Origin of the sequence: Hymenobacter algoricola (assembly GCF_039539525.1) — a bacterium.
GTDB classification, from domain to species: domain Bacteria; phylum Bacteroidota; class Bacteroidia; order Cytophagales; family Hymenobacteraceae; genus Hymenobacter; species Hymenobacter algoricola.
This window is the reverse complement of sequence record NZ_BAABDH010000105.1, coordinates 1-56,568: the sequence shown is the minus strand read 5'-3', so window position 1 is coordinate 56,568 and position 56,568 is coordinate 1. Positions and strand designations below refer to the sequence as shown.

Sequence of the window (56,568 nt, the reverse complement as noted above, 5' to 3'; positions counted from 1 at the left end):
TAGGTCTGTTGCTCCGCGGTATTGAAAAAGAAGCCATCCGTCGTGGTATGGTTATCTGCAAGCCCGGCTCCGTAACTCCTCACCAGAAGTTCAAGGCTGAAGTTTACGTTCTCTCGAAAGAGGAAGGTGGCCGTCACACGCCATTCTTCAACAACTACCGTCCGCAGTTCTACCTGCGTACCACCGACGTTACCGGCATCATCACCCTCCCAGAAGGTGTTGAAATGGTAATGCCCGGTGACAACATCACCATCCAGGTTGAGCTGATCAGCAAGGTGGCGATGGAGAAAGGTCTGCGCTTCGCTATCCGCGAAGGTGGCCGTACGGTAGGTGCCGGTCAGGTAACCGAAATCCTCGACTAGTTTCGCTTAGAAACTGGTAAAACAACACAATCCGCCTCTGATATTTTCAGGGGCGGATTTGTTTTGTTTAAAGAGTTCAGTACATTTGCAGTCCCAATCCGGCTTACGGGCTGTTTGGAACGCATCCACGGGCGTAGTTCAAGGGTAGAATAGAGGTCTCCAAAACCTTTGATGGGAGTTCGAATCTCTCCGCCCGTGCAAGAATAGGCTGTTTTAGCAGCCGCAAACAGTTTACAGCCAAACCAGGCGCGAACATGAGCAAGCTGACGAATTATTTCCGCGACACCACCGAGGAGATGCGCTACAAGGTAACGTGGCCTTCTTTCGATGAACTGCAGAAGAGTGCCGGTCTGGTGCTGATTGGCTCGCTGATTTTTGCCGTTGTCGTCGGCGTGATGGACTTAGTGTTCAAAACCGGCCTGGAGGCGTTCTACAATTCATTCCGTTAATCGGCTGATCTAATGGGAGAGTTGAAGTGGTACGTGGTTCGCTCGGTGAGCGGACAAGAGAAGAAAGCCAAGCAGTACTTGGAAACCGAGATTGGCCGTCATGGCCTTTCGGAGTTGGTACCCCAGGTGTTGATTCCGGCCGAGAAAGTGTACGAGATGCGCAATGGCAAGAAGCGGGTGCGCGAGCGTAACTTCTTCCCCGGTTACATCCTGATTCACGCCGATCTGTCGCATGGTGAAGTTGACCACATTATTACCAGTACCCCGGGTGTAATTGGTTTCCTGAGCGACAAAGAAGGCAAAACTGCCAATACCAAACCCGTGCCGCTGCGCATGGCTGAAGTGAACCGCATCCTGGGCATCGTGGACGAAGCCGAGGAGGAAACCGCCAGCCTCGATACTCCCTTCGTGGTGGGCGAGCTGGTGAAAGTAGTAGATGGCGCCTTCAGCGGCTTCTCCGGCAACGTGTCCGAGATATTCGATGAGCGCAAGAAGCTGAACGTGATTGTGAAGATTTTCGGCCGTAGCACTCCCATGGAGCTCAGCTACACGCAGGTCGAGAAAGAATCTTAGCACATATAGATAGTACGTCGTTGGTTCGTCTGCTCCGGCCAACGGGGGCTTCCACTTTTTTAGGAGCAATAGTTAAACTGAGGAGAATAGGTGTTACGACCATATTCTCCGAAGCCTTTCAATCCCAATGGCCAAAGAAATTAGAGGTTATCTGAAGCTTCAGATAAAGGGAGGCGCTGCGAATCCTTCGCCGCCGGTTGGACCTGCACTTGGTAGCAAAGGCCTTAACATCATGGAGTTCTGCAAGCAGTTCAACGCTCGCACCCAGGATAAGGCCGGCCAAGTATGTCCCGTACTGATTACCATGTACACCGACAAGTCGTTTGACTTCGTCGTGAAGACCCCTCCGGTGCCGGTTCTCCTGATGGAGGCTGCCAAAATCCAGAGCGGTTCGAAAGAGCCTAACCGGAACAAGGTTGGCTCGGTATCGTGGGACCAGGTTCGCACCATTGCCGAAACGAAGATGCCCGACTTGAACTCGTTCAAGATTGAGTCGGCCATGAAACTCGTTGCCGGTACGGCCCGCAGCATGGGTATCACCGTCTCGGGAGCTTCTCCTTTCGCTGCATAATCAAACGGAGAAGAACTCATGACCAAGATTAGCAAAAAACGCAAGGACGCCCTTGCCAAGCACGACCTGACGACGGCTCGTACCTTGGTAGAAGCAGCCAAAGTGGTAAAGGACATTACCTATACCAAATTTGACGCTTCTGTCGACATCGATGTACGTCTGGGCGTGGACCCCCGCAAAGCTGACCAGATGGTACGTGGCGTCGCCACGCTGCCCCACGGCACCGGCAAAACCGTTCGTGTACTGGCTCTCGTGACTCCTGACAAGGAAGCCGAAGCTTTGGCCGCCGGCGCCGATTTCGTTGGTCTGGACGACTACATCGCCAAGATCGAAAAAGGCTGGACCGACATCGACGTGATTATCACGATGCCGTCGGTAATGGCTAAAGTAGGTCGCCTGGGCCGCGTGCTCGGTCCCCGTGGTCTGATGCCAAACCCGAAGTCGGGTACGGTAACGACCGACGTGGCCAAGGCGGTGCAGGAAGTGAAGGCTGGTAAAATCGACTTCAAAGTTGACAAGACCGGCATCATTCACTGCAGCGTAGGTAAAGTGTCTTTTGATGACCAGAAGCTGGCTGAAAACGCCATCGAAGTAATCCAGACGCTGCTGCGCCTGAAGCCTTCGTCCGCTAAGGGTACCTACATCAAGAGCATCACGCTGAGCAGCACGATGAGCCCGGCCGTTCCGGTTGAGACTACGGTTACTTCCGCTTAATTCACAATCAACGAGATATGACAAGGGAAGAAAAACAAGTCCTCGTCGACGAGTTGAGCGAAAAGTTTCAATCGCACAACGCGTTCTACATTGCCGATGCTTCGGGAATGTCGGTGGCGAAAATCAACGAATTCCGCCGGCTGTGCTTCAACCGCGGTATGGAGTTCAAAGTCTACAAGAACACCCTGATCCGGAAAGCCCTCGACACGCTGGAAGGTGACACCACGGAAATGGACGCAGCGCTGAAAGGCCAGTCGGGTGTGCTGTTCTCGAAAGAGTCCGGCAATGCTCCCGGCAAGCTGCTGAAGGACTTCTACAAGGCGCAGGCCTACGGGAAGAATGCGATTCCAAAGCCCGCTTTCAAAGGAGCTTACATCGACTCCAGCATCTACCTGGGTGCTGACCAGCTCGAGACGCTGAGCACGCTGAAAGGCAAAAACGAGCTGATCGGTGAAGTTATCGGTCTGCTCCAGTCGCCAGCCAAGAACGTTATCAGCGCTCTGTCGAGCGGTGGCAACAAGCTGGCCGGTATCCTCAAGACGCTTTCCGAAAAAGAAGAGGTTGCGGCTTAATTGCCAGCCGTCTTTTTCCCCTCAATTAAATTCAACAACCCCCTTTTTTTTAACAATCTACAGAAATGGCAGATTTGAAAGCATTCGCTGAGCAGCTCGTTAACCTGACGGTGAAAGAAGTAAACGAGTTGGCTACTATCCTGAAGGATGAGTATGGCATCGAGCCAGCTGCTGCTGCTCCGGTAATGATGGCTGGTGGCGGCGCTGCTGCTGCTGAGGCTCCTGAGGAGAAGACGTCGTTCGACGTAATCCTGAAGGCTGCTGGTGCTAGCAAGCTGGCCGTAGTTAAGCTGGTGAAAGACCTGACCGGTCTGGGCCTGAAAGAAGCTAAAGAGCTGGTTGACGGCGCTCCTAAGCCTTTGAAAGAAGGTGTAACCAAGGACGAGGCTGAAGGCTTGAAGAAGCAACTGGAAGAAGCCGGCGCTGAAGTAGAGGTTAAGTAAGCTGCCCCGCGCTTTTTCTCTTACGAACATGGATAGGCCTGGCAACTAAGCCAGGTCTTTTCCTGTTTGTAGCCTACAAACTCTACAGGATTGCCTTTCTGCGCCGCATTGCGGCTTTTTGTGCCTACGGGTACGCAGCATGGCCCCGCAGGGTTTAGTGATTACAGTACGCTTCAGTGTCCATTTCTTAACACCCAAACGCATTGGCTACACCGAAAGCAAAGGCTTTGATGCAGAAAGCCATCGAGCGAATTAATTTCGCCAAGATTAAGAAAGTTATCGAGTATCCGGATTTCCTGGACGTGCAGCTGCAGTCGTTCCAGGATTTCTTTCAGTTGGAAACGGCCGCCGAAAGCCGTACCGACGAGGGCTTGTTCAAGGTATTTGCCGAGAACTTCCCGATTTCGGATTCGCGCGAAAACTTCGTCCTGACCTTCCTCGACTACCACGTCGATCCGCCGAAGTACTCGGTCGACGAGTGCATCGACCGGGGCCTGACGTATTCCGTGCCGCTGAAAGCCAAGCTCCGCTTGGTTTGCAACGACAAGGACAACGAGGACTTCGAGACGATTGAGCAGGAAGTGTTCCTGGGCAACATCCCTTACATGACCGAAAAAGGCTCGTTCGTTATCAACGGCGCCGAGCGGGTTATTGTATCGCAGCTGCACCGCTCGCCGGGCGTGTTCTTTGCCCAAAGCAAGCATACCAACGGCACCAAGCTGTATTCGGCCCGGATTATTCCGTTCAAGGGCTCGTGGATCGAGTTTGCCACGGACGTGAACAACGTGATGTACGCCTACATCGACCGGAAGAAGAAATTCCCGGTTACCACCCTGTTGCGCGCCATCGGCTACGGCACCGACAAAGACATTCTGGACTTGTTCGGTTTGTCGGAGGAAGTGAAGGCCGATAAAAAGGCTCTGAAAAAAGCCGTCGGCCGCAAGCTGGCTGCCCGGGTGCTGCGCACCTGGACGGAGGACTTCGTGGACGAGGATACCGGTGAGGTAGTTTCCATCGACCGCAACGAAGTGCTGCTGGAGCGTGACTCGACCATTCAGGAAGAGGACATCGACACCATCCTCGAAGCCGCCCCCAAGTCCATTATCCTGCACAAGGAAAATGTGAACATTGCGGACTTCGCCATCATCTATAACACGCTGCAGAAGGACAACTCCAACTCGGAGAAGGAAGCTGTGGAGCAAATCTACCGTCAGCTCCGGAACACGGAGGCGCCCGACGAAGAAACCGCCCGTGACATCATCCAGAAGCTGTTCTTCTCGGACAAGCGCTACGACCTCGGCGACGTAGGCCGCTACCGCATCAACAAGAAGCTCGGCCTCGACAAGAACTGGGAAGCCCGCGTACTGACCAATGAGGACATCGTCCTTATTGTGAAGTACCTGATCGGCCTGATCAACTCGAAAGCCGTAGTCGATGACATTGACCACCTGAGCAACCGTCGGGTGCGCACCGTGGGCGAGCAGCTCTACGCCCAGTTCGGCGTGGGCCTGGCCCGCATGGCCCGTACCATTAAGGAGCGCATGAACGTGCGCGACAACGAAGACTTCAAGCCCGTTGACCTGATCAACGCCCGGACGCTGTCGTCGGTTATCAACTCCTTCTTCGGCACCAACCAGCTGTCGCAGTTCATGGACCAGACCAACCCATTGGCCGAGGTGACGCACAAGCGTCGCGTATCGGCTCTGGGGCCGGGAGGTCTGAGCCGCGAGCGGGCTGGCTTCGAAGTACGGGACGTTCACTACACCCACTACGGCCGCCTGTGCACCATCGAAACGCCGGAAGGACCCAACATCGGTCTGATTTCGTCGCTGTGCGTGCACGCCCGGGTAAATGGCATGGGCTTCATTGAAACGCCTTACCGCGCCGTGAAGGAAGGTAAGGTCGACGTGAGCCACACCGTGAAATACCTGACGGCCGAGGAAGAAGACACCCACCACATTGCTCAGGCCAACGCCCGCATCGATGATAAGGGTAATTTCATCAACGACCTCGTAAAAGGCCGTTTTGAAGGTGACTTCCCCGTGGTTGCTCCCCAGGAGTACACCTACATGGACGTGGCCCCGAACCAGATCGTATCGGTAGCTGCTTCGCTGATTCCGTTCCTAGAGCACGATGACGCCAACCGGGCCCTGATGGGCTCGAACATGCAACGCCAGGCCGTACCGCTGCTCCGCCCGCAGGCTCCGATTGTGGGCACGGGTCTGGAAGGCCGTACCGCTATCGACTCCCGTTCCCTGGTTATTGCCGAAGGTGACGGCGTAATTGACTACGTAGATGCCAACCGCATCGTGGTGAAGTACGACCTGACCGCCGACGACATTATGATCAGCTTCGACGCCGAGAAGATTTCGTATGACCTGATCAAGTTCCGCCGGACCAACCAGGATACCTGCATCAACCTGACGCCGCTGGTCAAGAAAGGCCAGCGCGTAACCAAGGGTGAGCCGCTTTGCGAAGGCTACGGCACCAACAAAGGCGAGCTGGCCCTGGGCCGCAACATGCAGGTAGCCTTCATGCCGTGGCAGGGCTACAACTTCGAGGATGCCATCGTCATCTCGGAGCGCGTGGTTCGCGACGACATCTTCACCTCGATTCACATTGAGGAGTTTGAGCTCGAAGTGCGCGAAACCAAGCGCGGCGAGGAAGAGCTGACCTCGGAAATCCCGAACGTGAGCGAAGAAGCCGTCCGCAACCTCGACGACAACGGTATCATCCGTCTGGGCGCCGAGGTGAAGGAAGGCGACATCCTGATCGGTAAGATTACGCCCAAGGGCGAAACCGACCCGACTCCGGAAGAGAAGCTGCTCCGCGCCATCTTTGGTGACAAAGCCGGCGACGTGAAAGATGCTTCCCTCAAGGCGCCGCCGTCCCTGCAAGGGGTGGTTATCGGCACCAAGCTGTTCTCGCGTCCGAAAAAAGACAAAAACCTGCGGGCCAAGTCGAAGAAGGAAGTAGAAGAGCTCAAGGATGCCTATGCCAAGGAGTTGCGCGCCGTGCGCGTTATCATGGTCGAGAAGCTGGTGCAGCTGCTGGAAGGCAAGACGAGTCAGGGCGTAAAGCACAAGTTCGGCGACGAGCTCATCTCCAAAGGGGTGAAATTCGGCAAGAAGAACTTGTCCGAAGGCCTCTTCCCCGAGAAGAACCTCTACAAGGACGAGAGCAACTACGCCGTGCCGGAGGAAGTCAACATCTTCAAGGACCTGATCCTGGAAGGCTGGACGGCCGATGATAAAGTAAACGGCATGGTGCTACAGCTGGTGAAGAACTACGCCAAGCGCCGCAACACCATCACCGCCCGCTTCAAGCGCGACCGGTTTACGCTGGAGGTTGGCGACGAGCTGCCCGCCGGCATTGTGCAGCTGGCCAAAGTCTACATCGCCAAGAAGCGCAAGCTGAAGGTGGGGGACAAGATGGCTGGTCGTCACGGTAACAAAGGCGTGGTAGCCCGCATCGTGCGCGATGAGGACATGCCGTTCCTGGCCGATGGTACGCCAATGGACATCGTGCTGAACCCGCTGGGCGTACCAAGCCGGATGAACATCGGGCAGATCTACGAAACCGTACTGGGCTGGGCCGGCCTCAAGCTGGGCCGCACCTACGCTACGCCGATTTTCGATGGTGCTACCGAAGAGGAAGTATCCAAAGAGCTGGCTGACGCCGGGCTGCCCATCTTCGGCCGTTCGTACCTGCACGACGGTCTGACCGGTCAGCAGTTCGACCAGCCGGTAACCGTCGGGGTTATCTACATGCTGAAGCTGGGTCACCTGGTCGACGACAAGATGCACGCCCGCTCCATCGGGCCGTACTCGCTCATCACGCAGCAGCCGCTGGGTGGTAAGGCGCAGTTCGGTGGTCAGCGCTTCGGGGAAATGGAAGTGTGGGCTCTGGAAGCCTTCGGCGCGTCGAACGTGCTGCAGGAAATCCTGACGGTAAAGTCGGATGACGTGGTAGGGCGGGCCAAGGCCTACGAAGCCATCGTCAAAGGCGACGTCCTGCCCAAGCCGAATATCCCCGAGTCGTTCAACGTACTCATCCACGAGCTGCGCGGTCTGGCCCTGGAAATCACGCTTGACTAAGGTCTGAGAAAGGAGCTGCCGGTGCCGATGCATCGGCAGCTCCTATTTCGGTGCCTTTTGATAATACGCGGATCGGGCAACCGATACTTACTGCCGCCGGTGTCGCTCCGAGATAAGGTCAGAACGACAATTCTTTACCGGCTTAAGTTGACCGCACCCGCCCGGACTTGCCCAAGCCCAGGCGTATTCTTCCAGACCTAGCAAAATCTACTGCGCGGCGTACCTATCCGAACCGCAGAGCACTTTTCGCAGAGTCGAACTGTTACGTCCTTTCCGATTCGCCTTAAGGCGGGAGCATCTGACTAACAGCTACAAGCCAACAGCTAACAGCTTTCTACATGGCGTTTGCAAAAAACAAAAAACTGGTGCAGGACTTCTCGAAAGTCACTATCTCGCTGGCCTCGCCCGAATCCATTCTGGAGCGGTCGAACGGCGAAGTAGTGAAGCCCGAGACGATCAACTACCGGACGTACAAGCCCGAAATGGGCGGCTTGTTCTGCGAGCGGATTTTCGGTCCGGTGAAGGACTGGGAATGCCACTGCGGCAAATACAAGCGGATTCGCTACAAAGGCATCATCTGCGACCGTTGCGGCGTGGAGGTGACGGAGAAGAAAGTACGCCGGGAGCGGATGGGACATATCGAGCTGGTAGTGCCCGTTGCCCACATCTGGTACTTCAAGTCGCTGCCCAATAAAATCGGCTACCTGCTGGGCCTGCCCACCAAGAAGCTCGACCAGATTATCTATTACGAGCGGTACGTAGTCGTACAGCCCGGCGCCCTCGCCGAAGAAGGCGTGCAGCAGCTCGACTTCCTGACCGAAGACGAATACCTCGACATCATCGACAAGCTCCCCCGGGAGAACCAGATGCTGCCAAATGAGGACCCCAACAAGTTCATCGCCCGCATGGGTGCCGATGCCTTGTACATGCTGCTGGAGCGCATTAACCTCGATGAGCTTTCCTACAGCCTGCGCGACTCGGCCGCTCACGAAACTTCGCAGCAGCGTAAGGCTGAGGCATTGAAGCGTCTGCGCGTAGTAGAAGCTTTCCGTGACGCCGCGACCCGCGTGGAAAACAAGCCCGAGTGGATGGTTATCCGCATGGTGCCCGTTATTCCGCCCGAGCTGCGTCCGTTGGTTCCGTTGGATGGTGGCCGTTTCGCTACTTCCGACCTGAACGACCTGTACCGTCGCGTTATCATCCGTAACAACCGCCTCAAGCGCCTGATCGAAATTAAGGCTCCGGAAGTGATTCTGCGGAACGAGAAGCGCATGCTGCAGGAAGCTGTCGACTCCTTGTTCGACAACTCGCGTAAGGTGAATGCCGTGCGCGCCGAAGGCAACCGCGCCCTGAAGTCGCTGTCCGACATGCTGAAAGGCAAGCAGGGCCGCTTTCGTCAGAACCTGCTCGGTAAGCGGGTCGACTATTCCGGTCGTTCGGTAATTGTCGTTGGTCCGGAGCTGAAGCTGCACGAGTGCGGTCTGCCCAAGAACATGGCGGCCGAGCTGTTCAAGCCGTTCATCATCCGCAAGCTCATTGAGCGCGGTATTGTGAAGACGGTGAAATCGGCCAAGAAAATCGTGGACCGGAAAGATGCCGTCGTTTGGGACATTCTGGAGAACGTGCTGAAAGGCCACCCAGTGCTCCTGAACCGGGCTCCGACCCTTCACCGCTTGGGTATCCAGGCGTTCCAGCCCCGTCTGATCGAGGGTAAAGCTATTCAGCTGCACCCATTGGTTTGTACGGCCTTCAACGCTGACTTTGACGGTGACCAGATGGCTGTGCACGTGCCCCTGGGGCCGGCCGCTATCCTGGAAGCCTCCATGCTCATGCTGGCGTCGCACAACATCCTGAACCCGGCCAACGGCGCGCCCATCGCGGTACCGTCGCAGGACATGGTTCTGGGGCTGTACTACGTTACCAAAGGCAAGCGCAGCACGCCCGAAGAGAAAATCGACGGCGAGGACATGGTCTTCTACTCCGATGAGGAAGTAGTGATTGCCATCAACGAAGGTGTGCTGTCCAAGCACGCCTACATCAAGGTCCGCACGCAGATCCGCGACGAGAACGACGACTTGGTTACCAAGATCGTGGAGACCGTAGCCGGCCGTGTGCTGTTCAACCAGATGGTACCAGCGGAAGTTGGCTTCGTGGATGAGCTGCTGACCAAGAAAAAGCTGCAGCAGATCATTTCCATGGTGTTCAAGCGGACGGGCATGGCCCGCACCGCACAGTTCCTCGACGACATCAAGACGCTGGGCTTCCAGTCGGCTTACAAAGGTGGTCTGTCGATGGGCCTGGGTGATATCCAGATTCCGAAAGAAAAAGATGCCCTGATTCTGCAGGCGCAGAACGACGTGAAGGCCGTTACTCAGAACTACCAGATGGGTCTGATTACCGACAACGAGCGTTACAACCAGGTTATCGACATCTGGACGCGTATCAACAACCAAATCACTGAAACCCTCATGGGTCGCCTCGAAAAGGAGGACCAGGGCTTCAACTCGATTTACATGATGATGCACTCCGGTGCTCGTGGCTCGCGGGAGCAGATTCGTCAGCTCGGCGGTATGCGGGGTCTGATGGCTAAGCCGCAGAAGTCGCTCCAGGGTTCGGTAGGCGAGATTATTGAAAACCCGATTCTGTCTAACTTCAAAGAAGGCCTGGACGTTATCGAGTACTTCATCTCGACCCACGGTGCCCGGAAAGGTCTGGCTGACACCGCGCTGAAAACGGCCGACGCCGGCTACCTGACCCGTCGTCTGGTAGACGTATCGCAGGACGTAATCGTAAACGAGCAGGACTGCGGTACCCTCCGCGGTATCGAAACCTTCGCGTTGAAAGACAACGAGGACGTGGTTGAGCCGCTGTCCGAGCGGATCCTGGGCCGCGTTACGGTCCACGATATCGTGGATCCGCTGACCGACGAGGTTATCCTGGCTTCGGGCGAGGAAATCAAGGAGGACACGACCCGCCGCATCGATGCTACGGCAATCGAGTCGGTGGAAATCCGCTCGGTACTGACCTGCGAAAGCAAGCGTGGTATCTGCGCCAAGTGCTACGGTCGTAACCTCGCCTCGGGCCGCATGGTCCAGCGCGGGGAAGCCGTTGGTGTTATTGCCGCCCAGTCGATCGGCGAGCCCGGTACCCAGCTCACGCTGCGTACGTTCCACGTAGGTGGTACGGCCTCCAACATCGCGGTGGAAGCCAACATCAAAGCCAAATTTGCGGGGGTAGTGGAGTTCGAAGATATCCGGACCGTTGATTCGACTAATTCCGAAGGGGAGAAGACGAAAGTGGTAATGGGCCGCTCGGGCGAGATTCGCATCGTGGAGAAAGGCACCGGCAAGGTGTTCATCTCGAACCACGTTCCGTACGGCTCGTTCCTCCTGGTAGAGGAAGGCCAGGAAGTGGAGAAAGGCCACGAGCTCAACAACTGGGACCCCTACAACGCCGTTATTCTGGCCGAGTTCGACGGTACCGTTGTCTACGATGCCATCACGGAAGGCGTAACCTACCGCGAGGAGTCGGACGAGCAGACGGGTCACCGCGAGAAGGTAATTATCGAATCGCGCGACAAAGCCCAGAACCCGTCCATCATCGTGAAGGCCGGCAAGAAGGACATCGAGGAAGGTCAGCGTGCTTACAGCATTCCGGTAGGCTCGCACATCAGCGTCGACAACAACGAGAAAATCAAGGCTGGTCAGATTCTGGCCAAGATTCCTCGGGCCGTTGGCAAGACGCGGGACATCACCGGTGGTCTGCCCCGCGTTACCGAGCTTTTCGAAGCGCGTAACCCATCGAACCCGGCCGTGGTGTCGGAAATCGACGGGGTGGTAACGTATGGTACCGTGAAGCGTGGTAACCGTGAAATCTTCGTCGAGTCGAAAGACGGCGTCAAGAAGAAGTACATGGTGCCGCTGTCGAAGCACATTCTGGTGCAGGACAACGACTTCATCCGGGCCGGCATGCCGCTGTCCGACGGCGCCATCACGCCATCCGACATCCTGAGCATTCAGGGTCCGGGTGCTGTGCAGGAGTACCTCGTGAACGAGATTCAGGAAGTGTACCGCTTGCAGGGGGTAAAAATCAACGATAAGCACATCGAGGTGGTCGTTCGCCAGATGATGCAGAAGGTGGTTATCCTCGACGCCGGCGACACGACGTTCCTGGAGCACCAGGTAATCGACAAGATTATCTTCATGGAGGAAAACGATACCATCATCGACATGAAGGTGGTAACGGAAGCCGGTGATTCCAGCATCCTGAAGCCGGGTCAGATCTTGAGTGCCCGTAAGCTGCGGGACGAGAACAGCAGCCTGAAGCGCCGTGACCTCCGCCTGGTGGAAGTGCGCGACGCTCAGCCTTCGGTTTCCCGTCCTACGCTGCAAGGCATCACGCAGGCCTCCCTGGGCACGCAGTCGTTCATCTCGGCCGCCTCGTTCCAGGAGACCACCAAGGTGCTGTCGGAAGCTGCCATCCGTGGCAAGGCCGATGAGCTGTTGGGCCTGAAGGAGAACGTAATCGTCGGGCACCTCATTCCGGCCGGTACCGGTCTGCGCGAGTATACGCGTCAGATTGTCGGCTCGAAAGAAGAGCTCGAAGCCCAGCAGGCGGCCAAAGCCGAGGTTCCGGAAGCGGGTCCGAAGCGCGCCTCCCGGGCCAAGCGCGAAGTATCAGCGGAGTAATCCGTTGTGAGTTTGTAATGAGAAAGCCGACCGGAGCAATCCGGTCGGCTTTTTTGTTTTTAGTAGCTTTGATAATCCCGAAGGGCCCGTCCTTTCTTTACCCACCTTTCCGATATGAACCAGCCCCAAGACCCCAACGCCCCGCAGCAGGACCCGAACGCCATCAACATCGAGCTGTCAGAGGAAATTGCGGAAGGCGAGTACGCCAACCTGGCCATGATTGCGCACAGCAGCAGCGAGTTTGTCATCGACTTCATCCGCCTGATGCCCGGCCTGCCCAAAGCCAAGGTGAAGGCCCGCATCGTCGTCACGCCCGAGCATGCCAAGCGCCTGCTCTCGGCCCTGGCCGATAACATTGACCGCTTCGAGCAGAGCTTCGGGCCCATCAAGCAGCAGCCCGACTCGCCCAGCTTCCCGATGAACTTCGGCGGCACGATGGGGGAGGCGTAAGCTCCCTAATGTTGGGATAGTACCGAAAAGACCTTTGGCGCCAAGTCGAAGGTCTTTTTTTTCGGCCCATAGCGGCCGTCAGAGCTGGAGGGTGGCGGCTGTTGGCAGTCCAGCCCTTTCTCTAAAACAAACTATCTCAACTCGTTTGCTATTCTACCCTGACTTTGATACCTTTGCAAGCCTAATTTTTTGGGAGAGAACCCTCCTTGACAAACCATTCCGTAAATGCCTACTATTAACCAGTTAGTACGAAAAGGCCGCGAGAAGCTGACGACGAAGTCGAAGTCGCCCGCCCTTGACTCGTGCCCGCAGCGCCGTGGCGTATGCACCCGTGTGTACACCACCACGCCCAAAAAGCCGAACTCGGCCATGCGCAAAGTGGCCCGTGTGCGTCTCACCAACGGCAAAGAGGTTAACGCCTACATCCCGGGTGAAGGTCACAACCTGCAGGAGCACAGCATCGTGCTGATCCGTGGGGGTCGTGTGAAAGACCTTCCCGGTGTACGTTACCACATCATCCGTGGTGCCCTTGACACCGCCGGTGTAAACGGTCGTACCCAGCGTCGCTCGAAATACGGCGCCAAGCGTCCGAAGCCAGGTCAGCCCGTGGCAACCGGCAAAGGTGGCAAGCCAGCCCCCGGCAAGAAAAAGTAATTGATACGAGTGGCGTCGGGCCCCGCGTCGGATAGAAAATGGTTCTTATCCCGCGGCTCCCGCTGACCAGCTCACATCTAACCTCATGAGAAAGTCAAAACCAAAGAAGCGCATCCTCCTGCCCGACCCCAAGTTCAAGGAGACGCTGGTAACCCGTTTCGTCAACTACATGATGTATGACGGAAAGAAAAACCTTGCCTACGGCATTTTCTACGACGCCTGCGAAATCGTTGAGCAGCGCACGAAGGAAAACGGCCTGGAAATGTGGCGCAAGGCCCTGAACAACGTGATGCCAACTGTCGAAGTAAAGAGCCGCCGCGTAGGGGGTGCTACCTTCCAGGTGCCGATCGAAGTTCGTCCCGACCGTCGTATTTCGGTGGGTGCTAAATGGATGATTCAGTACGCTCGTCGTCGTGGAGAGAAAACCATGAAGGACAAGCTGGCTGGCGAAATCATTGCCGCGGCTAAAGGGGAAGGTGCTTCCGTGAAGAAGAAGGACGACACCCACCGCATGGCTGAGGCCAACAAGGCCTTCTCGCACTTCCGCTTCTAAATAAATGAGTGCTTCAGTGAATGGGCACCCTCAGGATTTGGTTTAGGCCACAACCTCGACGGGTACTCAGTTACTAATCACACATTCACTCATTCAACTAGACATGGCTGTTAATAAAGATCTGCAATACCTCCGGAATATCGGGATTATGGCGCACATCGATGCTGGTAAAACCACCACGTCGGAGCGCATTCTCTACTATACCGGTAAGACCCACAAAATCGGGGAAGTGCACGAAGGTGCCGCCACGATGGACTGGATGGAGCAGGAGCAGGAGCGTGGTATCACCATCACTTCGGCTGCTACCACCACGTTCTGGAACTACCCAACGGACGCCAACGGCGAGCCGACGGCCGACACCAAGCAGTACAAGATCAACCTCATTGACACCCCCGGCCACGTTGACTTCACGGTAGAAGTAGAACGTTCGCTGCGCGTACTCGATGGTGCCGTTGCTTTGTTCTGCGCCGTATCGGGTGTTGAGCCCCAGTCGGAGACCGTATGGCGTCAGGCTGACAAGTACAAGGTGCCCCGCATCTGCTTCGTCAACAAGATGGACCGTGCCGGTGCTGACTTCTTCAAGGCCGTAGCCGAGATTAAGGACAAGCTAGGCGCTAACCCCGTACCGCTGCAAATTCCAATCGGCGCCGAGGATACCTTCAAGGGTGTTGTCGACTTGCTGACCGGTAAGGCCATCGTATGGGATGATGCAACTCAGGGCAAGGCGTACCACGAAATCCCGGTTCCCGAGGATCTGGTGGAGACCGTAGCCGAGTGGCGTCAGAAGCTGGTGGAAAGCGTTGCCGAATACGACGACCGTCTGCTGGAGAAATTCTTCGAAGACCCGAACAGCATCACCCGCGACGAAATGATGGTCGTTATCCGCCAGGCGGTTATCGACATGAAGTTCTCGCCCGTAATGTGCGGCTCGGCCTTCAAAAACAAAGGTGTGCAGTCCATGCTGGACGGCGTAATGGCTTACCTGCCGTCGCCGCTCGACATGCCGCCCATCATCGGTACCGATCCGGATACTGGTGCGGAGGTGATTCGTCACCCCGACAACAGCGAGCCGTTTACCGCCCTGGCGTTCAAGATTGCCACTGACCCCTTCGTTGGTCGTCTGTGCTTCTTCCGCTGCTACAGCGGCGTGCTTGATGCTGGCTCGTACGTGCACAACAACCGCACGAACAAGAAGGAGCGGATTTCGCGTCTGATGCAGATGCACTCCAACAAGCAGAACCCGATTGATAAGATCCAGGCGGGTGATATTGCGGCGGGTGTAGGCTTTAAAGACATCAAAACCGGTGACACGCTGACCGACGAGAAGTCGCGCGTGGTGCTGGAGTCGATGAGCTTCCCGGAGCCCGTTATCGGTTACGCCATTGAGCCTAAAACTCAGGCGGACATGGATAAGATGGGTATGGCCATTGCCAAACTCGTGGAAGAAGATCCTACCCTGGTAGTACAGACGGACCCCGAGACGGGCCAGACCGTACTGAAAGGCATGGGTGAGCTTCACCTTGAAATCATCATCGACCGTATGCGTCGGGAGTTCAAGGTTGAAATCAACCAGGGTGCCCCGATGGTAGCCTACAAGGAGATTCTGACCAAGAAGGTGGAGCACCGCGAAACCTACAAGAAGCAGACCGGTGGTCGTGGTAAATTCGGGGATATCCAGTTTGAGCTGGGCCCGAAAGAAACCGATCCGGAGAAGCCAGGTCTGGAGTTCGTCAACGGTATCACCGGTGGTGTTATCCCGCGCGAATTCATTGCCCCGGTTCAGAAAGGCTTCGAAGAGGCGATGAAGAACGGCCCATTGGCCGGCTTCCCCATCGAAGGTATGCGCGTGCGCCTGTTCTACGGTTCCTATCACGATGTTGACTCGGACGCGCTGTCGTTTGAACTCGCTGCCCGTGGTGGTTTCCGCGAAGCTGGCCGCTTGGCCGGTCCGAAACTGCTTGAGCCCATCATGGCTGTCGAGGTAGTTTCGCCCGACGAGTACACGGGTTCCGTAACCGGTGACCTGAACCGTCGTCGTGGTATCATGAAAGGTTTGGATACCAAAGGTGGTCTGAACGTTATCAAGGCTGACGTTCCGCTGTCGGAGCTGTTCGGCTACGTAACGACGCTGCGTACGATTTCGTCGGGTCGGGCTTCGGCTTCGCTCACGTTCTCGCACTACGACCAGGTACCGCAAAACCTTGCCGAAGGCATCATCGCCAAGCAGAAGGGTAACTCCATTCGCTAACCCGCTTTCACTCAACATCACATGAATCAGAAAATTCGCATCAAACTCAAATCCTACGACCACAACCTGGTGGACAAATCGTCGGAGAAGATTGTGAAGGCGGTGAAGGCTACGGGCGCTATCGTTAGCGGTCCTATTCCATTGCCGACCGTCAAGGAGAAATTCACCGTTCTTCGCTCGCCCCACGTGAACAAGAAGGCCCGGGAGCAATTTCAGCTCTGCACCTACAAGCGTCTCGTCGACATCTACTCGACTTCGTCGAAGACCGTAGATGCCCTGATGAAGCTTGAGCTGCCCAGCGGCGTTGACGTAGAAATCAAAGTCTGAGGACTGGCTTTTCCGTTGAATAAGGTAAACACCCCATTGGTTTTCGGACCGGTGGGGTGTTTTTCTGTCTATCCTTGCCAACTTAGCGCTCTACTTACCCCCTTTGAATGGCCTCACGTCTGGCTTCTACCTTCACGCTTCCCCGGCTGCACTACGCGGCCACGCTTTTTTGTGCCTTCATCATTGTCGGCCTGTTCGTAGCCAAGTACTTCCGCATTCTGCCCAGTATCGGCATCGTTGGCCTTGGCCTGACGGCTATCAGCTACGCAGCCGTGTATAAGCGGGTAGCCAACCGGCCGCAGTGGCCACTGTTTGCCGGCTTCGTCGTCATCTACTTTATCCATTTACTCAGTGGCCTGACCACGGAGGCCGCCAACTTGGGGGAGTATAGCCGGGACATAGTGCTGCAGCTGCCATTCGTGGTGCTGCCACTGACGTTCTGGGTGCTGCCCGGGCTGCCGGCGCAAAAGCTGCAGAACCTGTGGCGACTGTTTATCGGGTGCGTAGTTGTTGCTGCGCTGATAAGCACTGGCTACTACCTGTTCCACGCGGCGGCCGTCAACGAGTCGTACCTGCACTCGAAGATCATGCCCACCGAGCCCGACCATATCCGGTTCAGCCTGATGGTGACGCTGGCCGTGGCCGCTGGGGTCGTGCTGCTGTACTGGGGCAACAACTCCGCCTTGTGGCGGGTAGGGTTGCTAGTCGCCGTGATTTACCTGGCCTTGTTTCAGCACATGCTGGCCGTGCGCAGCGGACTGGTTACGCTCTACGCGGTAGGGGGGCTGTACTTCCTGTGGCTGGTTTTCCGGGCCAAGCAGTACCGCCGGGCCACCTACTTGGCTGCCTGCCTGCTGCTGCTGCCGGCCGTCAGCTACCTATGTTTCCCGACTTTCCGGAACAAGTTCACTAATACCCAGGAAGACCTGGGTAAGGTGCATGACACGCAGGCGGCGAATAACTATTCCCTGGTAGCAAGGGTGTACTCCTATAAAGCGGCTTGGGCCATCATGCAGCAAAGTCCGGTAGTCGGAATAGGGAAGGCGGACATGCCGGATGAAATGGCTAAGCAGTTCCGGCAGAACTATCCCGAGATTGAAGAAAGCTCCTTCCTACTGCCGCACAACCAGTTTATTTACGACCTGGTGGCTTTCGGCTTGCTGGGTACGCTGCTTTTCACGCTCTGCTTTTATTATCCGGCCCTGTGGGCTGCCCCACGGTTTGCGCCGCTGCTGGTCGCCCAGTACGCTTTAGTCACACTTTCCTTTTTGGTGGAGTACACGCTGGAAACCCAAATCGGGCTGACCTTCTCCCTGTTTTTCCTGCTGCTGAGTCTGAATGGTCTGTTGCCGGCAGTAGAAGGAGAAGAGCACTGGCGACCGGCTTAGGGAGGCGGGCCTCACTGCCCGTTATTGGACTATTTATAACCAGTGCAGCGTCCCGGCTGGCCAAGCAACAGGTTTTGCTACGGCTTTTCCTACCCCTGTAAGCAGTGCCCTCAAGTAGAACGGACTGACGGCCAGTAAATAGCTACTTTCAATAGGCAACTACGTGACTCTGAAAATATTTCAGAGCCGGGTTAGATTTCTGTCCTATATTTTCCTAGCTTTGCACTCCCATTGCGAAAACGTCATTTGGGCGTTTTCTTTTTGCGTCTTTCATAAAACATAACAGAATGCCTGGCATCATCGGTAAAAAAATCGGTATGACAAGCCTCTTCACTCCGGACGGGAAAAACATTCCCTGCACGCTCATCGAGGCGGGTCCGTGCGTAGTGACGCAGGTTAAGACAGTCGCGAATGACGGTTACACCGCCATTCAGATCGGCTACGGCGAGAAAAAAGTGAAGAACACCACCAAAGCTCTGGTAGGTCACTTCACTAAAGCCGGTACCACCCCCAAAAGAAAGCTGGTTGAATTCCGCCTCGACGCGGAATCGACCTACGCTGCAGGCGCCACCATCGACGCGAGCCTCTTCGAAGAAGGCGAGTTTGTTGACGTTGTGGGCACCTCAAAAGGCAAAGGTTTCCAGGGCGTTGTGAAGCGTTACAACTTCGCTGGTGTAGGCGGGCAGACCCACGGTCAGCACAACCGTCTGCGTCACCCTGGTTCCATCGGTGCCTGCTCGTGGCCGTCGCGCGTATTCAAAGGAATGCGCATGGCTGGTCGGATGGGCGGTGACCGGGTAAAAGTGCAGAACCTGAAGGTGATGCGCGTGGTAGCCGACAAGAACCTGATCCTCGTGAGCGGTTCTATCCCCGGTGCCAAGAATTCTTACGTGGTACTCGAGAAATAGACGATTACGATGGAACTCGCAGTATTTAACATCAAAGGTGAAGACACCGGCCGCAAGGTTACCCTGTCTGACGCCATTTTCGGCCTCGAGCCGAATGAGCACGTGATGTACCTCGACGTGAAGCAGTACCTGGCCAACCAGCGCCAGGGCACGCACAAGTCGAAGCAGCGCAACGAGGTGCATGGCACCACGAAGAAGCTCAAGAAGCAAAAAGGTACGGGCGGTGCCCGCGCCGGCAGCATGAAGTCGCCAGTATTCATTGGTGGTGGCCGCGTATTCGGTCCCGAGCCCCGTGACTACGGCTTCAAGCTCAACAAAAAGACCAAGCGCCTGGCCCGTCTGTCCGCTCTGTCGGTACTGGCCCAGGATGGCAAAATTGCTCTGGTTGAGAACATCACCATGAGCGCTCCTAAAACGAAAGATTTCCTCTCGATCCTGTCGGGTCTGAAGCTGGACAACGGCAAGAAAACCTTGCTCGTGACCGGTGAAGTCGACAAGAACGTGGTGCTGTCGGTTCGCAACATTCAGAAAGTAACCGTGGCTACGCCCGTTGCTCTGAACACGCACGATCTGCTCAACACGGACACGCTGTTGCTGTCGGAAGATGGCCTGAAGTCGCTGGAACAACTCTACACCACTGCTGAGTAATGAGCACGCTGAAGAAACCCATCGTGACCGAAAAGGCCACCGCCCTGAACGAAAAAGGCCAGTACTCTTTCGCAGTAGAGCGTACCGCCAACAAGGTTCAGATCAAAAAAGAAATCGAGGCGCTGTATGGCGTGACGGTAACGGGCATTAGCACGATCCGCACCATTGGCAAATTGAAGTCGAAGTCCACCAAGGGCGGCTCCGTAACCGGTCGTCGTGCCCACGGGAAAAAGGCAATTGTAACTGTGAAGGAAGGCGACGTAATCGACTTCTATAACGGTATCTAGGGTCGGGTAACCGACGAAACGCGCATTTTAAACTAAAATGGCACTCAAAAAACTAAGACCAACATCACCGGGTCAGCGCTTCCGCATCGCCCCGGCCTTCGACGAGATTACGACGTCGAAGCCGGAGAAGTCGCTGTTGGCACCCATGGAAAAATCCGGTGGCCGCAACAACGCGGGTAAAATGACCAACCGCTACATCGGTGGTGGTCACAAGCAGAAGTATCGTGTTATCGACTTCAAGCGTGACAAAGCCGGGGTTCCGGCCACGGTGAAGACGATCGAATACGATCCAAACCGCACGGCGCGTATCGCTCTGCTACACTACGCCGACGGCGAAAAGCGCTATATCATTGCGCCCGCTGGCCTGGCTGTAGACACAGTAGTGGTATCGGGTCCCGGTGTTGCGCCCGAAGTTGGCAACGCGCTGACGCTACGCGAAATCCCGTTGGGTACCATCCTGCACAACATCGAGCTCATGCCCGGTAATGGTGCAGCCATGGCTCGCTCGGCTGGTACGTACGCTCAGCTGGTAGCCCGCGAAGAGAAATACGCCACCCTGAAATTGCCTTCCGGCGAGATGCGCATGGTCCTCGTGACCTGCATGGCGACGGTCGGCACCGTTTCGAATGGTGACCACATGAACGTTCGGATGGGCAAAGCCGGTCGGAACCGTTGGATGGGTCGTCGTCCGCGCGTTCGTGGTGTGGCTATGAACCCAGTCGATCACCCAATGGGTGGTGGCGAAGGCAAGTCGTCGGGTGGTCACCCACGCAGCCGTAACGGTATCTTCTCGAAAGGTCAGAAGACCCGGAACAAGAACAAGTACTCCGAACAGCTCATCGTTAACCGTAAAGGCAAGAGATAATCAATGGCACGTTCACTAAAAAAAGGGCCGTACATTGACTTTCGGCTCGAGAAGAAAGTAGTAGCGATGGAAGGTTCCGGCAAAAAGTCGGTTATCAAAACCTGGTCGCGCCGCTCCATGATTTCCCCGGATTTCGTGACGCACACTTTCGCGGTTCACAACGGTAATAAGTTCATCCCGGTTTTCGTCACGGAGAACATGGTAGGTCACAAGCTCGGTGAGTTTGCTCCTACCCGCAACTTCCGCGGCCACGTAGCCAAGAAAGATAAAGGCAAGCGCTAAGATGGAACCTACAGAAAATAAAAAACTGAAAAAGTCCGTCCGCATTCGTCTTGAAAAAGAGGCTGCGAAGGCGCTTCCACAAGGTGGAGCGTCGAAGGCTAAACTGGAGAATGTTCCTACTTCCCCCCGCAAAATGCGGTTGGTAGCCAACATGGTTCGCGGTCAGAAAGTGACCCGTGCCCTGGGCTTGCTGAAGTTCGAAGCCAACTCAGGTGCCGAGCGGATCGAGAAACTGCTGTTGTCGGCTTTGGCCAACTGGCAGTTGAAAAACGAAGACGAGCGCATCGAGGATGCTAATCTCTACATCAAGGAGATTTTCGTCGACGAAGGACGTCAGCTGAAGCGTTTGCGCCCCGCCCCTCAGGGTCGTGGTCACCGCATCCGCAAGCGTTCCAACCACGTGACGCTGGTGATTGACTCGCAAGTAGAACCGCTGGGCAGCAAGGCCGCCGCCCAACAGGCTGCTGAGACGAAAGGCACCGAGGCTAACGCTGAAGGAAAAGCTAAGACTACCCGTCGCAGCTCGGCTAAGAAATCAACTGAAACGAAGGCAGAAGCCACCGCATAGCACTATGGGACAGAAAGTAAATCCGGTTGGCTTCCGCTTGGGCGTCATCAAAGGATGGGACTCGAACTGGTACGGCGGCAAGGACTTTGCCGACAAGCTGGTTGAGGACGAAAAAATCCGCAAATACATCATGGCTCGGATTCCGAAAGGTGGCATTAGCCGCATCGTAATCGAGCGTACGCTGAAGCGCATCACCATCACCATCAACACCGCTCGTCCGGGCGTAGTTATTGGCAAGGGCGGCGCCGAGGTAGATAAGATCAAAGACGAACTGAAGCAGATCACCAGCAAGGACGTTCAGATCAACATCTTCGAAATCAAGCGTCCGGAGCTTGACGCGAAACTGGTAGGTGAGAGCATTGCTCAACAGCTCCAGGCTCGTATCTCCTTCCGTCGTGCGATGAAGATGTCGATTCAGGCCGCCATGCGTGTGGGTGCTGAAGGCATCAAGATTCAGTGTGGTGGTCGTTTGGGTGGCGCAGAAATTGCCCGCTCCGAGCAGTACAAAGAGGGCCGCACTCCGCTGCACACCCTCCGTGCTGACATCGACTACGCCCTGTCGGAAGCCCAGACGGTCTATGGCAAAATCGGCATCAAGGTGTGGGTAATGCGTGGTGAGGTGTTCGGCAAGCCCGACCTCTCGCCTAACCAGGTACCGGCCAACCAAGGCAACGACACCCGCGGCGGCAACGACCGTGGCCCTCGTGGCGCTGGTGACCGTGGCGGTGACCGTGGCCCTCGTCGGAATGACCGGGGCGGCGACAACCGCGGTGGTGGTGCCGGTGGCGACCGTGGCGGCAACGCCGGCGGTGCTGGTGCTCCCCGCCGCAGCGGTGGTCCGGGTGCCGGCGGTGCTGGTGGCCAGAACCGCGGTGGTGGTGCAGGTGCACCGCGCCGCTAACTTTTCTCTCTTCTCGAATCCTTTTTTTCGATAACTCATGTTACAGCCGAAAAGAACCAAGTATCGGAAGATGCAGAAGGGTCGCGTGACTGGCCTCGCCTACAAGGGCTCCACCATCGACTTCGGTTCGTTCGCCATCAAGTCGCTGGAGGTTGCCTGGATTACGGCCCGCCAGATTGAAGCTGCCCGTATCGCCATGACCCGCGCAATGAAGCGTGAAGGTCAAGTGTGGATCCGCATTTTCCCAGATAAGCCAATCACCAAGAAGCCAGCCGAAGTTCGGATGGGTAAGGGTAAGGGTTCCCCAGAGTATTGGGTAGCCTGCGTGAAGCCCGGTACCATCATGTTCGAATCGGACGGGGTTTCGTTGGAAGTAGCTCAGGAGTCGCTGCGTCTTGCTGCTCAGAAGCTGCCCGTGAAGACCAAGTTTGTTGTTCGTCGCGATTACGAAGAGAGCAAGTAAGATGAAGCAATCCGAAATCAAAGGTCTTTCGCTCGAGGAGCTGAAAGCCCAAGTTAAGACCGAACAGACCAGCGGTCAGGCCCTGCGCTTCGCGCACGCCATTTCCCCGCTGGAGAATCCGATTCGCCTGAAGCATAGCCGCAAGAACGTTGCTCGTCTTAAGACTGAGCTGACCCGTCGCGAAAACGAGCAGGCTAACCAAACTGCTAACTAACGATGGCAACCAACGAAGAAACGAAGGCAACGGCCGCTACGGAAGAGCGGAACCTGCGCAAAGAAATCGTCGGCCGGGTGACTAGCTCCAAAATGGACAAGTCTATCACGGTGATGGTGGAAAGCAAAATGAAACACCCGATCTACGGCAAGTTCGTTACCAAGTCGACCAAATTCATGGCCCACGACGAGAACAACGAATGCGGCGAAGGCGATACGGTCCGCATCATGTCGACCCGTCCGCTGAGCAAGAGCAAGCGCTGGAGACTGGTAGAAATCGTAGAACGCGCCAAGTAAGATGATACAGCAAGAATCCCGTCTGACCGTCGCTGATAACAGCGGCGCCAAAGAAGTTCTCTGCATCCGTGTCCTCGGTGGCACGGGCAAGAAATACGCCAGCGTAGGCGACAAGATCGTGGTTTCGATCAAGTCGGCTATTCCTTCGGGCAACGCCAAGAAAGGCACTGTATCGAAGGCGGTAGTAGTTCGCACGAAGAAGGAAGTACGCCGCAAAGATGGTTCGTACATCCGCTTCGACGACAACGCTGCTGTTCTGCTCAACAATAACGACGAGCCCCGCGGTACCCGCATCTTCGGCCCAGTTGCCCGCGAACTCCGCGAGCGTCAGTTCATGAAGATCGTTTCGTTGGCTCCTGAAGTTCTCTAAGCAATGGCAACGAAAACGAAAGCACAGAAGCCCGTAAAACTGCACGTCAAGACTGGTGACACCGTGAAGGTGATTGCCGGCGACGAGCGCGGCAAGACCGGTGTCATCAAGTCGGTGAACCGTACGACCCAGCGCGTCATCGTGGACGGCCTGAACCTGGTGACCAAGCACAACAAACCAAGTGCTAAGAACCCGCAAGGGGGCATCACCAAGATCGAGGCTGGCATCCACGTCAGCAACGTGAAGGCCGTTGATTCGACTAACGCCTAATCTGTTACGACAATGGCTCGACTCAAAGAGATTTATAAGAAAGACGTGGTACCGGCGCTCCAGGAGAAATTCCAGTTCAAGAGCATCATGCAGGTACCGCGCATCACCAAGATCTGCATCAACCGCGGTATTGGTGCGGCCGTAGCCGACAAAAAGCTTGTCGACAATGGGGTGGACGAGCTGACGACCATCACTGGTCAGCGGGCCGTTGCCACCATCGCCAAGCGTTCAGTGTCGAACTTCAAGCTGCGCGAGGGCATGCCAATCGGCGCCCGCGTAACGCTGCGCGGTGAGCAGATGTACGAATTCATGGACCGTCTGCTGACGGTAGCGCTTCCCCGCGTTCGTGACTTCAAAGGCATCAACGACAAAGGCTTCGATGGCCGGGGTAACTATACTCTGGGCATCAAAGAGCAAATCATCTTCCCCGAAATTTCGATCGATAAGATCAAGTCAATCTCGGGTATGGATATTACCTTCGTAACGACGGCCGAAAACGATGAGCAGAGCTATGAGCTCCTCAAAGCTTTCGGAATGCCGTTCGCTAACGCCAAGAAAGAAAACAATGGCTAAGGAATCCGCAAAAGCAAGAGCGCGCAAGCGCATCGCTACGGTTGCTCGTTATGCTGAGAAGCGTAAAGCTTTGAAAGCTGCCGGCGACTACGAAGGTCTGGACAAGCTCCCCAAGGATGCTTCGCCCGTACGCCTCCACAACCGGGATATGATCGACGGTCGTCCTCGTGGATATATGCGCAAGTTCGGCATCAGCCGGGTGCGTTTCCGCGAAATGGCACTGGCGGGCAAAATCCCCGGTGTTACGAAGTCAAGCTGGTAATCCAGCTTCAGTTGTCGAAGTAGCCTAGCTACGTAAGACAACGCCACTTGGCAGGTTGCCGAGAGAAACCATTGGCCGAGCCTCAATAAGTCGAGCCAAGAAGTCTTAACCGAAAATTTCGCTGCCGCTTTTTCGCGGGGGCGAAATTTTCTTATCTTTGCGCTCCGTTAAAACGAGTGCTCTTCTAAACCGAATGAATACAGATCCAATTGCCGACTTCCTGACCCGGGTGCGCAATGCCATCAAGGCAAACCACCGGGTAGTGGAGATTCCGGCCAGCAACATCAAAAAGGAAATCACGAAAGTGCTTTACCACAAGGGCTACATCCAGTCCTACCGTTTTGATGACTCATCGGTACAAGGCACGATTAAAATCGCGCTGAAGTACAATCCTACGACCAAGGTTCCGGCCATCACCAAGCTTGAGCGGATCAGCTCGCCTGGTCTGCGCACGTATGCCCACGTCGAGAACATGCCCCGCGTACTGAGCGGCTTGGGTATCGCCATCCTGTCGACGTCGAAAGGCGTGATGACGGAGAAGGAAGCCAAAGCCCAGAACGTTGGTGGCGAAGTATTGTGCTACGTTTACTAATCGAGAAAGAACCAGACTATGTCACGCATTGGTAAACTCCCGATCAGCCTGCCCACGGGCGTAGAGGTTGTAGTAGGCAGCGACAACTCGGTAACGGTAAAAGGCCCGAAAGGCACTTTGACCACGCCCGTTGACCGCGACATCATCCTCACCAACGCCGATGGCCAGTTGGTAGTAGAGCGTCCGACCGAGCAGAAGCGCCACAAGGCGATGCACGGCCTGTACCGTTCGCTGCTCAACAACATGGTAGTTGGGGTTAGCAACGGCTACGAGAACAAGCTGGAGCTGGTGGGTGTGGGTTACAAAGCCACAATGGCCGGCACCACGCTGGAATTGTCGCTGGGCTACTCGCACAACATCTTCCTGGCGTTGCCGAAGGAAGTAACGGCTACTGCTCTCACCGAGAAAGGTAAAAACCCGATTGTTACGCTGAACAGCATTGATAAGCAATTGCTGGGTCAGGTAGCCGCTAAGATTCGTTCCCTGCGCAAAGTCGAGCCTTACAAAGGCAAAGGCGTACGCTTTGTGGGCGAGCAAATTCGTCGCAAGGCTGGTAAAACAGCTTCGAAATAATTTCGCATCATGGCTTTCGATAAAGCAACTAGAAGAAAACGGATCCAGCGCATCATCCGCACTAAGGTGGCTGGCACGTCCGAGCGCCCTCGTCTGTCGGTGTTTCGCAGCAATACGGGCATCTACGCCCAGATTATTGACGACACGACCGGCAACACGCTGGCAGCTGCTTCCTCGAAGCACGTATCGGTGGATGGGGGCAACGGAGTCGCCCTCGCTGCCGCAGTCGGCAAAGAACTTGCTGCCCGTGCTACAGGAAAAGGAATTTCGAAAGTGGTATTTGACCGTTCCGGTTACCTCTACCACGGCCGCGTAAAATCATTGGCAGAAGGAGCCCGCGAAGGCGGCCTCAATTTCTAAGGCATCATGGCAGAACTCAACAACAATCCCCGTGGTGGTGGCAATGAGCGGGGCGGCAATGACCGTCGCGGCGCAGGCAACGACCGTCGTGGTAACAACAACGAGCAGTCCCGCACCGGCGATTCTGATCTGAAGGAAAAAGTGGTTGCCATCAACCGCGTAGCCAAAGTAGTAAAGGGCGGTCGTCGCTTCAGCTTCTCGGCCATCGTAGTAGTAGGTGACGGCAACGGCACCGTAGGCTACGGCCTGGGCAAAGCCAACGAAGTAACCGACGCCATTGCCAAAGGCATTGACGATGCTAAAAAGAACCTGGTGAAAGTGCCGCTGTACAAGCACACCGTTCCCCACGTGATGGAAGGCAAATATTCGGGTGGCTTCGTTCTCGTGCAGCCAGCAGCAGCTGGTACCGGCGTAATTGCTGGTGGTGCTATGCGCGCCGTGTTCGAGAGTGCCGGCATCAAGGATGTGCTGGCGAAGTCGAAAGGCTCGTCGAACCCCCACAACGTGGTAAAGGCTACGTTCGATGCTCTCCTCAAGATGCGCGACCCGATGCAGATTGCACAGGCTCGTGGCATCACCCTCGCCCAAGTTTTTAACGGCTAAGTAGAGATGGCGCAGATCCACATCAAACTCGTAAAAAGCGTAATTGACCGCCCTGAGCGTCAAAAGCGTACCGTCAAGGCTTTGGGCCTGGGCAAAATGGGCAGCACTACCGAAAAAGAACTCAACCCGCAGATTGCTGGGATGGTTGCGGCAGTACAGCACCTGGTAGAAGTAACTGAACTCTAGGACGTACCTCGATATGAATCTCAGCAATCTCATGCCCGCCACGGGCTCAACGCGCAACAACAAGCGCCTTGGTCGTGGTACGGGTTCCGGCCGCGGCGGCACCTCGACGCGTGGTCACAAAGGCCAAAAGTCGCGTTCGGGCTACTCCAAGAAGTCCGGCTTCGAAGGTGGCCAGATGCCCCTGCAGCGTCGGGTCCCAAAGTTTGGCTTCAAGAACATCAACCGCGTAGAATATAAGGGTGTAAACCTGGACGTTCTGCAGGGCCTGAACGAGCAGCATGGTGCTACCACCATGGACGCTGCTTTCTTCGTGGCCAGCGGCCTGGCGTCTAAAAACGCCAAGATCAAGGTTCTGGGCCGCGGTGAAATCACCCAGGCGCTGGAAGTACATGCCCACGCCTTCTCGAAATCAGCTGTTGAAGCTATCGAGAAAGCCGGTGGTAAAGCTGTGACGCTTTAAGCCTACCTGGCAATGAACAAGTTTATCACCACGATAAAGAACATTTGGGATATTCAGGATCTGCGTGCGCGGATCCTGAATACGCTTTTTTTCATTGCCATCTATCGGCTGGGCTCCTTCGTGGTATTGCCCGGTGTCGACCCGACCCGGCTGAAGCAGGGCGCGGAAGGCCTGTTCGGTATTCTGGATACGTTGCTCGGCGGTGCTTTCAGCCACGCTTCGATTTTCGCTCTGGGTATCATGCCCTACATTTCGGCGTCTATCGTGCTGCAGCTGCTGACGATTGCCGTGCCTTACTTCCAGAAGCTCCAGAAGGAAGGCGAATCCGGTCGTAAAAAAATCAACCAGTACACCCGCATTCTGACCATCCCCATCGTGATGGCGCAGTCGGTTGGCTTCATTGCCACCATTAATGCGGAAGCAATCATCAACCCCGGCACGTTCTTCACCGTCTCGACGATGATGATCATCACCGCGGGCACGCTGTTTTGCATGTGGCTGGGAGAGAAGATTACGGACAAGGGCATTGGCAACGGTATTTCCATGATCATCATGATCGGGATTGTGTCCCGTCTGCCCGGTGCCATCATCGGTGAAGCTCTGGCGAAAGGCATGCGCGGCTCGCTGATCTTCCTGATCGAAGCGGTAGTGCTGTTTCTGGTTGTAATGGCTGTTATCGTCCTGACGCAGGCTGTACGCCGGATTCCGGTGCAGTATGCCAAGCAGGTTGGGGGCACCACGCAGCTGAACGCCCAGCGCCAGTTCATTCCTCTTAAGGTGAATGCCGCTGGGGTAATGCCGATCATCTTTGCTCAGTCCTTGATGTTCGTTCCCGCTATCCTCGCTTCGGTTTGGCAGGCGGATAGCGAAACGGCTAGCTACATCGGTCAGAAGTTCTCCGACTACACTTCGTGGCAGTACAACGTGGTTTTCGCCACGCTCATCATTGTCTTCACCTACTTCTACACGGCTATCAGCGTCAATCCCAACCAGATTGCCGATGACCTGAAGCGGAGTGGTGGTTTCGTGCCCGGGGTGAAACCCGGTCGTGACACCTCAGAGCACATGGATGAGATTCTGACTCGTATTACCCTGCCCGGTGCTATTGCCCTGGCGCTGATTGCCATCTTCCCGGCCTTCGCGCTGCTGGCGGGTGTCACGCGGCCATTCTCAGCTTTCTACGGCGGTACTTCGCTCATCATCATGGTGGGCGTGGTACTGGATACGCTCAACCAGGTAGAAAGCTACCTGCTGATGCGTCACTACGATGGCATGATGAAAACCGGTAAGCTCCGCGGCCGTTCAGCTCAGGACGTGGCTATGGCCTCCTAATTCGGTCATGATTGTTTACAAGACTGAAGAAGAAATAGAACTCATCCGGGCCAGCGCGAAAGTGCTGGCTCAAGCCCACGGAGAGGTAGCGGGCATGATCAGGGAGGGAGTCACCACGCGGCAGCTTGACCGTCGCGCGGAGGAATTCATCCGGGATAATGGCGGCCAACCATCCTTCAAAGGGTATAATGGTTTTGAATACAGCCTCTGCATCTCGCCCAACTCGGTGGTGGTGCACGGTTTTCCAAGTGACGAACCGCTGAAGAGCGGCGACATTGTCTCGGTTGACTGCGGGGTTTTGCTCAACGGCTATCATTCGGATAGCGCCTACACTTACCCAATCGGGGAGGTGGCCCCGGAAGTGCTCCAGCTGCTGGCCGACACCAAGCAGTCGTTGTACCTCGGTATTGAAGCTGCCTTCGCCGGCAACCGAATCGGTGACATCGGTTACGCCATCCAGAACTTCGTTGAGAAGAAAGGATATGGGGTAGTTCGGGAACTGGTCGGGCACGGGCTAGGCAAGAAGCTGCACGAAGCGCCGGAAGTACCCAACTACGGTAAGCGTGGGGCGGGTACCAAGCTGCAGGAAGGTCTTGTCATTGCTATTGAGCCTATGATCAACTTAGGCACCAAAAGCGTGATCCAGGAGAAGGATGGCTGGACCATCCGGACCAAAGACCGGAAGCCTTCGGCGCACTTCGAGCACACGGTAGTAATACGCAAAGACAAGGCGGAAATTCTGACCTCCTTCGAATACATAGAAAAAGCCTTACAGTAGCCTTATGGCCAAACAATCCTCCATTGAGCAGGACGGAGTAATTCTCGAAGCACTTTCCAACGCAATGTTTCGCGTGGAGCTGGAAAACGGGCACACCCTGGTGGCGCACATTTCCGGAAAAATGCGGATGCACTACATCAAGATCCTGCCGGGAGATAAGGTGAAGCTGGAAATGTCGCCCTACGACTTGTCAAAGGGCCGCATCGTTTACCGTTACAAATAGGGGTCTTGGGGACTTAGGGTCTTGGGGGCTTGGTTACCGCTTCGATAACCAGATGCTGACCAGACGTAAGTTCTTCAACCAAGGCCCTAAGTCCCTCAGACCCTAAGTCCCTCTTCCCAATGAAAGTTAAAACCTCGGTCAAAAAGCGCAGCGTTGACTGTAAGCTGGTTCGCCGCAACGGCAAACTCTACGTCATCAACAAAAAGAACCCACGCTTCAAACAGCGTCAGGGTTAAGCACCAGACTTTTTAAAAAAGCACATGGCTCGTATTGCAGGGGTAGACATCCCAGACAACAAGCGCGGCGAAATCGCGCTGACGTACATTTTCGGCATCGGCCGTCCATCCGCACAACGCATCTTGACCAAGGCCGGCATCGACCTGAGCAAGAAGGTGAAGGACTGGACGGAAGCAGAAGCCGGCGAAATCCGTAGCATCATTGCTGCCGAAATCAAGACCGAAGGTGTTCTGCGCTCGGAAGTGCAGCTGAACATCAAGCGTCTGATGGACATCGGCTGCTACCGCGGCTTGCGTCACCGGAAGGGTCTACCAGTTCGTGGGCAGCGCACCAAGAACAACTCCCGTACCCGTAAGGGCAAGCGGAAGACCGTTGCGAACAAGAAGAAAGCTACTAAATAAATTGTAGCGGGAATCGAAGCCTGTTCGGGTGAAAGCTCACCGGAACAGGCTTCTACACCTTCCGCATTTTTTGCGATAACCAGATGGCACAAAAAAGAAAAGACAAAGCCAAAAAGCGCGTTGTCGTTGTTGAGGCAGTAGGCCAGATTCACATCAAGGCTTCGTTCAACAACATCATCATCTCCATTACCAACAACAACGGCCAGGTTATCTCCTGGGCCTCGGCTGGTAAGATGGGGTTCAAAGGCTCCAAAAAGAACACTCCCTACGCGGCCCAGATGGCTGCCACGGATTGCGCCAAAGTCGCCCACGACCTGGGTCTGCGCAAAGCCGAGGTGTTCGTGAAGGGTCCGGGTGCTGGCCGCGAGTCGGCCATCCGTACGCTCCAGAATGTGGGCATTGAGGTAACTACCATCCGCGACGTGACCCCGCTGCCGCACAACGGCTGCCGTCCACCTAAGCGTCGTCGCGTCTGATATACTGAACTGGTCAGCCTCCGTGCTGACCACCCGTGTCGGGTTTCTGATGCGCTTACTTTGAGTAAGCGGCGTCTGAGAAGCCCGACACGCGTGGTTCAACCCCTTCAAAACTCAACATCCCCGAAATGGCACGTTATACCGGTCCCAAATCCAAGATTGCTCGTCGCTTCGCAGAGCCGATCTTCGGTCCGAGCAAAGCGCTCAACAAAAAGAACTATCCTCCAGGTCAGCACGGTCGTGGCCGTCGTAAGAAGCAGAGCGAATACGCGGTGCAGCTGATGGAGAAGCAAAAGGTGAAGTACATGTACGGCATCCTGGAAAAGCAATTCGAAAACCTTTTCCACAAAGCTGCTGCTCTGCCGGGCATCACGGGTGAGAACCTGCTGGCCCTGCTCGAGTCGCGTCTCGACAACACGGTGTACCGTTTGGGCATTGCTCCAACGCGCCGTGCTGCCCGTCAGCTGGTGCTGCACCGTCACATCACGGTAAACGGCGACGTAGTCAACATCTCTTCGGTTAAGCTCCGGGCCGGCGACATCGTCGCGGTTCGGGAGAAGTCGAAGTCGCTGGAAGCTATTACGACGAGCCTTTCTTCCCGCAATGCCCGCGCTTTCTCGTGGCTGGAGTGGGACGGTAAGGAGATGGTAGGCAAGTTCCTGAACGCCCCTGCCCGCGACCTGATTCCGGAGAAAATCACGGAGCAGCTCATCGTCGAGCTTTACTCGAAGTAATCCTAAGGACCCGGCTGCGGCCGGGCCCTTTTTCTTCGATTCTTTCCCTGTTGTAATTTTAAAGCCCCACTTATGTCAATCTTAGCTTTTCAAATGCCGGAGAAGGTTGTGATGGAGAAATCCGACGACTTCTACGGAACGTTTGAATTTAAACCGCTGGAGAAAGGCTACGGCGTCACGATCGGCAACGCACTGCGCCGCATCCTGCTGTCGTCGCTGGAGGGCTACGCCATTACGTCGGTTCGGACGGCCAGCGTGCTGCATGAATTCATGACCATTGAGGGTGTGATTGAGGACATGTCCGAAATCATCCTGAACCTGAAGCAGGTTCGCTTCAAGAAGGTCAGCGACGCAATTGAGGATAAAATCACGGTCCGCATCAAGGGCCAGGATGCTTTCTCGGCGGGCGACATCAATAAGTTCACCACCGGTTTCGAGGTCCTGAACACGGATCTGGTTATCTGCCACATCGACCCGAGCGTAGAGCTGGAGTTCGAGTTCACGGTGCAGAAAGGCCGCGGCTACGTACCCGCCGAAGAAAACCGCCCTGCCGACCAGATATTCGGTCAAATTGCCATTGATGCCATCTTCACGCCCATCAAAAACGTGAAGTACAGCATTGAGAACACCCGCGTAGAGCAAAAGACCGACTACGAGAAGCTGCTCATCGAGATTCAGACGGATGGTTCGATCCACCCCGAGGAAGCCTTGAAAGGCGCAGCCAACATCCTGATTCAACACTTCATGCTGTTCTCGGACAACACGATGACCTTCGAGACGGCTAAAGCTGAGGAAGAGGAAACCGTGGACGAGGAGACGCTGCACATGCGCAAAGTTCTGAAGACGCCGCTGGCGGATATGGACCTGAGCGTACGTGCTTACAACTGCCTCAAGGCTGCCGACATCAAGTCGCTCGGCGACCTGGTGCAGCTGGACATGAGCGACATGATGAAGTTCCGCAACTTCGGTAAGAAGTCGCTGACCGAACTGGAGAACCTTGTAGAAGAGAAAGGTCTGACCTTCGGGATGGACCTGAGCAAGTACAAGCTCGACGAAGAATAGCCGGATGTGCTGATTGAGAATGAGTCCAGTGCTGCGCAAGCAGCCGGCGGCCAGCCTTGATCAGCACATTTCTTTTTTAATCCCTTTTTTCACCAATGGGCCCCGAGGGGCAGTGGTTCTAATGAGGTGGCTACCTTACCAGCCGCCCGCCGTGGCCACGCCCGCAAGCCCATGCATCCGCTTTTTTAAGCAAGTACCATGAGACACGGTAAAAAAATCAACCACCTGGGCCGGACGGCTTCGCACCGCAACGCCATGCTTTCGAACATGGCCTCGTCGCTGATTGTGCACAAGCGCATCTCGACGACGGTTGCCAAAGCCAAAGCCCTGCGCAAGTTCGTAGAGCCCCTGCTGACCAAAGCCAAGAGCGACACCACGCACTCGCGTCGGACCGTATTTGCTACGCTGCAGAACAAAGAGTCCATCAAGGAGCTGTTTGATTCGGTAGCCGGCAAAATTGCGGACCGTCCCGGTGGCTACACCCGCATCATCAAGATGAGCGACACGCGTCTGGGCGACAACGCCGACATGTGCATCATCGAGCTGGTCGACTACAACGACACCATGCTGGAGGCTAAGGCTGCCGGCGAGGCGAAGACCACGACCCGTCGCTCGCGCAGCAAGAAGAAAGCCGATACGACTGACACGGCGGCTACCGCCGCTACTACTGCTGCTCCGGCGGCCGTAGTAAGCGAAGAAGCTGCTGCTGCCACCGACGCTCCGACCGAGACGCTGAAAGAAGGCGAAACCCGCGACGAGAAAAACGAAGAAGCTGCTTCGTAGTAACGACCGCAGCTGACTACCGGAAAGGGACGTGCCGTAAGGTGCGTCCCTTTTTTTTTGGCGCTGTGGTGAGCGTTTTTCAAAGCTCAGGCACTTTTTACGGCAGTTCATCGGGATTTTGCTGCGGTTCGGGAAAATGTGGTAGGGAACAGGGCGCAGCAGACCGTGCTTTGGTCTATTAACCTATCCTTGCTGCGCCATGAAAATCTTCTTCTGCTTTGTTCGCCCCCTGCTGCTGGGGCTGCTGCTAACCGCCAGCGCAGCCGTCCGGGCTCAGGCCCCGGTAGTCACCGCCGAACCGGTATTCGCCGGGGTGCCCCACGAAGTCATTGAGCCTGGTACGACAGTGGATTTCCGGCTGTTCGACGCGGCATTCTACCAAAACCAGCTGTTTCTGCTGGGTGAGGCCCACGGCGTAGCCCGGCCGCAGGAAGTAGACTACGAGCTGTTCAAGCACCTCAACCAGCGGGCCGGGGTGCGCTACTACGTGGGCGAGTTCGACTGCGCCAAGGCTCACTATCTGAATCAGTACCTGCGCACCGGCAACGATAGTACGCTGCAGCTGGTGTTTGGCAGCTGGGTGCGGGATGAGTCGCAGTGGGCGAACAAGGATCTGCTGAACAAATTCCGGAAACTGCGGGCCCTGAATCAGAGCCTGCCTCCAAAGCGGCAGATGGTATTTGTCGGCCTCGATGAAGTGCAGGATAAGCTTCTGGTAGCGGATTATCTGCACTGGCTGCTGTATAAAAAGGGTTATTCTGAAGTATTGCGGCGGCAGGGCGATTCGCTGCAGACCATGCTGCGGCAGCCTTCGACGCCCGCGCTGCCCATGCTGGCCCGGCGCACTATTGCGGAGCTGAAGCAGCATTCCAAAACCTACCGTTTTACGCTGGGCGCTTCCTATGAGCCGCTGCTCCACCTGCTGGCCAACCTGACGTACCGGGCCGATGGGCTGAGCCGGGAGCAGAGCATCTTCGCCAACTTTCGGGCCCTGAGCCAGACCAAAGCGTTGGCGGGCCAGAAGATGTACGGCCTCTGGGGGCTCGCGCACGTGCTGCAAAGCCCGCTGCAAGGGGGACAGACGATGTTTGCGGGGCTGGTGCGGCAAAGCAGCCTGCCCCAGCACGACAAAGTGGTATCCATCATGTGCGCGTTTTCGGGCTGCCAGATGCTCTACCCCAACAGCGGCCTGCCCGCCCCCTGGCGCACGCCGGGCCAGGTGTACGGCAGCACCAACAAGTTCAACCACGACGGGCCGCTGACGGTCATTGAGGGCATTGGGGAGCTGAAGGCCCAGGCAGCCCCGCACAGCCTCACCCTGTTCCGCCTCGATGCGCCGGCGGCCGCCACCCGCCACCAACCGATTCGGGTTACGTACGCCCCGGGAATTCCGGCCGCTCAGCAGATGAAGTTCAACCCCAGCCTGCCCGCCGCGGCCTACGTGCAGTACTTGGTGCTGGTGCGCGACTCCGGTCCCGTGCAGGCGCTGCGGCCCTGAGCCGCCTTATCCTTCCTGTCTTATCACTCGTGAAACCGCTATTAGGTGTGCACCGGAAAGGAGTGGGCCGCGTGGTCCGCTCTTTTCTTTTGGCGGGATATCCGGGGAAAGAGTGGCAACTTCCCGCCGGAAATGCCGCCTGGCCTGCCCACCTTCGTGCCATGCTCCTGACCCGCCCTTCCCGCTCCGACGTACTGACGGCCGCCGCCTACTGGCCGGTAGCTGCCGCAGTGATTCTGCCTACCTACGTAGCGCAGTTTGGCTGGGCGCGGGCCGGGGCCGGGATGCTCTACACGGTGCTGCTCGATTCGGCGGCCGTGTTTGCCCTTGTGTTTGGGCTGTTGCCCAACTTACTGACGCCCCGTTACCGCGGGCGGGCGCTGGGGCTGGTGGTGGTCTTCCTGCTGGCCAGCGGCCTGCTCTACGGCGGCGGCTACGCGCTGGTGCTGAACACCCCCCTGCACTGGAGCCCGATGGCGCTGGTGAAAAACATCATCCGCCACGCCTTCAGCTACGGGATGCTGGCCGTGCTGCTCACCGGCAAGCGGTACTTCGACGTGCAGCAGCGGCTGACGCTGCTGCAGAAGGTTCAGGCCGAAAGTGAGCTGCGCAACCTACGGGCCCAGCTCGACCCGCACTTCCTGTTCAACAACCTGAACGTGCTGCGCGGGCTGATCCGGCAGGACCCCGCCGAGGCCGAGGAATACCTGACTCATTTCGCGGCTCTCTACCGTTTCCTTATCCGCCACAAAGACGACGACTTCGTGTCCCTGGCCGAGGAGCTGCGCTTCGCTGATGAATACGTGTACCTGCTGCGACACAGGTTTGGGGCCGCCTACGCCTTTCGCCAGCCGCTGCTTCCGCCCGGCGGCCTGGCCCGGCAGCTGGTGGTGCCCGGCACGCTGCAGCTGCTGCTCGAAAACGCCATCAAGCACAACGCCGGCGACGAGGACGACCCGCTGGTGGTGACTATCGAGGCGACGGCCGGCACGCTCACCGTGCGCCACCCGCGCCGGCCCAAGCTCACCCCCGTCGACTCGACCGGCACGGGCCTAGCCAACCTGCGGGAGCGGTACCAGCTGCTGACCGGCCAAGCCATCCGGGTAGAAAGCACCGGGTCCGAGTTTGTAGTGACTGTTCCGGTGCTGGCAGCTCTGACACCCGCGGCCGCCTGCTGAACTGCTCAACTCAACCCTGGTAGCATATGCGTATCCTGATTCTGGAAGACGAAGAGCCCGCTGCCCGCCAGCTGCTGGCATTTCTGCGGCAGGCCGGCCTCGTGGGCACGGAAGACACCCCGCCGCCGGTGCTGCGCAGCGTGGAAAAGGCCCTGGTCTGGCTGCAGGCCAACCCGCCGCCCGATTTGATTTTCTCCGACATCGAGCTGCTCGACGGCAACGTTTTCGGGCTGTACGAGCGGTTTGCGGTTCGCTGCCCCATCATCTTCACCACGGCCTACGACCAGTTCCTGCTGCCCGCCTTCCGGGGCAACGGCATTGCCTACCTGCTTAAGCCGTTCAGCTTCGGCCAGGTGGAGGAAGCCCTGGCCAAGTACCACAGCCTGCGCCAGAGCTTCCAAGGCTCTGCGGAGCCCGCCGCCCAACCAACGCTGAGCGCCGAGGTGCTGCGCGAACTGAGCCAGGCGCTGCGGCAAAGCACCCAGCCCGCCTACAAGCAGCGCTTTTCGGTGCGGATGCGCCAGGGCCTCTACATCCTGCCCACCGCCGACGTGGCCTACCTGCAGGCTGACGAGGGCGTGGTTTTCGCCGTGGACGGAGCCGGTACGCGCTACCCGCTCATCGGCACGCTCACCGAGCTGGAGCGCCAGCTCGACCCGGCTTGCTTCGGGCGGCTGAACCGCTCGGAGCTGGTCAGCGTAGCCTTTATCGAAAAAGTGGAGCCCTACTTCAACAACCGGCTGGCCGTGAAGCTGCGCGGCAGCGCTACTACGCTCACCACCAGCGCCGCCCAGACCCCAGATTTCCGGCGCTGGCTGGAAGGGTAAGGGCCGGGCGGTGGCAGAAATTCAGGCCGGCTCTTTTCCGAATTCCTTACCTTGGCCCCCGCAATGCCGCCGGGCCGGTTTCTAGTCCTGCGCAGTGCCCGACTGGTGCTGTATTGCGTGATTTCCGTCGAAACCCCATTTTCAACCTTAGCTTTTTCAACATGAGCATTATCTCGGCCATTCATGCCCGGCAGATTTTTGATTCGCGCGGTAACCCGACCATTGAAGTAGACGTGACCACCGAGAGCGGGGCCGTGGGCCGCGCCGCCGTGCCTTCGGGCGCCAGCACCGGCAAGCACGAGGCCGTGGAGCTGCGCGACGACGACAAGAGCAAGTACATGGGCAAGGGCGTGCTCAAGGCCGTGGAGAATGTGAACAGCCGCATTGCCGAAGAGCTGATGGGCTTCTCGGTGTTCGAGCAGGGCCTGCTCGACAAGATCATGCTCGAAATCGACGGCACGCCGAACAAAGCGAACCTGGGCGCTAATGCCATTCTGGGCGTTTCGCTGGCCGTAGCCCGGGCCGCGGCCCAGGAAGCCGGCATGCCGCTGTACCGCTACGTGGGCGGCGTGGGCGCTACCACGCTGCCCGTGCCGATGATGAACATCCTGAATGGCGGCTCCCACGCCGACAACAGCATCGACTTCCAGGAGTTCATGATCATGCCCGTGGGCGCGCCGTCGTTCTCGGAGGCGTTGCGCTGGGGTACCGAAATCTTCCATCACCTGAAGGAAGTGCTCAAAAAGCAGGGCTTCAGCACCAACGTGGGCGACGAGGGCGGCTTTGCGCCGAACATCAAGTCCAACGAGGACGCCATCAAAATCGTCATCCAGGCCATCGAGAAGGCCGGCTACAAGCCCGGCGACGACGTGATGATTGCCATGGACGCCGCCGCGTCGGAGTTCTACTCCGATGGCCACTACCACTTCAAGAAGAGCACCGGCGACAAGCTGACGTCTTCGGAGATGGTGAATTACTGGACCGACTGGACCAAGAAGTACCCCATCATCAGCATCGAAGATGGCATGGACGAGGACGACTGGACCGGCTGGAAGGCCCTCACCGACAGCATCGGCAGCACCACCCAGCTGGTGGGCGACGACCTGTTCGTGACCAACGTAACCCGCCTGCAGCGCGGCATCGACGAGAAGATTGCCAACTCGATTCTCATCAAGGTCAACCAGATCGGTACCCTCACCGAGACGATTGACGCCGTAAACCTGGGCCGCCGCAACGGCTACAAGAGCATCATGAGCCACCGCTCGGGCGAGACGGAAGACAACACCATCGCCGACCTGGCCGTGGCCCTGAACACCGGCCAGATCAAAACCGGCTCGGCTTCGCGCTCCGACCGGATGGCCAAGTACAACCAGCTGCTGCGCATTGAGGAAGAGCTGGGCGAAACGGCCTACTTCCCCGGCAGGAAGATGTAAATCAGTTACTAGCCCAAGGCTAACGTAAAAACAAAGAGGCCGTTCTGCACGCAGGACGGCCTCTTTGTTTATCTTTGGTCGCCATGCAAATTTCCGCCCTTCTGGACCGGGTGCCCCGGTTTCTCCGCAGCTTTTACTTCTTTGCCACCGTCGGCTTCCTGGTCTGGATGTTTGTGTTCGACTCCAACGACCTGTTTAAGCAGTACGACATGTACGCCAAATGGCGGGAGCTGCAGGGCGAGAAGGAGTATTATCTGAAGAACATTGAGGTAGTGAAGAAAGACCGGGCCGAGCTGCTCAGCAGCCCTGAGCTGCTGGAGAAGTTTGCCCGCGAGAAATACACCATGAAGCGGCCCGGCGAGGATGTTTTCATCCTGGTACCCCAGCCGACTGAGTAAGCAAAAATCCGCGTCAGGCAGCTGGCGCGGATTTTTGCTGCTGGCGCCTTTCCCAGCCGACTGACTGCGGGTAGTGGCTCCCGGGCAGGTTAGTCCTGCTGCCAGCCCTGGCTTGTTGGTTTGCGTAGCGGGGAGTGCCAACGTGGCCCCGTATTTGACCAGGGCCGCCCTATGAAGCCAGGATTTGGGTTGAACAGGGTCTTTCCATTGCGCCGCGCCGCCCTGCTGGTGCTGCTGGCAGTACTAGCGCTGGCTCCGCCGGCCGTAGCCCGGCCCTCGCAGGTGCAGATAGCCCGGCAGTTTGTGCTGGCCATCCTGCGCGGCGACTACGACCAGGCCTACCAGCTGCTGGCTCCCGAGGTCACGGCGGCTGTGACGCCGGCCCGCTTCCGGGCGGCGGCGGCGCCCCTCTACGCCAAAGGCCAGCAGTTTAAGCCCACCATCGACTTATACAAGCTGGGCGTACGCATCGGGGAAGCCAACGACGTGCGCAACTTCTACAGCTTCATGTTTAAAAGCGACACGCTGGCGCCCCGGCCCCAGGTGCAGCTCGACATTACCTTCCGCGACTCCACCGCCACGCGCATCCTGAGCTTCGGTCTGATTCCGGCCCCGCAGAGTACGCGGTAAACCAGGCCTTGGCGCTGCCGCACCCCCCGCTCTGATTCTGAAGCCCGGTCCTTGGTCCGGGCTTTTTTGTGTTGATGGCGGTCGGAGTAGCCAAGGCAGGGGCCGGCTTGTCCACTGCTCCAAGCCCAGTGGTCCACGGGGGTTGAGCACCGCACAGCCGGAGGCTAGCCGGGCTTAGTCCTGCCAAATACCGCGTTGGTGTAAGGAAGTTGGCTGCCTCCCGCCAGCGGCTATGTTTGAACTATCAAGTAGTAAATCAGATGATTGTCGGCTGTACTGCTCAGGCAGCCGTGCCGGCAGATCCACTACCCAGGCTTATTTCCCGGCGCAGGAAGGCTTAGGCCACCGCCGTTTCACCGACGTATATCCGCTTCTCTGTGCTTATGCCAACCCAGCTTGTCGGCGGCCCATTTTCGATGCTCCTGCTGCTTGCGGGCGGGTTGGCCGGGTGTGCTCAACCCTGGGTCCGGGGGCCTACCGTAGTACAGGGGCTGATTCAGACCAGCCCGTCTGGGCCGCCGGCGACTGGGGCAACACTGCAGGTGTACCAGGCCTCCCGGGGTGGGGGCTACGCACCCTTGGCTCCCACCTACGCTGCCGAGCCCAATGGTCGGTTCTCGTTTTCCTTCCCTGCTACCCGGCGGGCGGGCTACGTGTTGCGGGCCACGGCTCCGCCCGGCTATTTCACCGAGTGGGGTCTGGCGCCGAGCCTTCGGGCCGGTCGTCCGAATACGGGCCTGGTCGTACCCGTGCGGGCCCCGGCCTGGGTGCGCCTGCAGCTGGTCGACGAGCCGCCCCATAGTCGGGTGAGCCTTTTTATTTCCGGCTATGAGGGTAACGGCGACCGACTCTACGCGCCCCACGACACCGTGCTGATCCGGCCGTCGCTGGCCGGTTTTGTCGGCAAGATCATCTGGGTGCTGACTGACGAGGCCGGCGTGGACCGGCAGCGTGAGCAGGCGGTGCAGCCGGGTGCTCTGGATACGGTACTGGTGCGAATTGCTTTCTGATTCAGTTTGATACCTGATTTTCCACTTAATTTTTCAATGCTTATGAAAACTCGATTACTCGGTTTGCTGGTAGCCCTGGGGTTGTGCAGCACCCCCGCCTGGAGCCAGACGGAAACACTGGGGCAGGGTGACCCCGGCCAGGAAATGCGCGACGCCACCGCCGGGCTGAACCCCAACCGCATCGGCACCGGCGTGCTGCTCAACCGCACCATGCTGATAACCGACCCCCACCGCTTCGGCGGCAGCGGCGACACGCTCACCGACTGGAAGGGCTGGGAGCAGCAGTACTGGGAATTCTATAACGCCTCGCTGCAGCCGCAGGGGTTGCTGACGCGGCAGGAGCTCTGGAGCCGCATTGATGCAAAGTTCAGCCAGAACGCGGTGCCGCTGCTCATGCTCAAGTACCGCTACGATGAGCTGCTGCCCGATGCTGCCGCCCAGGGCCTGATTACCGTCGACTCCACCAAGGAGGTGATGTACGACGGCCCCAACCTGAGCCGCAGCCCCTACTCCCAGGGCCATGTGTTCTCCGTCGCCATGGCGCTGCCCACGGGTGAGGGGCCCATGGCGGTCTACGTCGGCAAGGAGTTCTGGCTCGGCAATGAGACGGCCCCGGACAATATCTGGCTCGACTTCGGCGACGGCGCCGGCTGGCGCCTGGTTGCGATGGGCAGCACGGTAGATATTCAGGTGAAGCCCGGCGGCGGCGGCGGCGTGGAGTACCGGGCCGCCGGGGCGGCCCCCACCCAAACCATCTACGCCTACGACCCCACCGACTGGAGTCTGGCCAAAACTGGTCTGCAGTACCGCAGCACCCAGGCCAGCGTGTTGCCGGACGTGGCGCTGGGCGTGCTGGCCAGCCGGTCGTGGCCGGGTTTTACGCCCAGCGGACCCGTACACGCCCAGCAGGGGCGGGCCAAGGCAATTGCCTGGATTAAGTACGCCCAGAGCAATACCACCGGCAAGCTGCGCAAGCCTCTGGTCTTTGTGGAGGGAATCGACTTTGCCAAAAACCGCAACGACCAGGGTGGAGTCTTTTCGGTCTTCTTCGAAAACTACCGCGTCACCGGCACCGGCCCCATTGGCCTGAGCAGCTTTACCAACCCCATACAGGCCAGGGGCGGCTTCCGCAACGGCGCGGCCGGCTGGAATGAGATGGTCGACTACAACAGCGACTATAAGTCGCTGGAGAAAATGGGCGCGCTCCAGCAGAGCATGCAGAACGGTACGGCGGCCACCGACGGCGACTACGACCTGATCTACCTGGACTTTTCCGACGGCGCTTCGCTGATTCAGCACAACGCCATGGTGCTGGTCGAGCTGCTGGAATGGATAAACAAGCCCGTCAACCGCACGGCCAATGCTGAAGAAACCGTGGTTATTGCCGCCAGCATGGGCGGGCAGGTGGCCCGCTTTGGCCTGGCCTGGATGGAGCAGCAGGGCCTGTGCCACAATAGCAAGATCTACATCTCCGTCGACTCGCCCCACCGCGGGGCCAACGTGCCCATCGGTCTGCAACACATGTTTGACCGGCTCCAGAACATCTGGATCGGCTCGGGCAGTGCCGAGGACGGCATTAAAAAGCTGCGGCGCGAAGCTTCCCAGCAGATGCTGGTTTTCAACTTCGACGGTGGAGCTACCGGGCGCCGCAACCAGTGGCAGGGCTGGCAGAACTCGGCCAACAGCTACCCCACGCTGCTGCGCAAGGTGGCCACGGCCAACGGCAGCGGGCAGGCCGTCAGTCAGCCCGGCATGTGGCCGGGCATGGAGATTCTGCATACTGCCGGCGCGGGCATCATCACGGGCCCGAACCACGCCTACGCCCTGCCCGGTACTACCAGCCACGGCCAGAACCGCGTGGTGTTTCGCTACAAGAAAGCCATTTCGATTTCGGGTAAGTGGCACCAGTCGATTGCCGACGCCAGCTGGGGCAACTACGACACCTCGCCCGGCTCCCAGGCCCGCGTGGCCGGCGACGCCAGTGATGTCAGCAACCAGATGAAGGCCGACTGGCCCACCAACACGTTCATGCCCACCATCAGCGCGCTCGACGTCAAGGATGCCGGCCCGGTGGTGAATCCGTACTTCGCCTACAACGTGCAGCAGCAGATTCCGGTAAGTGACCGGCCAAACCGCGCCAAGTATGCCTTCGACGCCTACTTTGTGGCCGGCAGCATCAACGAGCCCCACGTACAGATTACCAACGGGCAGGGCTCCAGCCAGGGCAACACGTCGTATTTCACCGACAACAGCACCTGGATTCGCAACGAGCTGCGGGAGTCGGCCCATAATATGCCCGCCGTCCTGTCCAGCATGTACAACTTTGGCAACCCCTACCGGCACCTGCTGCCCTCGGTGCAGATCAACACCAATGGCTACCTGATGATCAACCACTGGGCCATGGGGGCCAGCGGCGGCAGTGGGGCCTATTATAGCCCGGCTCCGGGGCACTTCGAGGTGTATACCTCCAGCTGCGCCACGGTGGTGCAGGTAAACGACCATGGCTCCATTCTTCTGGGCAGCTCTACGGCAGGGGTCGGCAATCCGGCTTCGCACCCTGCTACGCTGCAGATGTCCGCCAACAGCCTGCTGGATCTGCGCTCAGGTGGTATAGTGACGGTGGAGAACGGCTCGGTGCTGCGCATTGTGGCCGGGGCTACGCTGGTAGTCCGCAACGGGGCCACGCTCAACGTAAAAGGGCAGCTCATCGTGGAGGCCGGCGCCTATATCTGCGTGGAGAACTCCGGCAGCATCATCGTGAGCAGCGGCGGCAGCTACACCGTGAGCCCCACCGCCACTTACTCGGCCAACCCGGCGCTGAACCTGACCGGCCTGGCGTGCGGCCCGCCCGCGTCTACCCTGCTGCAGGCCAGCATCTCTTCGCTGAACTACACGTCCTGGTGCACTTCGAATACCGGCCGCAACAACTACGCTCAGTTTGTGGGCGCGGCCTCCGGCGGCACCGGAGCTTACACGTACCGCTGGTATATCGATGCCACCCGCACCGGCAACAGCTACCAGCTGGCGGGCACGGGAGCTACGTTCGGCGTGTGCATGAACAGCTACTCCTCGCTGATTCTGGTGAAGCTGGAAGTTACCAGCGGCGCCCAGCAGGCGGTGGCGGAATATTATGCGTCGCCCCAGTTCCGGGAGGCCCTGTACCCGAATCCGGCGGATGAATACGTCGACATTGCTCCCGAGCAGGTCGGTGCTGCCGCGGCCAAGGTTGCGGGTGCCACTCCGGTTTCGGCAGCCACCCCGGCTCCGATGGACGTGACTGTGTACAATGCGCGGGGCAAGGTCGTCTACACGGCCGAAGGCCTCACCGACCCGCTGCTGCATCTGAATACCCGCAGCTGGCCCGCGGGGCTGTACCAGGTGAAGGTACGCCAGGGCAAATCGGTCACCCAGCGTCAGCTCAGCGTGCAGCACTAGCATTGACGGCTAGGGCCACCACTACTTCAAAGCGTCCCCGGCAACTTGCCGGGGACGCTTTTTGCGTTTACGAGCCGCGGGCAACGGATGGGCTGCCTACCCGGGAAAGGAAATCTTGCCCAGGGCTACGGCCGGCACCTGCTGGGGTCCGTGGCCAATGGACAGCGGATTGCCGGCCAGGGTTTCATTGGCCAGAATGGCGAACAACACGGCTTCTTTGGCATCGGGGGCAATGCCCAGCGCGTCGGTGGTTGCAAACCGGGCCTGGGGCAGACGCCGCTCAATGGCAGCCAGCAGGGTAGGATTGTGCAGGCCCCCGCCGCTGACGTACACGTGCAGGAGCCGCGTCGGGCCAAATGCCTGGGTGACGGCCAGGGCAATACCCGCGGCAGAAAATTCGGTCAGCGTGGCCAGCAGGTCGGCAGGGGAGAGGTGGCCGGTGCCCGTGCGCTGCTGGGCGGCGCGCACGTAAGCCGGGCTGAACAGTTCCGGGCCGGTGGTTTTGGGCAGGGCTTCGCCGAAGAACGGCTGGCCGAGCAGCTCGGCCAGCAAGGCCTCGTTTGCCCGGCCCTGCGCGGCCAGGGCGCCCTGCTCGTCGTAGCTCTTGGTGGGGTCAAATTCGCGCACAAACGCGTCGAGCAGGGTGTTGCCGGGCCCGACGTCGGTGCTGAAAACCTCGGTGGCCGCCAGCGTGCCGGGCAGGAACGTGAAGTTGGCAATGCCGCCCAGGTTGAGCAGCAGCCGGTCTTCGCCGGGTTGGGAAAATACCAGGTAGTCGCCATAGACGGCCAACGGCGCCCCCTGTCCGCCGGCGGCTACGTGCTTTTGCCGAAAGTCGCTGATGGTCAGAATGCCGGTTTGCACCGCCAGGTGGTCGCCGTCGCCGAGCTGCAGGGTGGCATTGGGCCAGCCCGCCCGGCCGTGCTGGTGCCGGGGAGCATGAAAAACCGTTTGCCCGTGACTGGCAATGGCATCCACCTCGCACGTTTCGACTTGCCAGCTGCGCAGGCAGCTTAGCACCATATCGGCGTGCAGGCGGCCCAGCCAGGCGTGGAGCAGGGTCAGGTGCTGGAGCTCAACTTCGGGGCGGGCAAATACGCGCCGGATTTCTTGGCGGACAGCCTGCTGGTAGGGCACGGTGGCAAAGTGCTCCACTATCACGCGGGTAGCCGGCCCGTGCCCGGCAAAGTGGCAAAGCGCCACGTCCAACCCATCGAGCGACGTACCCGACATCAGGCCGACAATTCGCCGCGCCGGCTTTTGCGCCGCTGCCATCAGCCGGGTGAGGTTAGCATTCATGGAGGGAGCAGAATTTAAAGTGTCGTTGCAAGCGGAAGGCGGCAATCTGTTCCGGGCCGCAAAGAAAGCTTTGTGACAGCAAAAAGTCCCGACGTGGTGCTGACGGCGGGACTTTCTGGTAAAAAGGAGCTGACCGCATTTCAGAGCAGCAGTTGCGGCGGCTCTACCTCGCAAGGACCAGGGAAACGGCCCTACTCAATCTTTTTGCCGGCCATAGCCTGCTTGATGGAAATGTTCATCACCCGCTCGGCAAAGGGGCTGGTGAGCTCCTCCAGTTTATCCACGGCTCCCAGAATAGTGTCTTTGTCGCCGGTTTCCAGGGCTTCGCGCAGGTTCTGGGTCTGAGCGGCGGTCTGGGTGATTTCGTCTTCGGTCAGGTACTGCGAGTTCTTATCCACGAAGCGCTCGACCTGGTAAATCATCTGCTCGGCCACCGTGCGGGCCTCAATGACCATACGCGCCGTCACGTCGGCGCGGGCGTGGGTCAGCGAGTCCAGCAGCATCTGCTCCACCTGCTCGTCGGTAAGGCCGTACTGGGGCTTGATTTCGACGGCCTGCCGGGTATTGGAGCGCAGCTCAATGGCTTCGACCTGCAAAATGCCGTCGGCATTGAGCAGGAAGTTCACGTCGACTTTGGGCAGGCCGGCGGGCATGGCCGGAATGCCGCGCAGGTCGAATTCGGCCAGCTTGCGGTTTTCCTTGACCAGATCCCGCTCGCCCTGGTACACCGAGATTTTCAGGTTCACCTGCCCGTCCACGCTGGTCGTGTACTGGCGGCCGGCCTTGGTCGGAATCTTGGAGTTGCGCGGGATAATCGGGTCCATCAGCCCGCCCAGGGTTTCGATGCCCAGCGTGAGCGGCGTCACGTCGAGCAGGAGCACGTCGCGGCGGTTGCCGGCCAGGATATCGGCCTGAATGGCGGCGCCCAGGGCTACCACCTCGTCGGGGTTGAGCGAGTTGTCGGCCGGCTGTTGAAAGAACTCCGACACCGAATCGTAGACCAGCGGCACCCGCGTGGAGCCCCCGACCAGCAGCACCGCGTCGAGGTCCTGGGGAGTGAGCTGGGCATCGGCCAGCGCCTGCCGGCACGAGTCGATGGTACGCGCCACCAGCGGCCGGATCAGCGCATTAAATTCCGTCTTGGTCAGGCGCAGCACGAGGTCGTTGAAGTTGGCGCCGAAGTCGTCGTGCTGGCTGAGGTACTTCTTGGCCGACTCGGCCAGCAGGCGCAGCTCCTGCTGCAAGGGGCCGCTGCCCGCCACGGCGGCGCCCAGCCCGTGCTGGGCCGTCCAGTGGTTGATAATGGTGCGGTCGAGGTCATCGCCGCCCAGGTAGGTGTCGCCGTTGGTGCTCAGCACCTCGAAAATGCCCTGCTGGATGCGCAGAATGCTCACGTCGAAGGTGCCGCCGCCGAGGTCGTACACGGCAACGGTCTTTTCCTCGTCCGGGCTCAGGCCGATGCCGTAAGCCAGCGCCGCCGCCGTGGGCTCGTTTACGATGCGCAGCACTTCGAGTCCGGCCAGGCGGCCGGCGTCGCGGGTGGCCTGGCGCTGGGAGTCGTTAAAATACGCCGGCACGGTTATCACGGCGCGGTTGACGGGCGTTTTCAGCGCGTGCTCGGCGCGGGTGCGCAGCTCCTTCAGAATCTCGGCCGACAGCTCGATGGGGGAGTAGAACCGGTCGGCTACCCGGATTTTCACCATCCCCTCGGAGTTGTCGTCGATGACTTTGTAGCCCAGGTCGGCCGCGTGGCCGCCCAGGTCCTGGTAGCTTTTGCCCAGCAGGCGCTTTACCGAGTAAATCGTGTTCTGGGGGTCGGTGAGCAGGTATTCCTTGGCGTCGGTGCCCACGAGGGGCTCGGCGCCGCCGGCCGGAAAGTGCACCACGCTCGGCACGATGGTGCCCCGGTCCAGGTCGTTGATAGCCACGGGCTGCCGGCCGTCGGGGTGAATATAGGCTACCAGGCTGTTGGTGGTGCCCAGGTCGATACCGACAATAATTTCTTCCTGCTGAATGGTGCCGGTGGAGAGGTTGATTGCAACTTTAGCCATGCTGGGGGGAGCGGAGCGCCGGGGGGCGGGGTGAAAAGACAGGAGCGACCAGTGTAACCGCCGAACTGCTTTGGGGGGTCAAAAGTAGTGAAGAAATGCCGGCCCTGCCCGGCAGTAATCGCGCTGGCCGTGAGCCAGTAAGGCTACGCCCTAATTTTATTGTCGGAAAGTTCCATTTTAGCAAAACCAGAAGGTGCTAAGGCTGCGTATGTGGCTTTGTAATTACTTCAATGCCTGTCCGCTGCATCACCCGCTGATTCTTGTGTCAGCGACCCTTGATTGCCAGTGCTGCCTGCTTGGCGCCGTGTTGCTATTCCGATTACCGCACACCCCTTCCTATTGCCCCGTCTTTTTCTGCGGCCTGACTATTCAGGCCGGATACAGCATTCCCATTCTATTCACTTTTCTTTTTCCAAAACCATGAAGAAGACCTTTACGCGGCCGATTCTCCACCTGTCGCTGGCTGCTACGGCAGTTGTAGGTGCCTTGGCCTGGAGCGGCCAAAACACTCGTCTGGAAGCTTCCAGCCACCGCGAGGCCCCGCTTATTGCCGACGACCCGCTGGCCGACAACACTGACCTGTACGCCTTCCGCGACCCGGTCAATGCGGAGATGATCAACATCATCGCCAACTACATTCCCCTGGAGATTCCCCAGGGCGGTCCGAACTACAACAACTTCGGCGAAAACGTACGCTACGAGATTCACGTGAAGAACTCGGCTGCCAACGTTAACCAGGACGATATTACCTTTCGTTTCACTTTCGCCCGCACCAACGAAGATCCGGCCACGTTCTTCAACATCCGGAATGCCGGCGCGGGCCCGAAGCAAAACCTCAAGGCTACCTACACGATGGAAGTGAGCCGCAACGGCGGCGCTTTCACCACCCTCACCACCACTGGGGTAGTACCTCCGACCAACGTGGGTCCCCGCTCGATTTCCAGCCCCGTCGGCTTGAACGTGCCGGATTATAACACGCTGATGACCGGCGCTATCCAGACCGTGGCCAGCAACGTCCGCGTATTCTGCGGCCCCGTGGATGATCCTTTCTTCGCTGACCTGGGCGGCATCTTCGACCTGGGCGGCATCCGTACTGCCGCCGCCCGCGACGGTCTGGCCCGCAAGAACACCCACACCATTGCCCTGCAAATCCCGATTTCGGTACTGCAGAAGGATGGAAAAAACGGTGCTCAGGCTCTCAACATCCTCGACTCCGACTTCATCATCGGCGTGTGGGCTTCGGCCAGCCGCCCGGCCCTGCGTACGTTGAATACCGACGGCACCCAGGCGCACACCGGTAACTTTGTGCAGGTATCGCGCATCGGCATGCCGCTGACCAACGAGGTTATCAACCCTATTGGCGCGAAGGACCGTTGGAACGTTAACACGCCTTACACTGAAGTTGCCGTTACCGAAGACTACCTCTCGAACCCTGAGCTAGGCCTGTACATGGCTGAGGGCCCGGGCTACTTCGGGGCCGCTATTCCCGGTCTGAGTGCCTTGCGCGTTCAGCGCAACTCGCTGGGTTCTTTTGACTTTGCCAACGGCAAAGATGGTGTTTCAGCCCTGCTCAACGCACCGGCCGCCGCAGTAGCAGGCACGGCTTTCGCCAAAGTAGCGGCTGGTGGCTTCGCCGAGTATCTGCTGCGTCCGGCCAAGCCGCGCTCGGTCGACATTCTGCCGATCTTCCACACCGGGGTGCCGAACCTGCCGCCGTACCAGCTGGCTACCGGCAAAACGGCCAACATGCCTCTGACGGCCGGCAAGCCGTTTGTCAACAACTTCATGCCGCTGATCGACAACCCGGCTGCTGCCGCTGGTATTGGTGGCGACATGCTGCGCCTGAACATGGCCGTGCCCGCTACGCCCCGCAACTCGGCTGACTTCAGCTCCGAAGGTTTGCTGGCTGCTGCTGTGCTCGGTCTGACCGACGCCCGCTTCAACGCCAGCGCCGCCCTGCAGAACATTCCGAACATGGACGGCTTCCCGAACGGCCGTCGTCTGGAAGATGATGTTACCCGCATCGAGCTGCAAGCCGTAGGTGGCGTAGTACTGGCGGCTCTCGGCCTGTCGTACGAAACGGCCAACGGCTTGGGCAACGTGTTGACCTTCCGTACCGGCATCGAAGCCAACGACACTACGTTCAAGGCTGCTTTCCCCTACATGCAGACGCCCTGGAGCGGTACCAAAGCGCAGCGCGTCGCTCTGTCGCAGCGCGGTGCTTCGGGCCTGAACATGTCTTCCTCGCCGATTGAAGTAGCTCAGAACTACCCGAACCCCTTCTCCACCGAAACCACTTTCCACTACGAAGTAGCGGCTAAAGGTCCGGTAACGCTGATTGTGTCGGATATGATGGGCCGCAAGGTTGCTACGCTCATCAACAACAAGGAGCACAAAGTAGGAGCCTACGACCTGGTATGGAAAGTACCGGCTCTGTCGGCCGGCACGTACATCGCTACCGTGAAAACGGGCGAAACGGTACTGCAGTCCATCAAGCTCGTTCACACCAACTAGCCACGGTTTATCGGCCCAGCTGCCAAGTCCGCTTGGTTGCACCGACGCCGATATAGGTGGTAAATTGATAGCCGGGCTCGGGTGAGAGCCCGGCTATCTTTTTTTGGGCGTGAGCCAGCGGCTTTCCTGCCTATCTTGCTCACCCCATCATCCTCACAACCCACTGCTTTGCGTAAATATCTCTACCCAATTCTGGTGCTTTGCTTTGGAGCAGCGGTTGCCGCGCTGATTTTCTTCCGCAAGCCCGAACCCATTCCCGTGCTCAAGGAGCGCCACGGCGACCTGGCCCTGGGCGGGGAGTGGCTCAACACCAAAAACGCCATCGACGGCCTGCTGGCGCAGCTGCGGGCCAAGCCCGACGACAACAAAGCCAAGCTGATGCTGGCCCAGGCCTACATGCAGGAGGGCCGCGTAACCGGCGACCATCCCTACTACGACATGGCGGCCATGCAACTGCTCAACGGCGTGCTGGCCAAGGAACCCGAAAACTTTGAGGCCCTGTGCTGCAAGGCCTCCCTCAGTCTCACCCAGCACCACTTCTCCGAAGGGCTGGCCGTGGCGCAGCAGGCGGTAGAAATCAACCCCCACAACGCTTTCGTATACGGGCTGCTCTGCGACGCCAACGTGGAGCTGGGCCGCTACGACGAGGCCGTGAAAATGGCTGACAAGATGAACCAGGTGCGCCCCGACCTGCGCTCTTACTCCCGCGTATCGTATCTGCGCGAGATTTACGGCGACTACCCGGGGGCCATCGAAGCCATGGACATGGCCACCAAAGCCGGTTATGAAGGGCTGGAGCAAACCGAATGGGCCCGCACCACGCTGGGTCATCTCTACGAGAGTACCGGCGACCTGCTGCAGGCCGAAAAGCAGTACCAGCGGGCGCTGCTGGCGCGGCCCTACTACGCCTACGCGCTGTCCGGGCTGGGCCGCATCGAAAAGGCCCGCAAGAACTACCCGGTTGCCATCGACTACTTCCGCAAGGCCCGCGCCACGGTGAAGGACTACGCGTTTGCCGACGAGCTCACCGATTTGTACCGTCTCAACAACGAGCCCGCCAAAGCGCAGGCCATGGCCAAGGAAGCCATTGGAATGCTGGCTGCGGATGCCACGGATGCCGACGAAAACGAGCAGATGGGCCATTACGCCGACCGGGAGCTGGCCTATGCCTACCTCAAAACGAATGAGCTGGACAAGGCCCTGGAGCACGCCAAAATAGAGTACGAACGGCGTCCGGACAACATCGACGTCAACGAAACCCTGGCCTGGGTGCACTACAAGCGCGGCGAGTACAAGCCGGCCGAAACCTACATCACGAAAGCGCTGCGGACGAAGTCGAAAAACCCTACGCTGCTCTGCCGCGCGGGCCTGATAGCCACCAAAAATGGCAAAACGGCCGAAGGCCAGGCCCTGATCCGGCAGGCGCTGAGCACGAACCCCTACCTAAGTATGGATCTGGCCGATGAAGGCAAGAAACTGCTGGCCGCCAACTAACGTGAACCGCTCCGCCTTCTTAAAACTGGCTTTTCCCGGGCTGCTGGTCGTGCTGCTGCTGGCCCTGCCGCAGCTGGCTGCCGCGCACGTGCTGGACGTGGACCTGAGTAAGCTTTCCCGCACCGACATTGTGTGGACCTACCTCAAGCTGGGCTACACCCACATCCTGCCGCTGGGCCTCGACCACATCCTGTTTGTGCTCAGTATCTTTTTTCTGGAGCCCCGACTCAAGCCCGTTCTGTGGCAGGCTACGGCCTTCACCGTGGCCCACTCCATCACGCTGGGGCTGGCCATGTACGGCTTCATCAACCCACCGGCCGACATTGTGGAGCCGGTTATTGCCTTGTCCATTCTGTTTGTGGCCATTGAAAACATCTTTGCCGAGCGTCTGAACCCTTTTCGGGTGGCCATCGTGTTCGGCTTCGGCCTGATTCATGGCCTGGGCTTCGCCAGCGTCTTGACTTCGCTGGGGCTGCCGCGCTCCATGTTTTTTGAGTCGTTGATTTCCTTCAACGTGGGCGTGGAGCTGGGTCAGGTTTCGGTAATAGTGCTGGCCTGGCTGCTGATCGGCTACTGGTTTGCCAACAAGCCCTGGTACAAACAGCGCGTGGTGGTGCCGGCTTCGGTACTCATTGGCCTGGTGGCCGTCTACTGGACGGTAGAACGGGTGTTTTTTGCTTAATCCTCTTTCCTGCCTGCTTACCCGCTATTTTTCTACTTATGCTGCGCTCTTGGCTCGTCTTCCTGCTGCTTTGCAACTACCTGCTGGTAGTGGGCGCGGGCCTGGTGAACCGGGCTGAGCCGCTGCGCTACACGGTGGCGCATCCGTACGTGCACAGCCACAGCTGCCAGCAGCAGAACTACCTGCGGCTCGACTGCTTCAGCACCTGCAACGGCGACCAGCAGGCGGTGGCCAAAAGCCCGAAGGCCCCGACGCCCCAGCAGCTGCTGACGCTGAGCAAAGGCATTGACCTGCACTGCCTGGCTTCCCCAATCAGCATCCTCAAGCCCGAATTCCGCCTGGTTCCGCCCGTGGCGGCGGACCTCATCCAGCGTTTTCCCGCCGGATTCGGGGCTGACCTATACTCTCCTCCCCGTCAGGGATAAGCCAGCGGCGGCCCGCTTCGGGTCCGCCGTGCCGTGCGTCGAGCTATCCGCGCGGTCGAGTCTTGTCCACTTATCTGTGGCCGCCGGCATTGCCCGGCCCACCCTTCCCTGACGTATGAAACTCCCCTTTACTGCTTTTCAACTGCCCCTGGCTGCTGCCACGGAGCGGGCCTCGACTGTATGGCTGCCCGGCCGCACCGCGTGGTCGACCGAAATTTCTACCGCCCCTCGGTCCACCGCCCGGCAGGAGCACAAAGTCCGCCAGCTGACCAGCCTGACGGAGCACCGCGCCCAGGTTCTGACCCAGCGCCGGACGCCCGTTCGTACTTCCGCTAAGCGCTGGTAAGAATGAAAAACGTCTCTCTTAACCGGGCACTGCCCGCGCCGGCCGGCATCTGGGTGTCTGCCCTGCCCGCCCGCTTTCGTTTTGCTTTCCGGCTGCTCGGCATCATCGGCCTGAGTTTGCTGGGATTTCCTTTGCTGGCCCAGAACACCGCTTCCATCCGTGGTATCGTGGCCGACTCGGTTTCCGGGCAGCCGCTGTCGGGCGTGGGGGTGCGTCTGCTGGGGCAGCCCGGCGGCACGGCTTCCGATGCGCTGGGGGGCTTCCGCTTTGGCAGCCTGCCAGCCGGCACTTATACCGTGCAGGCGGCCGCCCTGGGCTATGGTGCCCGCCCGCTGGTGGTGGTGCTCAAAGCCGGCGAAACCCGTACCGTTACGCTCCGGCTGCCGGCGGTAGCTCTCAACCTGAGTGAGGTGACCGTGTCGCAGCCGCGGGATGTAAACCAGTCGCTGGCCGCTATTTCGCACATCGACCAGGTGCTGCGACCAGTCAACTCGGCCCAGGACCTGCTACAGCTGGTGCCCGGGCTGTTTATTGCCCAGCACGCGGGCGGCGGCAAGGCCGAGCAGATTTTCCTGCGCGGCTTCGACGTAGACCACGGCACCGACTTCGCCGTGAGCATCGACGGCCTGCCGGTGAACATGGTCAGCCACGGCCACGGCCAGGGCTACGCCGACTTCCACTTCGTGATACCGGAAACCGTGGAGCAGCTGAAGGTGTACAAGGGCCCCTACACGGCCCGGTTCGGCGATTTTGCCACGGCCGGAGCCGGCGAGTTCCTGACCAAAACCCGGCTCGACAAAAGCCAGGTGAAGGTGGAGGTGGGCCAGTTCGATACCTACCGCGGTGTGGTGCTGCTGGATCTGCTGGGCAACGACCAGCGCCACCTGCTGTCTAAAAAGCCGGAAAGCGCCTACGTCGCGGCCGAGTACCTGTATACCAACGCGTATTTTGACCAGCCCCAGAACTTCAAGCGCTTCAACGCCCTGGCCAAGTACACGGGTCAGCTCTCGGACAGGACGGCCCTGACGCTGCTCGGCTCCCACTTCACGTCCAACTGGGATGCCAGCGGCCAGATTCCGGACCGGGGTGTGGAGCAGGGCGTTATTTCGCGCTTTGGCAGCATCGACCCCAGCGAAGGCGGCAGTACCGACCGCACCAACGCCTCGGCCATCCTGACCACGGCCCTGCCCGGCGACGCGGTGCTGCGCCAGCAGGCCTACTACTCGCGCTACAACTTCGGGCTGTACTCCAACTTTACGTTCTTCCTCAACAATCCCGAGGAGGGCGACGAAATCTACCAGACCGACAACCGCGACATTTACGGCTACACGGCCACCTACGACCGGGATTCCCGGCTGGGCAGCCGCGCCCTGCACACCACCTTTGGCCTGGGCACCCGTATTGACGCCACCGACGTGAGCCTGCTCAATGCCGTGCAGCGCACCGTGACCGATACCACCATCAGCGGGCGCGTGAACGAGCAGAACATCAACGCCTACCTCGAGGAAACCCTGACGCTGACCGAGCGCCTGACGGTGAATGCCGCGCTGCGGGCCGATGTGTTCCGGTTTCGCTACCGCGACCAGCGCCCCGGGGCCGACTCGGTATCGGGGCGGGCGACGGCCGCGCGCGTGTCGCCCAAGCTTAACCTGTACTACCAGCTGGCCCCCGAGGTGCAGCTGTTCGTGCGCTCGGGCTTCGGCTTCCACTCCAACGACGCCCGGGGCGTGGTGCGCGGCACCGTCGGCGACAACGTGCTGCCCCGGGCCATCGGCTACGAGGCCGGCAGCACCTTCAAGCCCGTGCCGAGCCTGGTGGTGAACGTGGCGGCCTGGGCGCTGCACCTGCAGGACGAGCTGGTGTACATCGGCGACGAAGGCGTGACGGAAAGTACCGGCCCCACCCGGCGCTTTGGCCTGGACCTGGCTGCCCGCTACCAGCTGACGACTCGCCTTTTCGCCGATCTGGACGTGAACTTCAACCGCGGCCGGCAGGTAGAAGCGCCCCGGGGAGCCAATTTTATTCCCCTGGCCCCAAACTTCACCAGCATTGGCGGGCTCACGTTTAAAGCCTCCAGTGGCCTGAACGCCAGCCTGCGCTACCGCTACATCGACGACCGGCCGGCCAACGACGACGGCAGCATCACAGCCCAGGGCTACTTCCTGCTCGACGCGGTGGTCAACTACACCATCAAGCGCTTTCAGGTGGGGGCCACGGTCGAAAACCTGCTGAACGTCGAGTGGAACCAGGCGCAGTTTGCCACCGAGAGCCGGCTGCGGGGCGAGCCGGCGGGCACCTCCGTCGACGAGCTGCACTTCACACCCGGCACGCCGTTTTACCTGAAGCTGAACGCCAGCGTATTTTTCTAGGCCCTGGGCGAAGCAGGAACAGGCCGCCCACGCAGTAAGCCCGCCGATAAGCTGTTGTCAACGGCTTTTTCGGCGGGCTTTCGGGCTTTATTTCGACCTGCTGCGGCGGAAGGCGTACTTTAGAGCGGCGTCCCGGTGCGGGTGCCGAAGTCGGCTGATGAAAAATCTCTTACAAACTACACGTAGAAAGCTCGGTGGTCTGCTGCTGGCGGGAGCGGCGCTGCACGGCTGCCAGTCGGCCGGGCAGCCCGCGCAACAGTTGGTGGCGCTGCCCGCTACGACCTGCCAGGCTACGCCTACCGTGGCCGGACCCGCCTCCCGCGATACGCTGCAACCACCCGCGCTGGCCCCCCTGCCCGAAGTATCAGGGGAGCTGCGCCAGCAGATCCGACGCCTGCACGCGGCCCTTGGGGCCGAGGCCGCCGAGCTGCGGCCCGCCGTGTGGGAGCGGGCCTGCGTGGGCTACCTCGTGCTGCGGCAGCAGGGCAAAGTGCGCCGCTCCGGCCTCCTGGCCGTGGCCGATATGGAGCTGCCCTCCACCGCGCAACGGCTGTGGGTGGTTGATTTGAAGGCGCAAAAGGTGCTGCACCGTAGCTATGTGGCCCACGGCCGCGGGTCGGGTAAGCTGCTGGCCCGTCGGTTTTCCAACCGGATCAAATCGGCCTGTACGGCCCTGGGCTTCTACCGCACTCAGGATGCGTACGGCGGCAGTCATGGCCTGTCGCGCCGGCTGCGCGGGCTGGATGTGGGCCAGAACAGCAATGCCCAGGACCGCTACATCGTGCTGCACGCCGCCGACTATGCCGGGCGGGCGTACCTGCGCAAGCACGGGCAGCTGGGCTACAGCCGGGGCTGCCCGGCCCTGCCGCCCGAGCAGTACCGCGCCATTATCGGGGCCGTGGGTGAGGGGGGCTGCCTGCTGCTCTGCGGCTCCGGGCTGGAGTCGCGCTGGCTCGACGGCGCCGCCGCCGGCCGGGCCTTTGCCACCCGGGGCTGGCAGTAAGCCGTATGCCCGGCCGCTCCCCATTTTGAGTTCAAACAATTTTTGCTCAAACAATTTAAATTATTTGAACTGTCGGCCGTCCACCGCTCTAGTGCTTAGTCAGGAGAGTTTTTCGAACAAACCTTTTGGTAGTGGCGGGTGAGTTTCTCCCGCGCCTTATCGAGCGAGAATTGCCAGTTG

The 56,568-nt window shown here is 58.7% G+C and carries 60 protein-coding genes, 1 tRNA gene and 1 pseudogene (1 of these 62 only partly in view); 60 read left to right on the top strand and 2 right to left on the bottom strand.

The genetic code is table 11. The features are described from left to right. The 53 genes and pseudogenes from tuf to ABD842_RS16580 form a co-directional block, all read left to right on the top strand. Nucleotides 1–362: the end of an elongation factor Tu gene (gene tuf, locus ABD842_RS16840; RefSeq protein WP_345116538.1), read on the top strand. The gene continues 829 nt to the left of window position 1, outside the view; 362 of the gene's 1,191 nt are visible here — the last part of the coding sequence; its start codon lies off the left edge, out of view; its stop codon occupies nt 360–362. Between the two features lie 127 nt (nt 363–489). Then, nucleotides 490–560: transfer RNA gene (locus ABD842_RS16835), tRNA-Trp, on the top strand. A gap of 56 nt (nt 561–616) precedes the next feature. Beyond that, the gene (gene secE / locus ABD842_RS16830) at nt 617–811 is read left to right on the top strand and encodes a preprotein translocase subunit SecE (protein ID WP_345116535.1); all 195 of its coding nucleotides are present in this window, start codon (nt 617–619) and stop codon (nt 809–811) included. Between the two features lie 12 nt (nt 812–823). Then, a complete protein-coding gene (gene nusG, locus ABD842_RS16825) occupies nt 824–1,384 on the top strand; it encodes a transcription termination/antitermination protein NusG (RefSeq protein WP_073107120.1) in 561 nt (186 codons plus the stop codon). Nucleotides 1,385–1,511: 127 nt separating this feature from the next. Next, complete coding sequence (gene rplK, locus ABD842_RS16820) at nt 1,512–1,955, top strand: 50S ribosomal protein L11 (protein ID WP_073107117.1); 444 nt, start codon at nt 1,512–1,514, stop codon at nt 1,953–1,955. 18 nt (nt 1,956–1,973) lie between these two features. Further along, nucleotides 1,974–2,669, top strand: coding sequence for a 50S ribosomal protein L1 (gene rplA, locus ABD842_RS16815; RefSeq protein WP_345116529.1), 696 nt, complete (start codon nt 1,974–1,976; stop codon nt 2,667–2,669). 17 nt (nt 2,670–2,686) lie between these two features. Continuing rightward, on the top strand, nt 2,687–3,241 hold the full coding sequence (gene rplJ / locus ABD842_RS16810) for a 50S ribosomal protein L10 (RefSeq protein ID WP_345116526.1): 555 nt from the start codon (nt 2,687–2,689) through the stop codon (nt 3,239–3,241). Nucleotides 3,242–3,306: 65 nt separating this feature from the next. Further along, complete coding sequence (rplL, locus tag ABD842_RS16805; RefSeq protein WP_345116523.1) at nt 3,307–3,684, top strand: 50S ribosomal protein L7/L12; 378 nt, start codon at nt 3,307–3,309, stop codon at nt 3,682–3,684. A gap of 230 nt (nt 3,685–3,914) precedes the next feature. Beyond that, a complete protein-coding gene (gene rpoB / locus ABD842_RS16800; RefSeq protein WP_345116521.1) occupies nt 3,915–7,781 on the top strand; it encodes a DNA-directed RNA polymerase subunit beta in 3,867 nt (1,288 codons plus the stop codon). 338 nt (nt 7,782–8,119) lie between these two features. Next, on the top strand, nt 8,120–12,469 hold the full coding sequence (rpoC, locus tag ABD842_RS16795; protein ID WP_345116518.1) for a DNA-directed RNA polymerase subunit beta': 4,350 nt from the start codon (nt 8,120–8,122) through the stop codon (nt 12,467–12,469). A gap of 114 nt (nt 12,470–12,583) precedes the next feature. Further along, a complete protein-coding gene (locus ABD842_RS16790) occupies nt 12,584–12,919 on the top strand; it encodes a DUF3467 domain-containing protein (RefSeq protein WP_345116516.1) in 336 nt (111 codons plus the stop codon). Between the two features lie 225 nt (nt 12,920–13,144). Further along, on the top strand, nt 13,145–13,573 hold the full coding sequence (gene rpsL / locus ABD842_RS16785; RefSeq protein ID WP_073107099.1) for a 30S ribosomal protein S12: 429 nt from the start codon (nt 13,145–13,147) through the stop codon (nt 13,571–13,573). 85 nt (nt 13,574–13,658) lie between these two features. Next, entirely contained in the window at nt 13,659–14,126 is a 468-nt protein-coding gene (gene rpsG / locus ABD842_RS16780; RefSeq protein WP_073107096.1) for a 30S ribosomal protein S7, read from the top strand. Nucleotides 14,127–14,229: 103 nt separating this feature from the next. Continuing rightward, nucleotides 14,230–16,374: an elongation factor G gene (gene fusA, locus ABD842_RS16775; RefSeq protein WP_345116512.1), complete on the top strand. Its 2,145-nt coding sequence runs from the start codon at nt 14,230–14,232 to the stop codon at nt 16,372–16,374. A gap of 21 nt (nt 16,375–16,395) precedes the next feature. Further along, nucleotides 16,396–16,701: a 30S ribosomal protein S10 gene (gene rpsJ, locus ABD842_RS16770; RefSeq protein WP_073107090.1), complete on the top strand. Its 306-nt coding sequence runs from the start codon at nt 16,396–16,398 to the stop codon at nt 16,699–16,701. A 107-nt stretch (nt 16,702–16,808) separates the two neighbouring features. After that, nucleotides 16,809–18,089, top strand: coding sequence for an O-antigen ligase family protein (locus tag ABD842_RS16765; RefSeq protein ID WP_345116509.1), 1,281 nt, complete (start codon nt 16,809–16,811; stop codon nt 18,087–18,089). A 287-nt stretch (nt 18,090–18,376) separates the two neighbouring features. After that, nucleotides 18,377–18,997, top strand: coding sequence for a 50S ribosomal protein L3 (gene rplC / locus ABD842_RS16760; protein ID WP_345116506.1), 621 nt, complete (start codon nt 18,377–18,379; stop codon nt 18,995–18,997). A gap of 9 nt (nt 18,998–19,006) precedes the next feature. Continuing rightward, nucleotides 19,007–19,645, top strand: coding sequence for a 50S ribosomal protein L4 (gene rplD / locus ABD842_RS16755; RefSeq protein ID WP_345074146.1), 639 nt, complete (start codon nt 19,007–19,009; stop codon nt 19,643–19,645). Next, nucleotides 19,645–19,932 (top strand): 50S ribosomal protein L23, encoded by a 288-nt coding sequence (gene rplW / locus ABD842_RS16750; protein WP_345116502.1) that lies wholly within the window; start codon nt 19,645–19,647, stop codon nt 19,930–19,932. The genes rplD and rplW overlap by 1 nt, the downstream gene beginning before the upstream one ends. A gap of 37 nt (nt 19,933–19,969) precedes the next feature. Continuing rightward, nucleotides 19,970–20,797, top strand: a complete 828-nt coding sequence (gene rplB, locus ABD842_RS16745) for a 50S ribosomal protein L2 (protein ID WP_345116499.1) — start codon at nt 19,970–19,972, stop codon at nt 20,795–20,797. A 3-nt stretch (nt 20,798–20,800) separates the two neighbouring features. Beyond that, nucleotides 20,801–21,079: a 30S ribosomal protein S19 gene (gene rpsS / locus ABD842_RS16740; RefSeq protein WP_073107075.1), complete on the top strand. Its 279-nt coding sequence runs from the start codon at nt 20,801–20,803 to the stop codon at nt 21,077–21,079. A 1-nt stretch (nt 21,080) separates the two neighbouring features. Continuing rightward, on the top strand, nt 21,081–21,647 hold the full coding sequence (gene rplV / locus ABD842_RS16735) for a 50S ribosomal protein L22 (protein WP_345116496.1): 567 nt from the start codon (nt 21,081–21,083) through the stop codon (nt 21,645–21,647). A gap of 4 nt (nt 21,648–21,651) precedes the next feature. Further along, on the top strand, nt 21,652–22,548 hold the full coding sequence (gene rpsC / locus ABD842_RS16730) for a 30S ribosomal protein S3 (protein WP_345116493.1): 897 nt from the start codon (nt 21,652–21,654) through the stop codon (nt 22,546–22,548). Between the two features lie 37 nt (nt 22,549–22,585). Then, nucleotides 22,586–23,011: a 50S ribosomal protein L16 gene (gene rplP, locus ABD842_RS16725; protein ID WP_073107067.1), complete on the top strand. Its 426-nt coding sequence runs from the start codon at nt 22,586–22,588 to the stop codon at nt 23,009–23,011. Nucleotide 23,012: 1 nt separating this feature from the next. Further along, nucleotides 23,013–23,225: a 50S ribosomal protein L29 gene (rpmC, locus tag ABD842_RS16720; RefSeq protein ID WP_073107065.1), complete on the top strand. Its 213-nt coding sequence runs from the start codon at nt 23,013–23,015 to the stop codon at nt 23,223–23,225. A gap of 2 nt (nt 23,226–23,227) precedes the next feature. Beyond that, complete coding sequence (gene rpsQ / locus ABD842_RS16715) at nt 23,228–23,521, top strand: 30S ribosomal protein S17 (RefSeq protein WP_345074157.1); 294 nt, start codon at nt 23,228–23,230, stop codon at nt 23,519–23,521. Nucleotide 23,522: 1 nt separating this feature from the next. Continuing rightward, nucleotides 23,523–23,891, top strand: a complete 369-nt coding sequence (gene rplN, locus ABD842_RS16710; protein WP_073107059.1) for a 50S ribosomal protein L14 — start codon at nt 23,523–23,525, stop codon at nt 23,889–23,891. Nucleotides 23,892–23,894: 3 nt separating this feature from the next. Next, nucleotides 23,895–24,146 (top strand): annotated as a pseudogene (gene rplX, locus ABD842_RS16705) (50S ribosomal protein L24); the annotation flags it as partial. Nucleotides 24,147–24,173: 27 nt separating this feature from the next. Then, nucleotides 24,174–24,734, top strand: a complete 561-nt coding sequence (gene rplE / locus ABD842_RS16700) for a 50S ribosomal protein L5 (protein ID WP_129919336.1) — start codon at nt 24,174–24,176, stop codon at nt 24,732–24,734. Next, nucleotides 24,727–24,996 carry a 30S ribosomal protein S14 gene (gene rpsN / locus ABD842_RS16695; protein ID WP_044016038.1) on the top strand — a complete coding sequence of 90 codons (270 nt, stop codon included), beginning with the start codon at nt 24,727–24,729 and terminating at the stop codon, nt 24,994–24,996. Before rplE ends, rpsN begins: the two co-directional genes overlap by 8 nt. 193 nt (nt 24,997–25,189) lie before the next feature. Then, nucleotides 25,190–25,588 (top strand): 30S ribosomal protein S8, encoded by a 399-nt coding sequence (rpsH, locus tag ABD842_RS16690; protein ID WP_345074161.1) that lies wholly within the window; start codon nt 25,190–25,192, stop codon nt 25,586–25,588. A gap of 18 nt (nt 25,589–25,606) precedes the next feature. Then, nucleotides 25,607–26,161: a 50S ribosomal protein L6 gene (gene rplF, locus ABD842_RS16685; RefSeq protein WP_345116488.1), complete on the top strand. Its 555-nt coding sequence runs from the start codon at nt 25,607–25,609 to the stop codon at nt 26,159–26,161. A 9-nt stretch (nt 26,162–26,170) separates the two neighbouring features. After that, nucleotides 26,171–26,521, top strand: coding sequence for a 50S ribosomal protein L18 (gene rplR / locus ABD842_RS16680; RefSeq protein ID WP_345116485.1), 351 nt, complete (start codon nt 26,171–26,173; stop codon nt 26,519–26,521). 6 nt (nt 26,522–26,527) lie between these two features. Beyond that, nucleotides 26,528–27,124: a 30S ribosomal protein S5 gene (gene rpsE / locus ABD842_RS16675; RefSeq protein WP_345074164.1), complete on the top strand. Its 597-nt coding sequence runs from the start codon at nt 26,528–26,530 to the stop codon at nt 27,122–27,124. Between the two features lie 6 nt (nt 27,125–27,130). After that, nucleotides 27,131–27,310: a 50S ribosomal protein L30 gene (gene rpmD / locus ABD842_RS16670; protein ID WP_345116482.1), complete on the top strand. Its 180-nt coding sequence runs from the start codon at nt 27,131–27,133 to the stop codon at nt 27,308–27,310. 13 nt (nt 27,311–27,323) lie between these two features. Next, nucleotides 27,324–27,770 carry a 50S ribosomal protein L15 gene (rplO, locus tag ABD842_RS16665; protein WP_345116479.1) on the top strand — a complete coding sequence of 149 codons (447 nt, stop codon included), beginning with the start codon at nt 27,324–27,326 and terminating at the stop codon, nt 27,768–27,770. A 12-nt stretch (nt 27,771–27,782) separates the two neighbouring features. Next, nucleotides 27,783–29,102: a preprotein translocase subunit SecY gene (gene secY / locus ABD842_RS16660; protein WP_345116476.1), complete on the top strand. Its 1,320-nt coding sequence runs from the start codon at nt 27,783–27,785 to the stop codon at nt 29,100–29,102. Nucleotides 29,103–29,109: 7 nt separating this feature from the next. Continuing rightward, on the top strand, nt 29,110–29,880 hold the full coding sequence (map, locus tag ABD842_RS16655; protein ID WP_345116473.1) for a type I methionyl aminopeptidase: 771 nt from the start codon (nt 29,110–29,112) through the stop codon (nt 29,878–29,880). A 4-nt stretch (nt 29,881–29,884) separates the two neighbouring features. Next, complete coding sequence (gene infA / locus ABD842_RS16650; protein WP_073107036.1) at nt 29,885–30,103, top strand: translation initiation factor IF-1; 219 nt, start codon at nt 29,885–29,887, stop codon at nt 30,101–30,103. Between the two features lie 119 nt (nt 30,104–30,222). Further along, complete coding sequence (gene rpmJ, locus ABD842_RS16645) at nt 30,223–30,339, top strand: 50S ribosomal protein L36 (protein WP_046246595.1); 117 nt, start codon at nt 30,223–30,225, stop codon at nt 30,337–30,339. 24 nt (nt 30,340–30,363) lie between these two features. Further along, nucleotides 30,364–30,741 carry a 30S ribosomal protein S13 gene (rpsM, locus tag ABD842_RS16640; RefSeq protein ID WP_073107034.1) on the top strand — a complete coding sequence of 126 codons (378 nt, stop codon included), beginning with the start codon at nt 30,364–30,366 and terminating at the stop codon, nt 30,739–30,741. An 83-nt stretch (nt 30,742–30,824) separates the two neighbouring features. Then, complete coding sequence (gene rpsK / locus ABD842_RS16635) at nt 30,825–31,217, top strand: 30S ribosomal protein S11 (protein WP_345074169.1); 393 nt, start codon at nt 30,825–30,827, stop codon at nt 31,215–31,217. A 128-nt stretch (nt 31,218–31,345) separates the two neighbouring features. Beyond that, entirely contained in the window at nt 31,346–31,951 is a 606-nt protein-coding gene (gene rpsD / locus ABD842_RS16630) for a 30S ribosomal protein S4 (RefSeq protein WP_345074170.1), read from the top strand. A gap of 72 nt (nt 31,952–32,023) precedes the next feature. Continuing rightward, complete coding sequence (locus ABD842_RS16625; RefSeq protein WP_345116469.1) at nt 32,024–33,013, top strand: DNA-directed RNA polymerase subunit alpha; 990 nt, start codon at nt 32,024–32,026, stop codon at nt 33,011–33,013. A gap of 198 nt (nt 33,014–33,211) precedes the next feature. Then, the gene (gene rplQ / locus ABD842_RS16620) at nt 33,212–33,796 is read left to right on the top strand and encodes a 50S ribosomal protein L17 (protein ID WP_345116464.1); all 585 of its coding nucleotides are present in this window, start codon (nt 33,212–33,214) and stop codon (nt 33,794–33,796) included. A gap of 199 nt (nt 33,797–33,995) precedes the next feature. Then, nucleotides 33,996–35,294, top strand: coding sequence for a TraB/GumN family protein (locus tag ABD842_RS16615; protein ID WP_345116461.1), 1,299 nt, complete (start codon nt 33,996–33,998; stop codon nt 35,292–35,294). A gap of 161 nt (nt 35,295–35,455) precedes the next feature. Beyond that, nucleotides 35,456–36,472 (top strand): sensor histidine kinase, encoded by a 1,017-nt coding sequence (locus ABD842_RS16610; RefSeq protein WP_345116458.1) that lies wholly within the window; start codon nt 35,456–35,458, stop codon nt 36,470–36,472. Nucleotides 36,473–36,498: 26 nt separating this feature from the next. Then, a complete protein-coding gene (locus tag ABD842_RS16605; RefSeq protein WP_345116455.1) occupies nt 36,499–37,299 on the top strand; it encodes a LytR/AlgR family response regulator transcription factor in 801 nt (266 codons plus the stop codon). 161 nt (nt 37,300–37,460) lie between these two features. Then, entirely contained in the window at nt 37,461–38,732 is a 1,272-nt protein-coding gene (gene eno / locus ABD842_RS16600) for a phosphopyruvate hydratase (RefSeq protein ID WP_345116451.1), read from the top strand. An 83-nt stretch (nt 38,733–38,815) separates the two neighbouring features. Further along, nucleotides 38,816–39,130: an FtsB family cell division protein gene (locus tag ABD842_RS16595; protein ID WP_345116448.1), complete on the top strand. Its 315-nt coding sequence runs from the start codon at nt 38,816–38,818 to the stop codon at nt 39,128–39,130. Nucleotides 39,131–39,337: 207 nt separating this feature from the next. Next, the gene (locus tag ABD842_RS16590; RefSeq protein WP_345116445.1) at nt 39,338–39,760 is read left to right on the top strand and encodes a hypothetical protein; all 423 of its coding nucleotides are present in this window, start codon (nt 39,338–39,340) and stop codon (nt 39,758–39,760) included. 578 nt (nt 39,761–40,338) lie between these two features. Next, nucleotides 40,339–40,770, top strand: coding sequence for a hypothetical protein (locus ABD842_RS16585; protein WP_345116442.1), 432 nt, complete (start codon nt 40,339–40,341; stop codon nt 40,768–40,770). 42 nt (nt 40,771–40,812) lie between these two features. Beyond that, on the top strand, nt 40,813–44,205 hold the full coding sequence (locus tag ABD842_RS16580; RefSeq protein ID WP_345116439.1) for a T9SS type A sorting domain-containing protein: 3,393 nt from the start codon (nt 40,813–40,815) through the stop codon (nt 44,203–44,205). A 96-nt stretch (nt 44,206–44,301) separates the two neighbouring features. On the opposite strand, the gene ABD842_RS16575 is transcribed toward ABD842_RS16580, so the two are convergent. Further along, the gene (locus tag ABD842_RS16575; RefSeq protein WP_345116436.1) at nt 44,302–45,504 is read right to left on the bottom strand and encodes an anhydro-N-acetylmuramic acid kinase; all 1,203 of its coding nucleotides are present in this window, start codon (nt 45,502–45,504) and stop codon (nt 44,302–44,304) included. Nucleotides 45,505–45,695: 191 nt separating this feature from the next. Beyond that, on the bottom strand, nt 45,696–47,555 hold the full coding sequence (gene hscA / locus ABD842_RS16570) for a Fe-S protein assembly chaperone HscA (RefSeq protein ID WP_345116434.1): 1,860 nt from the start codon (nt 47,553–47,555) through the stop codon (nt 45,696–45,698). A gap of 420 nt (nt 47,556–47,975) precedes the next feature. On the opposite strand from hscA, the gene ABD842_RS16565 reads away from it, so the two are divergent. The 7 genes from ABD842_RS16565 to ABD842_RS16535 all read left to right on the top strand — a co-directional run bounded on the left by ABD842_RS16565 (nt 47,976) and on the right by ABD842_RS16535 (nt 56,388). Beyond that, entirely contained in the window at nt 47,976–50,069 is a 2,094-nt protein-coding gene (locus ABD842_RS16565) for a DUF4331 family protein (protein ID WP_345116431.1), read from the top strand. A gap of 168 nt (nt 50,070–50,237) precedes the next feature. Next, a complete protein-coding gene (locus ABD842_RS16560) occupies nt 50,238–51,563 on the top strand; it encodes a tetratricopeptide repeat protein (protein WP_345116429.1) in 1,326 nt (441 codons plus the stop codon). A 1-nt stretch (nt 51,564) separates the two neighbouring features. Next, nucleotides 51,565–52,245 (top strand): HupE/UreJ family protein, encoded by a 681-nt coding sequence (locus tag ABD842_RS16555; protein WP_345116426.1) that lies wholly within the window; start codon nt 51,565–51,567, stop codon nt 52,243–52,245. Nucleotides 52,246–52,283: 38 nt separating this feature from the next. Further along, nucleotides 52,284–52,670: a hypothetical protein gene (locus tag ABD842_RS16550; protein ID WP_345116423.1), complete on the top strand. Its 387-nt coding sequence runs from the start codon at nt 52,284–52,286 to the stop codon at nt 52,668–52,670. Nucleotides 52,671–52,785: 115 nt separating this feature from the next. Further along, on the top strand, nt 52,786–53,016 hold the full coding sequence (locus ABD842_RS16545; protein WP_345116420.1) for a hypothetical protein: 231 nt from the start codon (nt 52,786–52,788) through the stop codon (nt 53,014–53,016). Nucleotides 53,017–53,018: 2 nt separating this feature from the next. Beyond that, nucleotides 53,019–55,385, top strand: a complete 2,367-nt coding sequence (locus ABD842_RS16540) for a TonB-dependent receptor (protein ID WP_345116417.1) — start codon at nt 53,019–53,021, stop codon at nt 55,383–55,385. A gap of 157 nt (nt 55,386–55,542) precedes the next feature. Then, nucleotides 55,543–56,388 carry a murein L,D-transpeptidase catalytic domain family protein gene (locus tag ABD842_RS16535; protein ID WP_345116414.1) on the top strand — a complete coding sequence of 282 codons (846 nt, stop codon included), beginning with the start codon at nt 55,543–55,545 and terminating at the stop codon, nt 56,386–56,388. Nucleotides 56,389–56,568: the final 180 nt, after the last annotated feature.

Coding starts and splice junctions, on each gene's coding strand:
- secE (WP_345116535.1), top strand. CDS start 617: ATGAGCAAGCTGACGAATTATTTCCGCGACACCACCGAGGAGATGCGC.
- nusG (WP_073107120.1), top strand. CDS start 824: ATGGGAGAGTTGAAGTGGTACGTGGTTCGCTCGGTGAGCGGACAAGAG.
- rplK (WP_073107117.1), top strand. CDS start 1,512: ATGGCCAAAGAAATTAGAGGTTATCTGAAGCTTCAGATAAAGGGAGGC.
- rplA (WP_345116529.1), top strand. CDS start 1,974: ATGACCAAGATTAGCAAAAAACGCAAGGACGCCCTTGCCAAGCACGAC.
- rplJ (WP_345116526.1), top strand. CDS start 2,687: ATGACAAGGGAAGAAAAACAAGTCCTCGTCGACGAGTTGAGCGAAAAG.
- rplL (WP_345116523.1), top strand. CDS start 3,307: ATGGCAGATTTGAAAGCATTCGCTGAGCAGCTCGTTAACCTGACGGTG.
- rpoB (WP_345116521.1), top strand. CDS start 3,915: ATGCAGAAAGCCATCGAGCGAATTAATTTCGCCAAGATTAAGAAAGTT.
- rpoC (WP_345116518.1), top strand. CDS start 8,120: ATGGCGTTTGCAAAAAACAAAAAACTGGTGCAGGACTTCTCGAAAGTC.
- ABD842_RS16790 (WP_345116516.1), top strand. CDS start 12,584: ATGAACCAGCCCCAAGACCCCAACGCCCCGCAGCAGGACCCGAACGCC.
- rpsL (WP_073107099.1), top strand. CDS start 13,145: ATGCCTACTATTAACCAGTTAGTACGAAAAGGCCGCGAGAAGCTGACG.
- rpsG (WP_073107096.1), top strand. CDS start 13,659: ATGAGAAAGTCAAAACCAAAGAAGCGCATCCTCCTGCCCGACCCCAAG.
- fusA (WP_345116512.1), top strand. CDS start 14,230: ATGGCTGTTAATAAAGATCTGCAATACCTCCGGAATATCGGGATTATG.
- rpsJ (WP_073107090.1), top strand. CDS start 16,396: ATGAATCAGAAAATTCGCATCAAACTCAAATCCTACGACCACAACCTG.
- ABD842_RS16765 (WP_345116509.1), top strand. CDS start 16,809: ATGGCCTCACGTCTGGCTTCTACCTTCACGCTTCCCCGGCTGCACTAC.
- rplC (WP_345116506.1), top strand. CDS start 18,377: ATGCCTGGCATCATCGGTAAAAAAATCGGTATGACAAGCCTCTTCACT.
- rplD (WP_345074146.1), top strand. CDS start 19,007: ATGGAACTCGCAGTATTTAACATCAAAGGTGAAGACACCGGCCGCAAG.
- rplW (WP_345116502.1), top strand. CDS start 19,645: ATGAGCACGCTGAAGAAACCCATCGTGACCGAAAAGGCCACCGCCCTG.
- rplB (WP_345116499.1), top strand. CDS start 19,970: ATGGCACTCAAAAAACTAAGACCAACATCACCGGGTCAGCGCTTCCGC.
- rpsS (WP_073107075.1), top strand. CDS start 20,801: ATGGCACGTTCACTAAAAAAAGGGCCGTACATTGACTTTCGGCTCGAG.
- rplV (WP_345116496.1), top strand. CDS start 21,081: ATGGAACCTACAGAAAATAAAAAACTGAAAAAGTCCGTCCGCATTCGT.
- rpsC (WP_345116493.1), top strand. CDS start 21,652: ATGGGACAGAAAGTAAATCCGGTTGGCTTCCGCTTGGGCGTCATCAAA.
- rplP (WP_073107067.1), top strand. CDS start 22,586: ATGTTACAGCCGAAAAGAACCAAGTATCGGAAGATGCAGAAGGGTCGC.
- rpmC (WP_073107065.1), top strand. CDS start 23,013: ATGAAGCAATCCGAAATCAAAGGTCTTTCGCTCGAGGAGCTGAAAGCC.
- rpsQ (WP_345074157.1), top strand. CDS start 23,228: ATGGCAACCAACGAAGAAACGAAGGCAACGGCCGCTACGGAAGAGCGG.
- rplN (WP_073107059.1), top strand. CDS start 23,523: ATGATACAGCAAGAATCCCGTCTGACCGTCGCTGATAACAGCGGCGCC.
- rplE (WP_129919336.1), top strand. CDS start 24,174: ATGGCTCGACTCAAAGAGATTTATAAGAAAGACGTGGTACCGGCGCTC.
- rpsN (WP_044016038.1), top strand. CDS start 24,727: ATGGCTAAGGAATCCGCAAAAGCAAGAGCGCGCAAGCGCATCGCTACG.
- rpsH (WP_345074161.1), top strand. CDS start 25,190: ATGAATACAGATCCAATTGCCGACTTCCTGACCCGGGTGCGCAATGCC.
- rplF (WP_345116488.1), top strand. CDS start 25,607: ATGTCACGCATTGGTAAACTCCCGATCAGCCTGCCCACGGGCGTAGAG.
- rplR (WP_345116485.1), top strand. CDS start 26,171: ATGGCTTTCGATAAAGCAACTAGAAGAAAACGGATCCAGCGCATCATC.
- rpsE (WP_345074164.1), top strand. CDS start 26,528: ATGGCAGAACTCAACAACAATCCCCGTGGTGGTGGCAATGAGCGGGGC.
- rpmD (WP_345116482.1), top strand. CDS start 27,131: ATGGCGCAGATCCACATCAAACTCGTAAAAAGCGTAATTGACCGCCCT.
- rplO (WP_345116479.1), top strand. CDS start 27,324: ATGAATCTCAGCAATCTCATGCCCGCCACGGGCTCAACGCGCAACAAC.
- secY (WP_345116476.1), top strand. CDS start 27,783: ATGAACAAGTTTATCACCACGATAAAGAACATTTGGGATATTCAGGAT.
- map (WP_345116473.1), top strand. CDS start 29,110: ATGATTGTTTACAAGACTGAAGAAGAAATAGAACTCATCCGGGCCAGC.
- infA (WP_073107036.1), top strand. CDS start 29,885: ATGGCCAAACAATCCTCCATTGAGCAGGACGGAGTAATTCTCGAAGCA.
- rpmJ (WP_046246595.1), top strand. CDS start 30,223: ATGAAAGTTAAAACCTCGGTCAAAAAGCGCAGCGTTGACTGTAAGCTG.
- rpsM (WP_073107034.1), top strand. CDS start 30,364: ATGGCTCGTATTGCAGGGGTAGACATCCCAGACAACAAGCGCGGCGAA.
- rpsK (WP_345074169.1), top strand. CDS start 30,825: ATGGCACAAAAAAGAAAAGACAAAGCCAAAAAGCGCGTTGTCGTTGTT.
- rpsD (WP_345074170.1), top strand. CDS start 31,346: ATGGCACGTTATACCGGTCCCAAATCCAAGATTGCTCGTCGCTTCGCA.
- ABD842_RS16625 (WP_345116469.1), top strand. CDS start 32,024: ATGTCAATCTTAGCTTTTCAAATGCCGGAGAAGGTTGTGATGGAGAAA.
- rplQ (WP_345116464.1), top strand. CDS start 33,212: ATGAGACACGGTAAAAAAATCAACCACCTGGGCCGGACGGCTTCGCAC.
- ABD842_RS16615 (WP_345116461.1), top strand. CDS start 33,996: ATGAAAATCTTCTTCTGCTTTGTTCGCCCCCTGCTGCTGGGGCTGCTG.
- ABD842_RS16610 (WP_345116458.1), top strand. CDS start 35,456: ATGCTCCTGACCCGCCCTTCCCGCTCCGACGTACTGACGGCCGCCGCC.
- ABD842_RS16605 (WP_345116455.1), top strand. CDS start 36,499: ATGCGTATCCTGATTCTGGAAGACGAAGAGCCCGCTGCCCGCCAGCTG.
- eno (WP_345116451.1), top strand. CDS start 37,461: ATGAGCATTATCTCGGCCATTCATGCCCGGCAGATTTTTGATTCGCGC.
- ABD842_RS16595 (WP_345116448.1), top strand. CDS start 38,816: ATGCAAATTTCCGCCCTTCTGGACCGGGTGCCCCGGTTTCTCCGCAGC.
- ABD842_RS16580 (WP_345116439.1), top strand. CDS start 40,813: ATGAAAACTCGATTACTCGGTTTGCTGGTAGCCCTGGGGTTGTGCAGC.
- ABD842_RS16575 (WP_345116436.1), bottom strand. CDS start 45,504: ATGAATGCTAACCTCACCCGGCTGATGGCAGCGGCGCAAAAGCCGGCG.
- hscA (WP_345116434.1), bottom strand. CDS start 47,555: ATGGCTAAAGTTGCAATCAACCTCTCCACCGGCACCATTCAGCAGGAA.
- ABD842_RS16565 (WP_345116431.1), top strand. CDS start 47,976: ATGAAGAAGACCTTTACGCGGCCGATTCTCCACCTGTCGCTGGCTGCT.
- ABD842_RS16550 (WP_345116423.1), top strand. CDS start 52,284: ATGCTGCGCTCTTGGCTCGTCTTCCTGCTGCTTTGCAACTACCTGCTG.
- ABD842_RS16545 (WP_345116420.1), top strand. CDS start 52,786: ATGAAACTCCCCTTTACTGCTTTTCAACTGCCCCTGGCTGCTGCCACG.
- ABD842_RS16540 (WP_345116417.1), top strand. CDS start 53,019: ATGAAAAACGTCTCTCTTAACCGGGCACTGCCCGCGCCGGCCGGCATC.
- ABD842_RS16535 (WP_345116414.1), top strand. CDS start 55,543: ATGAAAAATCTCTTACAAACTACACGTAGAAAGCTCGGTGGTCTGCTG.